Origin of the sequence: Variovorax paradoxus, from assembly GCF_040544635.1 — a bacterium.
Classification (GTDB): Bacteria; Pseudomonadota; Gammaproteobacteria; order Burkholderiales; family Burkholderiaceae_C; genus Variovorax; species Variovorax paradoxus_R.
In genome coordinates this window covers 168801-211460 of record NZ_JBEPKJ010000013.1, presented here as the reverse complement: position 1 = coordinate 211460, position 42660 = coordinate 168801, and the positions used below count along the sequence as shown (strand labels likewise).

Sequence of the window (42660 nt, the reverse complement as noted above, 5' to 3'; positions counted from 1 at the left end):
AGCGGAGGGTTTCGCGGATCAGGGCCGCAGCTGTTTGAGCGAAGCGAGTTCTGCGGACCCCGCGAAACGCGAGCACCGCAGGTTGCCCCGTAGCGAAGCGCAGGGGTCGCAGACAGTGGGGTCGCCTTTCTTTGCTTACTTTCTTTGGCGAAGCAAAGAAAAGTAGGTCGCCCGCCGGGGCGAGACCCGGCCTCGGAACACAAACCAGCTAAAGGCTCAAAGTCAGGCCGCCAGCCGAGCCAACTTCCGATCGCTCATCCGCTTGGCAACCCGCGGCAGCACCAGCACAGCCACGATGATGACCACCAGCGTGATCGACATCGGCCGCTGGAAGAACACCCAAGCGCTCCCTTCGCCAATCGACATGGCATTGCGCAACTGCGCTTCCGCAAGCGGCCCAAGAATCATCCCCACGACCACAGGCGCCGTCGGGAAGTCGAAGCGCCGCATCACCACGCCGAGCAGGCCGATGCCGTACAGCAGGAACAGGTCGAATGCGCTCTGGCGCATGCCATAGGCACCCACCGTCGCGAAGATCAGGATGCCGGCATAGAGCTGCGGCTTGGGAATTTTCAGCAGCTTGACCCACAGGCCGACCATCGGCAAGTTCAGCACCAGCAGCATCACGTTGCCGATGTAGAGCGAGGCAATCAGCGCCCACACCAGCGCGGCCGATGTGGTGAAGAGTTGCGGTCCGGGCTGGATGCCGTAGTTCTGGAATGCGCCCAGCAAAATGGCGGTGGTGTTCGACGTGGGAATGCCCAGCGTCAGCAGCGGAATCAGCGCCGCCGTCACCGTGGCGTTGTTGGCGGCCTCCGGGCCGGCCACGCCTTCGATGGCGCCCTTGGTGCCGAACTCGGCCTTGGCGTCCGCGTCCTTGGCCAGCTTCTTTTCCGTCGCATAGCTCAGGAAGGTCGGAATCTCGGTGCCGCCGGCCGGAATACAGCCGAACGGCGTGCCGATGGCAGTGCCGCGCAGCCACGCGGGAATCGAGCGTTTCCAGTCGCGCGCCGTCATGTGCACGCGGGTCAGCTTGTTCTGGCCTTCGACCACCTTGCCCTCGTAGAGCACGGCATACAGCACCTCGGCCACTGCGAACAGGCCGACCGCCACCAGCACGATCTCGATACCGTCGAGCAATTCGGGAACGCCGCCGGTGTAGCGGCCCTGGCCCGAGATCTGGTCCAGGCCGATGCAGCCGGCCGCCAAGCCGACGAACAGCGCCGTCATGCCGCGCAGCGTGCTCTTGCCGAGCACCGCGCTCACCGTGGTGAAGGCCAGCAGCATCAGCAGGAAATACTCCGGCGGCCCGAGCTTGACCGCGAACTCGGCGACGAACGGCGCAAACAGCGTGACGATGACCGTGGCGATGGTGCCGGCCACGAAGGAGCCGATGGCGGCGGTGGCGAGCGCGGCGCCCGCCCGTCCGCTCTTGGCCATCTTGTTGCCTTCCATCGCCGTGACCATGCTGGCCGTTTCACCCGGCGTGTTGAGCAGGATCGACGTGGTCGAGCCGCCGTACATGGCGCCGTAGTAGATGCCCGAGAAGAAGATCATCGAGGCCGTGATATCGACCTTGCCGGTAATGGGCAGCAGCATGGCCACCGCCACGGCCGGGCCGATGCCCGGCAGCACGCCGACGGCCGTGCCCAGGGCACAGCCCACCAGGCACCAGAGCAGATTGACGGGGGTGATCGCCGCGGCGAAACCCGCCATGAGTGCGTTGAAGATTTCCATGTCAGAGCCACCCGGTCGTTGTCAGGCCTGGCAGGTTGATGGCGAGGAACTTGGTGAACATCCAGAACACGGGGGCCGAGATGAGCGCGCCCGTCAGCAGATCGATGGCCCAGGTGCGCGGCGTGCTGGCCGAAGGCTGGCCGCTCGCGCGGCGCAGGCCCTGCACGGCGAGCAGGTAGCACAGCATGCAACTCAGGATGAAGCCGAGCGTGGTGATCAGCGCCGCGTTGAGCAGCAGGCCGGCCGATACCCAGACGAAACCCGGCCAGTAGGCATGCTCGGCACCGGAGGGTGCGTCGAGCTCACGAAAGCCGCCGGTGCGTGCTTCCCAGAGGATCCAGGCGCCGCACAAGGTGAGAACGCCGGACACCAGCCAAGGCAGAAAGTTGGGGCCGACGCCGCCATAGCCGGCTTCTGAAGAAATGCCAATGGCGCCGAAACCCAGCGCCAGGCCGGTCAGCAGCACACCCGCGCCGACCAGGGTTTGCGGCCACGTGGCCGCGGGTTGCGGCGAGACCGAGGATTCTGGAGTTGTCATTTTTTCTCCCACAGTCAGGGAAAGGAATGGGGCCTGTCAAAGGCCCCACTTGTTCGAAAGAGCCCACGTCCCTTCCAGAAACACCGCGGACCGGGCTTGGCCGGCCCGCTGGGGGCGAGTGGAGATCAGATCATCCCGGACTTGGCCATGATGGCGCGCAGGCTGGCGAAGTCGTCGTCGACGAACTTGGCGAAAGCCTCGCCCGACAACACGGCCGGCGTCCAGTCGTTCTTCTTGAGCGACTCGGCCCACGACGGGCTCTTGAGAGCAGCCAGCACCATGTCGGTCAGCGCCTTGCGCTGCTCGGCGGTGATGCCGGGGGCGCCGTACACGCCGCGCCAGTTGCCGATTTCAACGTCGATGCCCTGCTCCTTGAGCGTGGGCACATTGATGCCCGGCAGGCGCTGGGCGGACGTGACGGCAATGGCCTTCATCTTGCCCGCGGCAATGTACTCGGCGAATTCGCTGTAGCCGCTGCCGCCGACGGTGACGTTGCCGCCCAGGATGGCGGCGGTGGCTTCACCGCCTCCGCGGAAGGCCACGTAGTTGATCTTGGACGGATCGGCGCCGACCTTCTGCGCGATCATGGCCGCGGCAATGTGCTCGGTGGAGCCGCGCGATCCGCCGCCCCACTTCACGCTGCCCGGATCTTTCTTGAGCTGCTCGACCACGTCCTTCATGGTCTTGAAGGGCGAGTTGGCCGGCAGCACGAACACGTTGTATTCGGTGGTCATGCGCGCAATCGGCGTGGCCTGCGACAAATTGACCGGCGGCTTGCCGGTGATGATGCCGCCGAGCATGACGGAGCCCATCACCATGAGCGCGTTCGGATCGCCCTTGGAGCCGTTCACGAACTGGGCCAGGCCTAATGCACCCGCGGCACCGCCCTTGTTGTCGTAGGTGACCGTGTCGGCCAGCTTGGCGTCGGCCAGTGCCTTGCCCAGCGCGCGGCCCGTGGTGTCCCAGCCACCGCCCGGGTTGGCTGGAACCATCATCTTGACGTTGGCTGCGGCGCGTGCCGACAACGGCAGGGCTCCAGCGGCGGCCAGCGCGGCCAATGACTTCAAAAAGGTGTCGCGACGCATCGTTGTCTCCTGAGAACTAAAGAAAACCTGACTTGGACCTGAGCCGCTATCATGCGCCGCCCCGCTGTCAGTTGGCTGTCCACCGGACTGGGGAAAACACCGAAGTACCATTGCCCCACCACACCCCATGAAGCTGCTGCTGGTCGAAGACGATCCCTCGATGCAGGTCACCCTGCAGCGCGCCCTCGCCCGCAGCAAGATCGACGTGCGCATCTGCGGCGATGGCGCCTTGGCCGTGGAGCAGTGGCGCGAGCTGGAGCCCGACGTGGTGGCGCTCGACCTGAGCCTGCCGAACCTCGACGGCCTCCAGGTGCTGGCCCAGGCCCGCGCCGCCGGGCTGCGCACGCCCGTGCTGCTGCTCACCGCCCGCGGCACGGTGGGCGACCGCATCATGGGCCTGAACGCCGGGGCCGACGACTACCTGCCCAAGCCTTTTGATCTGGACGAACTCGAAGCGCGCATCCGGGCGTTGCGCCGGCGCCACCAGAACGCCGGCCCCGACGTGGGGCTGAACCCCCAGGAGGTGGGCGGCCTGCGCTTCGAACCCGAAAGCGGCGCCGTTTACCACCGCGGCGGCATCCTGGAGCTCACGCCGCGCGAGCTGGCACTGCTCAAGGCGCTGATGATGAAACCGGGCCACGCCGTGAGCAAGGAGCGGCTCTTCGAACTGGTGTTTCCGGGTGAAACCGACGTGCAGTACGAAGCCGTGGAGGTGGTGGTGTACCGCCTTCGCAAGAAGCTCGCCGGCACCGGCGCAGCCCTGATGACGCTGCGCGGGCTGGGCTATCTGTTGCGCGCCGAACCATGAAGAAGGCCTTGTCGCTGCGCGCGAGGCTGCTGTTCGGCATTCTCGCGCCGGTGGCGCTGTTCATCGTGATCAACAGCGTGAGCCTGTATCGGCAAAGCCTGGCGGCGGCCACCACGGCCTACGACCGGACCCTGCTCGCGTCGGCCAAGACCATCGGCGAGCAGCTCGACGTGGAAGGCTATGACGAAGGGGCCCGGCTACGCGCCATCGTGCCCTATTCCGCGCTCGAAGCCTTCGAGGCCGACAACCGCAGCCGTCTTTTCTATCGCGTCTCCGCGCTCGACGGCGAAATGGTTTCGGGCTTTGCCGAACTGCCGTTCTGGCGCGGCCGCATTCCCGACCGCGGGGCCTATTCGGCACTGGTCGATTTCTACGATGCGCGCTTTCGGAACCAGCCGGTGCGGGTGGCGGTTCTGCTTCAACCCGTCGCCAGCGCCAAGGGCCGCGGCATGGCCGTGGTGCAGGTGGCCGAAACCCTGGAGCTGCGCGAAACGCTCGTGCGCAAGCTGCTGGTCGACATGCTGTGGCGCCAACTGCTGCTGATGGGCGTGATCGCGCTGGTGACCGTGTTCGTTGTGCAGCGCGCCACGCGGCCAGTGCGCGAGCTCGGCGAAGCCATCGAGAAGCGCGCAGCCGACGATCTTTCTCCCATCGATGCACCCGATGCGCCACGCGAACTGCGGCCGCTGGTCGATGCCACCACCGAGGTCATGGGCCGGCTGCAGCGCCTGCTCGACCATCAAAAGCGCTTTGTGCGCGACAGTGCTCATCAACTGCGCACACCGCTGGCCGTGCTGAAGGCGCAGGTGCAATCGGCGCGGCGCGGGGACGTGGCGCCCGAACAGGCGCTGAGCGAAATCAGCCATACCGTGGAGCGCGCCACGACGCTCGCCAACCAGATGCTCTCGCTCGCCAAGGTCGAGCAACTGCGCCAGCAACCGGAATCGGTTCCGCTGGAGCTTGGCGAAGTGGTGCGCCAGATTGCGCTGGACCTCTCGCCACTCATCGCCGACAAGGCGCTCGACTTCGAGCTGGCCGTCGACCAGCCCGTGACGGTGCGCGCGCACCGCTGGATGCTGCAGGAGCTCACGCGCAACCTGCTGCACAACGCCATCAAGCAGAGCCCGCGGGGCGGCGCCCTCTCGGTGACGGTCCGGTCCACGAACGAAAAGGCGGTGTTGACGGTGCGCGACGAGGGCCCCGGCATTTCGGCGGAACTGCGCCAGCGCCTGTTCGCGCCCTTCTCTGCCGGCGACACGGGCAGCGGCTCCGGGCTGGGTCTTGCGATCTGCCGCGAAATCGTGCTGGCGCTTGGCGGGCGCATCAATCTCGACAACCGCAGCGTGCAGGAGAATTCCGCACAGGTGGTCGGGCTCGACGCTGTCGTGCGGCTTCCTGTGTACCACCACAATTCCTGAATATGGATCGCTTGCGCATCGACAAATGGCTTTGGGCCGCCCGCTTCTTCAAGACGCGATCTCTGGCCGCGGACGAAATCGGCAAGAACCGGGTGCAGGTGAACGGCGATGTCGCCAAGGCCTCCCGCGAGGTCAAGGCGGGCGATACCGTCGCCATCCGCTTGGGCGCCGTGACGCGAACGGTCACGGTGCGCGGCCTGAGCGGCCAGCGCGGCCCCGCGCCCGTGGCGCAGCAGCTCTACGAAGAAACGCCGGAGAGCATCGCCGCGCAAGCCGCCATGCGCGAGCAGCGCCGCATGGGCAGCGAGCCGGCGCTGGCCATCGAACAAGGCCGGCCGACCAAGCGCGACCGCCGCGAACTCGACGGCGCGGCGCGCCATGCCGACTGGGACAGCCGCTGGAGCGCGTCCATCGATCCGGACGAGACCGATCGCTGACCGGCGGTTGCCCTGATCGCCAATCGCGTACGCTGCGTGTTTTTGCACGGAGCCCCGGTTCATGGCCAGCCTAAAAAAATACCGCGTCGACAGCAATTTCAAGCTCTCGCAGGTGAGCCCGGGCGAAACGCCCTTTCTCGAGGGAAACACAGCCGCGCAGGTCGCTGAAATCGACGCCCTGGCGGTCGAACTCGACGAAATGCAAGACCTGCTGCATGCCGAAGGCCGCCGCAAGGTTCTGCTGGTGCTGCAGGGCATGGACACCAGCGGCAAGGACGGCACCGTGCGCTGGGTCTTTTCGCGCACCTCGCCGCTGGGCGTTCGGGTTACGGCCTTCAAGGCGCCCAGCGACGACGAACGCGCACGCGACTATCTCTGGCGCTGCCACGCGGTCGTGCCGCGCACCGGCGAAATCGCGGTGTGGAACCGCAGCCATTACGAAGACGTTCTGGTGCCGGTGGTCGAAGGCTGGATCGACAAGGCCGAAGCCAGGCGGCGCTATGAGCAGATCAACGATTTCGAGCGCCTGCTCGTCGAGACCGGCACGGTCGTCGTCAAATGCATGCTGCACATCGACAAGGACGAGCAGCGCGAGCGCCTGCAAGCACGCATCGACACGCCCGGCAAGCAATGGAAGTTCAGCATGGGCGACCTCGAGGTGCGCACCAAGTGGAATGCCTACCAGCAGGCCTACGACAAGGCGCTGCGCGCCACCTCGACGGAACACGCGCCCTGGTACGTGATACCTGCCAACCACAAGCGGCATCGCAACCTGATGATTGCGCAGCTGCTGATGAAGACCCTGCGGCAGATGAAGCTCAAGGCGCCGCCCGCGGACCCAGCGCTCAAGGGCATGGTCATCAAGTGAGCGGGTGCCGGTGCGTGCCGCCGGGGCACGCCGGCCCGCTCAGGCGTGCGTTGTCAGGACCGGCGAATGACCGACTGGCCCAGTGCGCGGCACTTGCCGAATTCGCAGCGCACGGCCAAGGGCGCGCCGTTCGAGCATGGCACGCTGTACGCCTCGTAGCCCGGGCCCTTGGCGGTCAGCTCCGCCCGCGGCTGGATGCTGCACTGCCTGGCCTTGGCGACGACTTCGGCGTTGTAGGTGTCCACGCCGGTGCGGCGCGGCGCCAGCACGACTTCGGGATTGAAGGAATGGCCGTAGAAGGTGTCGCGCACGTTCGGGTCGAGGTTGTGATAGCCGCGCTTCGCCATGCAGTGCACGATCGCGATCTGCTGGTGCTCGGCAATCACGCTCGCATCAGGGCGGTACGACATGTCGATCACCGCAGCCGCAATCCCCCCCTTGGCAGCAGCGACCACGATGCCCTGCCCATGCACGACGACCAAGCCCAGGCCCAGGGCCAGCCACATGGCGTCGCCCGTTTCGCTGCGCGCGGTGATCCGGGTCGCCGCGGTGCGGCAATCGGCCACGTCACTTTCGTAGCGGGTCTTGTCCACGCCTTCCATGGTGACCATGGGCACATAGGAAAGGCCCGACCCTGTTCCAGGTTCCGTCGGTGTCGGCGGCGTGCTGACGCACCCGGCCAATGCAACAACGGCGCACACGACGCTCAGCAGCAGCTTCATGGAGATCCCTCGTCCTCTTCGCGATAGTTCGGGCGATTTAACCATACAGATGGTTACTTTTGAGCGGGTTTTGTCGCAAAGCTGCGACGGCGCGAGTGGTTGTGCGAGATTTATTTACGTTTCTTCAGAGCGACCGCAGGGACGCTCGCCTGCTCGCAATTTGCTTTCAGGGAATTTGAATACTTTGGCAAACCTTTTCACTTCAGGCGCGCTCATGGCCTTGCTTCAGCCATGCCACGATATGCCAGCATGAACCGACAGGCCTCCTGAAGAGAGACGGACCCGCATGAAGACAACGAACCCCGGCAACGCAATCCGCGAACTCTATGCAGCGCTCTGGCACTTTGCCGCGGGTGCCCGCGGGCAGTTGCTGGGCGCCACCGCGCTGCTCGGCGTTTCACAGCTGATCCGGCTCACTCTGCCCTATCTGGCGGGCCAGGCGATCAACGCGCTGCAGCGCAACGAATTCGGCGCAGCCGGCCGCTGGATTGCCACGCTGGCCGGCGTCTACATCGGCGCGTGGGCCCTGCACGGGCCGGGCCGCATCCTCGAGCGCAACGTGGGCGTGAAGGTGCGCGAGGCGCTGGCCGACCGGCTCTATGCCCGCATTGCCGCCGCGCCGCTGGTCTGGCACGACAGCCACCACTCGGGTGAACTGCAGCATCGCGTGCACCAGGCGAGCCGTGCGCTGTCGGACTTTGCGCAGAACCAGTTCATCTGGCTCACGAACGCAGTCAACTTCGTCGGGCCGCTGGTCGCCCTTGCGCTGCTGTCGCGCACCAGCGGCATCACGGCGTTGGGCGGCTATGTGCTCATCGCCATCGTCATCCTCCAGATCGACAAGGCGCTGATGCGCCTGGCCCGCGCCGAGAACGACGCGGACCGGCGCTATGTGTCCGCCCTGCTCGACTTCCTGGGCAATGCCTCGACGGTGATCGGCCTGCGCCTGCAGGGTGCCTCGCGCCTGCTGTTGCGCCGCCGCATGGCGGCGATATCGCTGCCGCTGAAACGTACCGTCGTTCTCAACGAGGGCAAGTGGTTTGCCGTCGACCTCATGGGCCTGGCACTGACCTGGGGTCTGGTGGTGATCTATGTGTGGCAGGCACGCACGCCGGGCCAGGCGGTGATGCTGGGAGCGGTGTTCATGATCTACCAGTACGCGCAGCAGGCCGCCGGCGTGGTGACATCGGTCGCGGCCAATTTTTCGTTCTTCGCGCGCATGCACACCGACTACAGCAGCGCCGAGCCGATCTGGCAGGCGCCGATGAGCAGCGCGGGAGAAACCTCGCCCGAACAGATCCCCGAACACGAGCGCATTGCGCCCGACGCGGCGTGGAAGACGCTGCAAGTCGAAGCGCTGCAATGGAACTACGCACCGCGCGGCACAACATCGGCGACGTCCGACGACGAGCCGGTACGCGGCGGCCTCAAGGCCGTGACACTCACCTTGCGTCGCGGGGAGCGCATAGCGCTCGTCGGCCCGAGCGGCGGCGGCAAGAGCACCTTGCTGCGCGTGCTGGCGGGCCTGTACGCGCCGCACGGGGGCACGCTTTCCATCGACGGCCAGCCGGCCAATTGGACCCAGTTGCGCCGCATCGCCACGCTGATCCCGCAGGAAACCGAAGTGTTCGAAGCCAGCGTGCGCGAAAACCTTTCGTTCGGCCAGCCGTTCACCGACGAGTCATTGCACGCGGCGCTGCACGCGAGCGCGTTCGACGAAGTGCTCAAGGCCACGAACGGCAACCTGGACACGCCCGTGTCCGAGCGAGGCTTCAACCTCTCGGGCGGACAGCGCCAACGCCTGTGCCTTGCACGCGGCGTGCTCGCGGCGCAGGGCAGCTCGCTGCTGCTGCTCGACGAACCCACCAGCGCGCTGGACGCCGGCACCGAAGCCCGCGTGCTGGAGCGAATTGCCGCCGCCTTCCCCCGCGCCTGCCTGATCGCATCGATCCATCGGCTGAGCCTGCTGGAGCGCTTCGATACCGTGGTGGTAATGGAGGCCGGCAGGGTGCTCGACGCGGGGCCGCGCGATGCGGTGCTGAAACGCCAGCCCTTGCTGCAGCGGATGGTTACCCCCGGCGAAGCGGAAGAGACTTCCCAATGAAAAAACGCACCCGAAGGTGCGTTTTTAAAAGCGTCATGGACGCTGGGTCTGGCGGAACCGGAGGGATTCGAACCCTCGATGAGGCTCTACACCCCATACTCCCTTAGCAGGGGAGCACCTTCGGCCACTCGGTCACAGTTCCTGAAAGAAGCAGCGATTATGCCACTGTCAGGCGGCAGGTTGGTCCAGATCGAAGGCTTTGTGCAACGCGCGCACGGCCAATTCCATATATTTTTCGTCGATGACGACCGAGGTCTTGATCTCGCTGGTCGAAATCATCTGGATGTTGATGCCCTCTTCGCTCAGCACGCGGAACATCTTGCTGGCCACGCCGACGTGGCTGCGCATGCCGATGCCGACGATGCTGACCTTGCAGATCTTGGTGTCGCCCACGATCTCGGTCGCGCCCAGCGAGGGCATGACCTTCGATTGCAGCAGGTCGACCGTCTTCGCGTACTCGTTGCGGTGCACGGTAAAGCTGAAGTCGGTGCGGCCGTCCTTGCTGAGGTTCTGGATGATCACGTCGACTTCGATGTTGGCGTCCGCCACGGCACCGAGGATGTGATACGCGATGCCCGGCTTGTCGGGCACGCCGAGCACCGAGATCTTGGCTTCGTCGCGGTTGAAAGCGATGCCGGATACGACGGCTTGTTCCATGTTTTCGTCTTCCTCGAAAGTGATCAGCGTGCCGGACTTGGCCTCTTCATTGATGTCGATGTCCCACGACGTGAAGCTCGAAAGCACACGCAGCGGAACCTTGTATTTGCCGGCGAATTCCACCGAGCGGATTTGCAGCACCTTGGAGCCCAGGCTCGCCATTTCGAGCATCTCTTCGAAGCTCACGGTCGAGAGGCGGCGCGCATCGGGCTCCACGCGCGGGTCGGTGGTGTAGACGCCGTCCACGTCGGTATAGATCAGGCACTCGTGCGCCTTCATGGCAGCGGCAATGGCCACGGCCGAGGTGTCGCTGCCGCCGCGGCCCAGGGTGGTGATGTTGCCGCTGTCGTCCACGCCCTGGAAACCGGTGATGACAACCACCTTGCCGGCGTCCAGGTCGGCGCGCACGCGCTCGTCGTCGATGCTCTCGATGCGGGCCTTGGTGTACGAGTTGTCGGTGCGCACCGACACCTGCCAGCCCGCGTAGCTCACGGCTTCCATGCCTTCGGCTTGCAGCGCAATGGCCAGCAGCGCGGACGAAGCCTGTTCGCCGGTCGAGGCGAGCATGTCGAGTTCGCGGCCGTGGGCGTCGCTCGGTTTGCTCGGGGCCAGCTCTTTGGCCAGGCCGAGCAGGCGATTGGTTTCGCCGCTCATGGCACTCGGGACCACGATCATCTGGTGGCCGGCGCGCGCCCACTTGGCGACGCGCTTGGCGACATTCTTGATGCGCTCGGTCGAGCCCATCGACGTACCGCCGTATTTGTGAACGATCAATGCCATGGGTGAATTCAGAGAAAAAGAAAGGGCCGCGCCACTCCAGAGTGCAAGCGCGGCGCCCTGCAAGCCGTCAGCGCAAAGCCTTGGGCGAGGGCCCGGAATTGTACCAATGCAGAAAATCGCCCCGGCGCTCGATGAAGCCATTGGCCACCTTGAGGTGGATGCCATGCCCGCGCGTGGTGCAGGCCCGAACCTGGCCCAGCAGTTGGCCGAGCTGCGCCGCGCTGGGCGCGCAGCCGTGCGCCTGCACGAGCCAGTGCCGCAGCACGTTGGCCTGGCGCGCGCGTGAAAGCGCCTGCAGCGCGGCAATGCGGGGCGGGTTGCCCACCACGGCCAAATCTTGCGCCGCGAGTTCGTTCAGCAGTTCCTGCGCCTGCGCGGCGTGGCCGATGCTGCGGGCAAAGGTGGCGCGGAATTGGGGGAAAGTCTGCGCCAGCGCGGGCAGCAGCACGGCGCGAATCCGGTTGCGGGTGTAGCGCTCGTTCTCATTGGTGGGGTCTTCGATCCAGGGCAGGTCGAGGCCCTTCAACCAGGCGCGAATATCGGCGCCGGGCACCGCCAGCAACGGCCGGTAGATGTCGAGCCCGTTGCGCTGCGCGTGTGCGGGCATCGCAGCCAGGCCCGGCAACCCCGCGCCTCGGGAGAGGGCCAGCAAAAGCGTTTCGACCTGATCGTCGGCATGATGCCCGATAACTATCGATTTGATAGCGCCAGCCATTGTTTCCGCGCGGGCCATCGCTGCAAAAGCCTCGTAGCGGGCGCGCCGCGCCGCATCTTCGGGGCTGTCGCCCTGTGCATGGCGGGCGTCGACGCGGTGCACCACCAGCGGCACGCCAAGGCGCTCGCACACCGCGGCGCAATGGCGCTCAAAATTGTCGGCCGCAGCCTGCAGGCCGTGGTGAACATGAAAAGCAACCACCGCCCCCGGCCAGGCGGATGCGCAAGCGGCCAGCAAGGCCGTGGAATCCGCGCCGCCGCTGAAGCCCACCGCCAGCGGCAGATGCACCGGCTCGAACGCGGCCATTGCGCGTTCGAAGGCTTCGTTCATGGAGCGCGCTTGCTTATCTGCCGGTGTCGGCCTTGGTGTCGTTGAAGCGCCCGTAGCTTTGCAGGCGTTCGTAGCGGCGGTCGAGCAGTTCCTTCGGCTTCAGGTCGCTGACCTGGCGGAAGGCGTCGTTGAGCGCGCGCTTGAGAAAAGCGGCCATCTGGCGATGGTCGCGGTGCGCGCCGCCGACTGGCTCGTTCACGATCTTGTCGACCAAGCCCAGGGCCTTCAGGCGGTGCGCGGTAATGCCGAGGGCATCGGCCGCTTCCTGCGCCTTGTCGCTGGTTTTCCAGAGAATGGAGGCGCAGCCTTCGGGGCTGATCACCGAATAGATGGAGTACTGCAGCATCACGAGCTGGTCGCCCACCGAAATGGCCAGCGCGCCGCCGGAGCCGCCTTCGCCGATGATGGTGACGATGATCGGCACTTCGAGCTGTGCCATTTCGTAGATGTTGCGGCCGATGGCTTCGGACTGGCCGCGCTCCTCGGCATCGATGCCGGGGTAGGCGCCGGGCGTATCGACGAAGGTGAAGACCGGCAGCTTGAACTTCTCGGCCGTCTTCATGAGCCGCAAGGCCTTGCGATAGCCCTCGGGCTTGCTCATGCCGAAGTTGCGCGCGGTGCGCTCCCTGGTGTCGCGCCCCTTCTGGTGGCCGAGCACCATGCAGGGCGTGCCGTTGAAGCGCGCGAGGCCGCCTACGATCGAAAGGTCGTCCGAGAAATGCCGGTCGCCGTGCAGTTCGACGAAGTCGGTGAAGATTTCGTTGACGTAGTCGAGCGTGTAGGGACGTTCCGGATGCCGCGCGATCTTGGTGATCTGCCAGGGCGTCAGGTCGCTGTAGATGTCTTTGGTGAGCTGCTGGCTTTTCTTGCCGAGCTGGTCGATTTCCTCCGAGATGTCGACCGCCGATTCGGTCTGTACATAGCGCAGTTCTTCGATCTTGGATTCGAGTTCAGCGATGGGCTGCTCGAAGTCGAGGAAGGTTCGTTTCGCCAACGTCTTCTCCTGTTGTTCAGTATGCGACCGGTACCGGGTCGAGCGAGCGCCAAATATACCAAGTTGCCACGCTGCAAAATGGCGCCCAGGCCACGGCGACGTCGCGGGCATCGCTGCGGCTCACCGGATCGCCCGAAAAATAGTTCACGCTGATGCCGTTGAGCAGGCCCAGGTCGTCGACCGGCAGCACATTGGGCCGCATCAGGTGAAAGATGAGGAACATTTCAGCCGTCCAGCGACCGATGCCTCGAATGGCCACGAGTTCATCGATGATGAGTTCGTCCGACATGTCCTTCCAGGCGTCGACGTGCACGGCGCCCGAATCGAAATGAATGGCAAGGTCGACCAGGTACTCGACCTTGCGCGCCGACAGCCCTGCCCCGCGCATGTCGTCGACCTTGAGCTTGAGCACGTTGGCCGGCGTGAGTTTGCGCGGCAGCACCGCGAACTTGTCCCACACCGTTTGCGCGGCCTTCACCGAAATCTGCTGGCCCACGATGCTGCGCGCGAGCGTGGTGAACGCATCGCCGCGCGACTCGAGGCAGGCATCGCCGAATTTCGGAATCAACCGCTTCATCACGCGGTCTTTCTTGGCGAGGTGCTTGCAGGCCTCTTCCCAATAATCGGGCGTGTAGATCTGGACCGCCGGATTTTTCGAAGCAGGCATGGGGTTGGTGGTTCCGTTCACTGCGCTGCGGCCCAGGTCGTGCCGGTGGGCGAATCCTTGAGCACGATGCCCTGCGCAAGAAGGTCGTTGCGAATGCGGTCGGCCTCGGCGAAGTCCTTCGCGGCCTTGGCGGCCGCGCGCTGCGCAATCAGCACCTGGATTTCGGCATCGTCGAGACTGCTGCCCGCTTGCAGGAACGTCTTTGGATCACCCTGGAGCAGCCCCAGCGTACCGCCGAGCACCTTGAGAAGGCCGGCGGTTTCCGCGGACTGCGTACGGTGGACTCCCGTGGCCAGTTCAAACAGGATTGCAATGGCCCCAGGCGTGCCGAAGTCTTCATCCATCGCGGCCTTGAAAGCAGCTGCGTGCGGATTCGTCCAGTCCAGCGCGACCGGCGCGGGGGTCACCAGGTCCAGTGCCGTGTAAAGGCGCTTGAGTGAGTTGCGGGCGTCGGTCAGATGCGCATCGCTGTAGTTGAGCGCGCTGCGATAGTGCGTGCGAACGAGGAAAAAGCGCAGGCTTTCGGCGTCGTACTTCTGGAGCACCTCGCGGATGGTGAAGAAATTGCCCAGGCTCTTGGACATTTTTTCGTTGTCCACGCGCACGAAGCCGTTGTGCACCCAGAAGCGGGACAGCGGCTTGCCGTGAGCGCCCTCGCTTTGCGCAATTTCATTCTCGTGGTGCGGAAACTGAAGGTCCGCCCCGCCGCCATGGATATCGAAGGTTTCACCAAGCGTGGCGCAACTCATCGCAGAGCATTCGATATGCCAACCCGGGCGGCCGGTGCCGAAGGGGCTGTCCCACTTGGCATCGTCGGGCTCGGATGGCTTGGCGGCCTTCCAGAGCACGAAGTCAAGGGGGTCCTGCTTGCCCTCGAGCACCGCAACGCGCTCGCCGGCATGCAACTCGTCGAGCGACTTTCCGGACAGCTTTCCGTAGCCGGGAAACTTGCGCACCGCATAGTTCACGTCGCCATCGGGAGAGCGATAGGCCAGCCCCTTGCGCTCCAGCGTCTCGATGATGCCGAGCATTTGCGGGACGTATTCCGTCGCACGCGGCTCCAGAGTGGGAGGCTCGATGCCAAGCGCGCCGATATCTTCGTGCATTGCGGCAATGACTTCATCGGTGAGTTGGCGAATCGTGATGCCACGCTGCACCGCGCGCGCAATGATCTTGTCGTCGATATCGGTGATGTTGCGCACGTAGGTCACGGCGTAGTCGCTCGCTCGCAACCAGCGCTGCACCAGGTCGAAGGCCATCATCATGCGGGCATGCCCGATGTGGCACAGGTCATAGACCGTCATGCCGCACACGTACATGCGCACCTGACCCGGTTGCAATGGGGAGAACTCCTCCAGTTCACGCGAAAGCGTGTTGTAGATGCGCAGACTCATGAGGCTCGGAAAGCGTCGCTTCGCGCACGTGCGGCACGGGCGAACGACGTTGATTTCAGGGGTGACGGGGACAGCGGCCGTGAGGGGTTGGACATGGCCCCTCGGCTACAATGCATCGCAGTATAAACGGCTGCTGCCGTGTACATTCCGGGTGTTTTCGAGGCCCGCATTTCCCAATCTTGCCGAGGCTTCATGAAGCACGTCGCGTTCTCCAAACTCTCCATCGCCTTTGCACTGCTCTTCAGCCTGTGGGGTTCCGCCGCGTACGCCAACGACTACGACGACGTGAATACCCTGCTGCGCCAGGGCAAGTCGAACGAAGCGCTCGCCAAGGCCGATGCCTACATTGCCGGCAAGCCGCGCGATCCGCAGATGCGCTTTCTGCGGGGCGTGATCCTCACCGAGCAAAAAAAGCAGAACGAAGCCATTGCCGCGTTCACGCAGCTGACGCAAGATTTTCCGGAACTGTCCGAGCCCTACAACAACCTGGCCGCGCTCTACGCGGCGCAGAGCAAGTTCGACCAGGCGCGCGCCGCGCTGGAACAGGCGCTCAGGCTCAACCCCAATTACGCCACCGCGCATGAGAATCTCGGCGATGTCTATGCACGCCTGGCAGCCCAGGAATATGTGCGAGCACAGCAATTCGCCAGCACCAACGCCAGTGTTGCGCCCAAGCTCTCGCTGATCCGCCAGATCTTCAACCCGAAGACCGAGGCGCAGGCCGCCACCCTGCCGGCAGCTCCGCCGGAAGTTCGCAAGCCGGTCGGCCGACCGAGCAAGTAACCGGCCGCACGCGCATTCCGGCCGCGGCAGCTTGCGTTGCCGGGCTCGCACCCCACATCATTCGCACACGGAGCTTTCCTTGACGATCCAAGCCTTGTTCAATTTCCCGTCCATCCGGTTCAGCCGCCGCGGGGCGTTCGCGCTGGCCGCAGCCCTCGCCTTTGCCGGTGCCGCGCACGCCCAGCAGGCCGGTCCGCGCGTGAAGCTCGCCACCTCGGCCGGTGACATCCTGGTCGAACTCGACCAGGCCAAGGCACCCAAGACGGTCGAGAACTTTCTGCAGTACGTCGGCGACAAGCACTACGACGGCACCGTGTTCCACCGTGTGATCGACGGCTTCATGATCCAGGGTGGAGGCTTCACGGCCGACATGCAACAAAAACCCACGCGCCCACCCATCGCGCTGGAAGCCAGCAACGGCCTGAAGAACGACCGGTACACCATTGCGATGGCACGCACCGGCAACCCCAATTCGGCCACCTCGCAGTTCTTCATCAACGTGAAGAACAACGACTCGCTCAACGCGCCCAACCCCGACGGCTACGGCTACACGGTGTTCGGCCGGGTCGTGGCCGGCACCGACGTGGTCGACAAGATTCGCGCGGTGCAAACCGGTAACAAGGGCGGCATGCAAAACGTGCCGCTCGAGCCCATCATCATCAAGTCCGCCACCGTGGCGAAGTAATTTCCGAACATCCGAAAGAAGGACTCCCTCATGAGCAACCCCAAAATCGAACTGCATATCAAGAACTACGGCGTGATCACGCTCGAACTCGACAGCGCCAAGGCGCCGAAGTCGGCTGAGAATTTCGTCAGCTACGTGAAGAACGGTCACTACGACAACACGGTGTTCCATCGCGTGATTCCGGGCTTCATGGTGCAAGGCGGCGGCTTCGAGCCCGGCATGAAGCAAAAGCCCACCGGCGCCGAAATCGAGAATGAAGCCAACAACGGCCTCAAGAACGACAACTACACCGTGGCCATGGCCCGCACGAGCGCACCGCACTCGGCCACCGCCCAGTTCTTCATCAACGTGGCCGACAACGGCTTCCTGAACCACACCGCCCCCTCGGCCCAAGGCTGGGGCTATGCGGTGTTCGGCAAGGTCACCGGCGGCACCGACGTGGTGGACAAGATCAAGGCCGTGAAGACGGGCCGCAAGGGCTTCCACGACGACGTGCCGCTCGAAGACGTGGTGATCGAAAAGGCTGTGGTCGTCTCCGAATAACGACCAGGCACGAGCAGGCGCGGCGCGACATCGGCATGGCGGCAAACACGGCCTTCAAGGAGCTGCTCGCCCCGCCCACGTGGCGCACCGTCGACCTGATTTCCGACCTGCATCTGCAGGCCGACGAGCCCGCCACCTTCGAGGCCTGGCAGGGCTACCTGCAGACGACACCGGCCGATGCATTGATCATCCTCGGCGACCTGTTCGAAGTGTGGGTGGGCGACGATGCCGCCGCCCTGCCCGGCTTCGAGGCCCAGTGCGCCGAGTTGCTGCGCCGCACGGCCGAGCGGCTGCCGGTGTACTTCATGCACGGCAACCGCGACTTCCTCGTCGGCCCGGCGCTTGCCGCCCGATGCGGGTTCACGCTGCTCGACGATCCCACGGTGCTGGTGCTGCATGGCGAACGCTGGCTGCTGAGCCACGGCGACATTCTTTGCCTGGACGACACCGACTACCTCAAGTTTCGCGCCCAGGTACGCACGCCCGAATGGCAGGCTGCGTTTCTGGCCAGGCCGCTGGCCGAGCGCCGGGCGCTCGCACGCTCCATGCGCACGCAAAGCGAAGACCGCAAGCGCAACCCGGCGGCGCTCTGGGCCGATGTGGATGGCGGCGCCGCACGCCAATGGCTTGAGCAGGCGCGTGCGCGCACGCTGGTGCATGGCCACACGCACCGGCCCGCCGATCACGATCTGGGAGACGGCCTCAAGCGCATGGTGCTGAGCGACTGGGACGCGGCGGCCCACCCGCCGCGTGCACAGTTGCTCTGCCTTTCCACCGCTGGCGCACAACGCGTCGACCTGCGCTAGCCACCGCAATGTTCAGGTGGCTGCGCCGGTTGCGCGCCCTGCCCGCGATTCCCGAGGCTGCCTGGCAGGCCACGCTGGAGCGCTATGCCTTCCTTGGCGAACTGCCTCACGCCGCACGGCAACGGCTGCGCACCTTCACCGCCGAATTCCTGCGCGACAAGGAATTTCATGGCACCCAGGGCTTCGTCATCACCGACGAGGTTGCGCTGGCGATTGCCGCACAGGCGGTGCTGCCGGTGCTGAACCTGAAAGGCGGACTGGACTGGTACGACGATTTCGTCGGCATCGTGGTGCATCCGTCCGAGGTCGTCGCGCGCCGGAAGATCGTCGACGAAGCGCAGGTGGTGCACGAATACGACGAGGTGGTGGCCGGCGAAGCCATGGACCGCGGACCGGTGATGCTGAGCTGGCAGGACGTGCTCGCGAGCGGCATCACCACGAGCGGCGGCTACAACGTCGTGATTCACGAGTTCGCCCACAAGATCGACATGCGCGGAGGCGATGCCGACGGCTGTCCGCCGCTGCCGCCGGGCTTTGCCGGCAAGCCCAGCGCGCGCGAAGCTCGCGCCGCCTGGATCGCGGTGCTGCAACCCGCATATGAAGATTTTCGCGAGAAGACGATCCTCGCCGAGCGCTTCGGCGCCGAGCCGCCATGGCTCGACGACTACGGTGCGACATCGATCAGCGAGTTCTTCGCAGTGGCCTGCGAGGCCTACTTCGTGAACCGTCCGAACTTCGCCCGGGACTTCCCCGCGGTGGTGGCGCTGTTTGATGAATTCTTTCTTCCTAAACAGGGCTGATCGCCCGCCCATTCTTCATTCTTTGCTACGTATCCGATAGCAATTTGCCCTTTAACATCGGTGGGTTATCAACTCACCGAAAAAGGTCAACAACATGAGGGATTGGTTCTATCAGCTCACGGGCAAGGCATGGATCGCGCTGCTGTTCGGCATCGGCATCCTGGGCTGGGCAGCCTATGCGCAGTTCAAGGCGGGCGCCGACACGCACGGCACCGCGGTGGAAGACCTGGTCGCCAAGAGCGGCACGATCGTCAGCGGCAGCGAGATCACCGAGACCACCAAGCGCCGCCGCGGCGGCAGCACGACGCGCCACTACTTCGTGCTCGATGCAAAGCTGGCCGACGGCAGCACCGAGAAATGGCGCGTCGACCACGCCATCGGCCGGAGCAAGGTCGAGCCACTTATCGACGAAGCCATCGAGGTTCGCATCGATCCCTCGGACAACAACCTCGTCTACGAGGCCAAGCTCAAGGGCCGGCCGGTGGTCGCGCTCGCCGACGTGCAGAAGATCATGGAGAACAAGGACAAGGTCGCGGCATCGATGGCCACGGACAAGACCACCCTGATCGTCGGCGCCATCGCCCTGCTGCTGGGTATCGGCGGGCTGTTCGTCCGGCGCCGGATTGCGAGCGGCCATGCGGCCGAGCAGGCGGCCATGGTCCAGACGCCCGTGATCGGCGAGAAAGTCTGATCCACGCGATCCGTCCAGCACGCCAAAGAAAAGGCGCCCCGTGGGGCGCCTTTTTCATGGCCGTCAGGCGATGCGCGGGTGCGCGCTTTACTTGCGCAACAGCGCCTTCAACGCATTCTGCAGGCGGCGCGCGCTGGCCGCATCGTGCGCGGCTGCCAGCACTGTGCCTGCGTCCTGCCCCCAGGTCTGGACCGGTGCCGGGTCACCTCGCTTCGTCAATAGCTTGAGCTGCAGCGCGCGACGGGCGTCGAGCTGCTCGGCGGGCGTCGGCACTTCGGCAGCCATTTCCAGGCGCAGCAGTGCTTCGGCTGCTTCATCGGGCGCGGCCTTGGGCGCAGAGCCGATGGCCTGGGACCAGCCGCTGCGCACCGCGGGCGTCACCGCGCGACCCAGCTCCTGAACGCTGGGCAGCTTGGCCGCATCGCGCTGCTCCCATGCGCCGAGCACTTGGGTGAGCGCTTCGCCGTGGGCCTGGGCCGCCAACTTGCGCAGCGCCATGTCCGCACGCTCGAGGGCTTCGCGCTGCGCCCGGAAGGCGGCATCGCCGAGCCTGGGGCCACGGTCTTCGAAGCGCGGCGGACGGTCGCCGAAGCGCCCGGCCGGTGCACCGCGATCGCCGCGGTCGCCACGCCCATCGGGACGAGGCGCACCGCGATCGCCAGGGCGACCCGGGCCGCCCGGGCCCGGACGGGCAGCGCCATCGCGCCGATCGCCGAACCTGCCGCCGGCGCGGCCCGCGGGCGCCGCTTCGGCCTTCTTGTTGCCGGGGCGGTCGTCGCCGCGCACGGCAACAACCGGCTTGGGCGCCGGCTTCGGCGGTGCGGGCGGTGCCTTGGCCTCTTCGGCCGAAGCAGCTTCGCCGGCTTCATGTGCGGCGCCATCGGCACGCGCAGAAGCATCGGCGCCGTCGGCCGGTGCCACGAGGTCGGCGTTGGCAGCCGGTGCCGGTTCGGCGCGCGTGCCCGGCAGGGCTTCCGCATCGCTCGAGCCCGGAGCCTGTTCGGCGCTTTCGCCGAATTCGGCCGCAGCCTGTCCGGGGGCGGCCACTTCGGTTGCGCCGACCGGAGGGCCGTCGCTGGAGGCTGCGGTTGCCGGCTCGGGCTTTGCGGCGGGTGCCGGCGGGGGCGCCTCGCCACGCAGCGCGGCTTCGAGCCGGGCGATGGCGGCGCGAATCTTTTGCACGTCGCCGCCGGCGTTGGCCGCGTCGAGCGCCTTGGAAGCCTCGAGCACATGGCGGTCGTGTTCGCTCATTGCGGTCGCAGACTTCTCGCGCTCTGCCGTCTTGCGATTGAAGGCTTCGTCGATGGGTGCGCGGAACGCGTCCCACAGCTTCTGTTCGTGGCGGCGGTCGAGCGGCACGCTCTGGGCCTCCGCCTGCCAGCGCTGCTGCAGCGCCTTGACGGCGTCGATGCGCAGCATGGGCTGGGCGCCAAGCTCGGCGGCCTCGGCGATCATGGCCTGGCGCCGTTCGATGCTGGCCTTTTGCGCCGTCTCAAACGGGGCGCGCGCAGCGCCGAATGCTTCGTTCCACTGCGGCTGCAGCTCGGCAAAGAGCTTCTCGCCCACGTGACCGGCATCACGCCAGCGGTCGGCGAACTGGTGCAGCGCGCGGTTGTGCGCCTTCAGATCGGAAGCGTCGGCGTGCTCGGCCGCCCAGGCCTTGACCTCTTCGATGAGGGCCACGCGGTGGGCGCGGTGCTCGGCCGCATCGGCGCGAACCTTTTCGAGCCAGGCTTCCACCACCTTGTGGGCTTCGTTGCAGGCTTCGTCGAAGCGCTTCCAGAGCGCATGGTTGGGCACGCCGCCCTGGTCGGCCTGCTTCCACTGGTCGCGCAGCGAACGCAGCGTTTCCTGCATCTTGCGGCCGCCGAGAGCCTGGCCTTCGGGGCGCTTGAGCAGGCCTTCGGCCTTGGCCACGAGATCCTCGCGCACCTTGTCGGCGCTCCAGCGCTGCCAGCCTTCGAGTTCACCGGCGGCAACCAGCGCCGCATGCACGCGGGCCTCGAGCGGTGCCTCGACCAGCTTGCCGTGTTCCTTCAGCACCGCACGCAGCGCGGCGGCCGCACCGGCGCTGGCCTTGCCGTGGCCTTCGGCGGTTTCCTGTTCGAGCTTGGCAAGCGCCGCCTGCACGGCCTCTTGCGCGGCTGCGCGCACGGCCGGATCGACCTTGGGTGCGGCAGGCTTGGCGGGCGCGGCCTTGGGTGCGACCACTTCGCCGCGCGCGGTGCGCAGCTCATCAGCCCACACCGGCACCGGTGGGAGCGATGCAGTGGGATCGGCAGCCGCGGCCTGCGCCTGGGCCAGCGCCGCATGGAACGCATCGGACACGACCAGCAATTGCGCCTTCGACGATTCGAGCTGCGGGGCAAACCTGGCGTCCAGGCTGTTCCAGTTGGCGTCGGCCGTGATGTCGCCCGCCTGCTGCTGCCAGTGGGTGACGTCGGCGCGCAGCGATTCCTCGGCGGCCTGTGCGTCTTGCCAGCCCTTGGTCGAAAGCACTTCGAAGCGCTGCGCGAGCAGCACGGCGGCTTCGCGGTGCACCTGGGCACGGTGCTGCAGGTCTTCGATACCCTTCACGCGCTCGGCGAGTTGCACCTTGAAACCCGCGAGCGGCTCGCGCGAGAGAGGCGCGCCGGCCTTGGCGGCATCGCGCTGCCAGGCGAGCGCATCGGCGATGTTGAGCTTGGACTGGCCCAGCAATGCCTCGGCCTTTTGCGCCCATTCGGCGGCAATGGCTTCCTGGCCCTTGGCACGCTTGAGTTCGTCGAGCTTTTCGCGCAACAGGCGCGCCGCGCCCTTGTCGCGGCCGCTCAGCTCCTTGAAGACTTCCTGCATCTGCTCGGGCGCGGGGTTGCCCGCGAGCCAGTCGCGGATGCGCGCGGCGCGCTCGCCCGAGGTTGGCGCGGTGAAGGCGCCGCCGGTGAGCGTGTCGAGGGCCTGGAGGTCGTGTGGCTTGGAAGAAGTAGAGGTCACTTGCGCGAGATCGTTGTCTGAAGAGAGAAAGCGAAGGCGCCGGCAAAGGCCGGCGCACATCGACATTTTCACCCAGTTGTGGCGGGCGGTTGAATTCCATGCCGGGACAGCAGCCAATTGGCTGCCGGAAAGCCGGGCCGGATGCCTACATATATAGCAAGCCGGCGTAAAAAACCAAGTGTCTATTGTTCTTGTTCTTCACTTCATCGCCAGGTTGAGTTCGGCGCCCGGTTTCCAGTCGGTACCGCTCGCCTTGGTTTTCACGGCGCCAAGGAAGAGGCGCTCGCTCGGAAGCTTCTGCGCCAGAAGGTAGTCGCGCACCACGGCCCCGCGCTCGACGGCCAGCTGCCGCATCGACTCCTCGTCGACCGGAACGCTCGTGAGCAGCAGATTTTCCATTTCCTTCACCGGCAGGTCCTTGGCCAGCCCGACCATGTTGCGCGGCTTGGTGATGTCGGCACGCTTGTACACGGCGGTCAGCAGTTCGGGGTATTCGGCATCGGTGACCGGCGGCACATCGGTGCCCGCCTGCCCGCCGCGCACCGCCGCGCGCCGCTTCTCGGCCTGGGCCAGTTGGCGCAGGCGCTGGCGCTGGTAGGCGTCGCGCTCCTGCTCGAGGCTGGAAGTGCCGACCACCGTCATCTGGAGGGTCGGACGCTCCACCAGGGCCTTGACGACCTTGTCGAGGCTTTCCTTCGCGCTGGTGCTGAGCGTCGAGCTGCCGGGCTCGAAGGTGATGGTGCTCGATTCGCCGCTGCCCCCGCCGAGCCCGCCGGTCAGCAGGCTGAAGGGAGACGTCGCCGCCTTGACAATGAGGTTGACGATGGCCTTGAAGATCAGCGGGCCGATACTGAACTGCGGATCGTTGAGCGAACCGCGCAGCGGCAGGTCGACGTCGATCACGCCGTTGCGGTCGGCCAGCAAGGCCACCGCGAGCCGCACCGGCAGGCTGTTGGGCGCGCCCTGCACTTCTTCGCCGAACTGCAGCTGGTTGAGCACCAGCTTGTTGGTGGCCGTGAGCTGGCCGTCGGCCGCGATCTTGTAGTTGACGTCCATGCTCATCTTGCCGCGCTCGATGCCGTGGCCCGAATAGCGCACCGAGTACGGCGACAGCGGCGCCAGGTCGAGATCGCGCATCTTGGCCGTGATGTCGAGCTCGAGCGGCTTGGCCAGCGGATTGAGCTTGCCGGTGATTTCCAGCGCGGCCGTCTGCTGCGCCTTGCCGCGCAGTTCGAGGTCGGCCAGCGCGGGGCGGCCGCTCTCGCCCTTGGGCGGGTTCGACGAGAAGGAACTGAGCTTGCCGGTCAGTTCACTCAGGTCGGCCGAGTAGTTGGGCTTGACGAACAGGTCGGTGAAGTCGATCCGCCCGTTGACCAGGCTCATCGGGCCGAAGTTGATGACCGGCTTGGGGCCGGTGTCGGCTTCGGCCTGCGCCGTTGCAACAGGCGCCGACGCTGGTTTTGCCGGCTCCGCGCTGCCGCCGACCATGGCCTCGGCCGACGCCGGGGCACCGCCCGACTGCGGCACGGGCGCGGTGGTGGTGGTGGTGGTGGTGGTACTGGTTCCGCCGAGACTCCTGCGGGTTTTTGCTTCGGCGCTTGTCGCTGCTGCGGCATTGGCTTCGGCTTCGCCCTTCTTGGTCAGGTTCAGCAGGTTCAGCCGCCCGGTGGGGTCGACGATCACGCGGGCGAAGAAGTCGGTCAGGGTGGTTTCGCGCACGTCCACCGCCGGCGGAGCGTTGGGCGCCATGCTCACCTGCAGGCCGCGCAGGCTCAGGGTCTTCCAGCTCAGCAGCTGGTTGGTGTTGCGGTCGAAACCCGGCGACTGGGTGAGCGAGACGCTGTTGGCGCGGAAGTCGTCGAGCGCAGTGTCGCCGGCCAGCTTCAAGGTCATGCCGGCCGGTGCGCTCGCATAGCGCACGGTGCCGCGATAGCTCGCGAAGGCGCGGCGAATGTCCACATTGAGGGCGTCGGCGTAGTAGGCCTTGAAGGCATGGGCGGGAAACGACGCCACTTCGAGCCGGCCTTCGGCCGAGAGCGGCTTGAGCACCACGTGGCCCTTGTAGTCGAAGCGGCCCGGCTCGGCGCGCCGCGAACCGATGCGGCCTGAAATCTGCAAGGGCGATACCGTGTTGGTTTCGGGCGCGACCTTTTGCGCGTTCAGGTTGAGCGCGGTGATCTCGACCGCCACCGGCGTCGCGCTGGCCTTGTCTGCATATGAAAGAGTGCCGTTGTCGACCGCCAGCGTGCCGATGGTCAATGCCCAAGGCTTGGTGTTGGCGCCGGGCGCTGCCGTTCCGGGACCGGTACCCGCGGGTTTGGGCGCGGCCACCTTGGCCTCTGCCGCCCCGCCGCCGGCCGGCGTCTTGAGCCAGCGTTCGAACATCCAGCGCTTTTCGCTGTCGCGTTCTATATGCACCTTCGGATTGGTGGCGGTGAACGAGGCCACGTTCAGCGTGTGCTTGGTCATGTCGACCTCGGCGTCGACCAGCTCGAAGCGGCCGACGCTCGCCAGCGCCGTCTTGGCCTGGGTCAGCGCCAGGCCGTCGGCAGCCAGGCGCCGGGCCTTGAACCTCAGATCGGGCTGGGCCCAGGCGACGTCGATTTGCCCGCTGAGCTTGCCGTCGAGCGTGGGCTCCAGGCTTTGCGCCAGGTAGGGTGCCGCCAGCGACAGCGGCAGCGCATCGACTTCGGTCTGCACATCGGCCGCCTTGTCGGTGGCACTGCCCTGGAACTTGAGCGTGGCGCCGCCAATGGCGGTGCTGCCCTTGAATTGCGCCGGCTTCTCCATCGGCCAGGTGACACCGGTCGCATCGAGGCCGAGCGCACTCACCTCGACGGCGGCGGCCGGCTGAACGGTTTCGTCGCGCCATCCGATGCGGCCTCCGCTGAGGGCAATCTTGTCGACCTGGACCTTCAGCTTCGGCTTTTCGGGCGCCTTGCCGGCCGGGGCGCTTGCCGCGGCGGCAGGCGGAGCCACTTTCTCGGCAACGCCCGTGGCCGGATCGGTCGCGAGCAGGTTGAGCTGGCCCTTGGCGTCACGGGCGACCGCGAGCTGCGGGTTGGAGAGCGCGACTTCGCTCAGATGAAACACCGACTCCAGCGGCCGCACGTCCGCCAGCGCCAGCTTGAGCGATTCGAAGCCGAGCAGGTCCCGGCCCCGTGCGTCGCCCAGCTTCGCGCCATGGGCTTCGACGGTGCCGGTGATCCTCAGGCCGGGCGTGGCGGCCTGCGCGAAGTCGATCTTCAGGTCGGCATCCAGGCTGCCCGCCTGCAGTTTCACCGGCAGGCCGCCCGGGATGTAGCCCAGGTAAGGCACCAGGTCGAGGCCCTTGAACTGCACGTGGGCGTCGGTCTTGCGGCTTTCCGCGAACGGCGTGGTGAACGCGGCCGAATCGAACTTGCTGCCGTTGAGCGTGAAGGCGAGCTTGGGCTCGGTATTGATGTCGCGCTTGGAAGCGAGATTGCTCAGGAAGGGCACGTTGAGCATGAAGTCGCGCAGCTCGTGCTTGCGCTTGACGGTCTGGTCGTCGAAGTCGACCGCGCCGTTCTTGATCGAGATGTTGTAGATCGCGAAGCGCGCCGGTTCGGCCTTGGGGTCGGGCGGCGGGGCGGACGCGAGCTTGGCCACGATATCGTCGATGTCGTACTTGCCGTCGGCAAGGTGCGTGAGCAGGATGGCCGGCGATTCGACAGTGACCGCGTCGATCACCGGCGCCAGACGCAGGAGCGATTGCAGCTCGGCGTCGGCATAGATGCGCTTGACTGCCACTTGGGGCCGGCTGCCGTCTGCCGTGGCAATTTGCAAATCGTTCAGCGCGAGTTCGAGGGTCCAGGGCTTGAAGTCGATCTTGCCCACGGTGACCTGCCGCCCGAGCTTCTCGCTCGCGATCTTCTGAATCTGGCTTTTGGCGATCGGCGGGACTGCGAGCCAGGCAATGGCCCAGAGAGCCAGAAGAACGAGCAAGGCGACGATCCCACGTCGCACCCATTTGTTTTGTTTGAGCGAAGCTACATCCATCGCGGGAGTGTGCCGCAAAGAGCGGCGAAGGCAGAAACAAGAAAGCCCGGAACTCGACCTAAGTCTCATTACCGGGCTTGATGGCGGGCATAAGACCCATGCCATCGTTTCGCACGACCGGAAGTTAATGGTTCCTGCCGTGCTGGCAGCAAGAGATTGCCGCCGTGGATCCTCCATCGTTCCAGCCCTTGACTTGCACCTCGGACTGCCGGATTTCGGAAAACCGCCTGAGTTCTCAGGCCAGTTCAGATTAGGCCTCGCGCCTGTGCATTGCAATCCCCTCCCCCAAGGGATTTCCCTTGCTCATCGCATCAAAAATGCTGATTTTGTTTAAATATGTAAACATATAAGGAATTGGCTTCTTATACTTGACCGTGTATTTAGCCGCGCTAGAATCCGCCTGCCCCTGGCCTGCCCCAGACCCAGCAGGGGCCCCTGAACCCGCTGCCGAATTCCCCCGGCTTGATCAGGCCGCCGCGCTCCTACCCTTACACCTCCACGCGCGGAGCCTGATTCGTACCAATCCAAGCGCCGTTGCCTTTCATCCATCGTCTCCCGAGGCGCTGCGAAGAGGTGCCGCACAGAAAGGAAGAGCGATGAACAAGGCGTTTGATGCCACAGCCCGCGGGCTAAGGACCTTTGCGTCCGATGTGGCAGACGGCTTTTTTGAAATCACCCACAACGGGTTTGCACTGGTTGGCCTGGCCATCGTGTTCGCGGCCCTTGCCCTTGTGGCACGGCCTGATTTGCGCCAGACAGGCGAAGAGCAGCTCATGGGTTGGCTCCAGTCGCGCAAGCCCGCGCCTGAACCCACCGACCTCGAGCCGACCGCCATCGTGCGCACCACGGCCGCGAGCCCCGGCGACCTGCCCAAGCAGCAGGCCGCCGTGGCTTACTGGCTCAGCAAGAAGTACCGCGTGGCGGCCGAACCGCTGAGCGTGCTCGTCGCAGAGGCGTACCAGCTGGGCAAGCGCACCAAGCTCGACCCGACGCTGATCCTCGCCATCATGGCCGTCGAATCGAGCTTCAACCCGTTCGCCCAGAGCCACGTGGGCGCACAAGGCCTGATGCAGGTCATGACCCGCGTGCACGGCGACAAGTACGAAAGCGCGGGCGGCACGCTCACCGCCTTCGACCCGGTGACCAACATGCGCGTCGGCGTGAAGGTGCTGCAGGAATGCATCGCCCGCGCCGGCTCGCTCGAAGGCGGCCTGCGTTATTACGTGGGCGCGGCCAACCTCGACGACGACGGGGGCTATGCGGGCAAGGTCCTCGCCGAACACCAACGGTTGCTGCAGGTGGCCAATGGCCGCAATCCGCCGACGGTAACGCCCCCGGCGCCGGTCATGCGCGCGCAGCCGATCCCCGTCGCGGTACCGCCCAAGCCGGAACAGTCCGCCCAGCCGGCCGACCCTCAAAAAGTCGCCCTGCTTTCGGAAGTTTCCTGAGCCCCTGCCCCATGGGCAAAACCATGGGGTGAGATACACTCCGTTCCGTACGCGACTGGCGATAGGCGCAGCACCTTCAAAGGTGCCACGCGCTGACGTGGAATACCACTGGGAAGCGTACCGCCTGGCATTCAAACAGGCGTTCAGCCGTTCGCCTGGGCAGCCCTTGTTTGGTTGAAGAACAAGGACCTCGTCTTCAAAGGACTGCCATGTACCACCGCAATATTCTGGTCGAACAGACCGATCCCGAAATCTGGGCTGCCATCCAGGCCGAAAACGCCCGCCAGGAACATCACATCGAGCTGATTGCGAGCGAAAACTACGCTTCGCCGGCCGTGATGCAGGCGCAGGGCTCGCAACTCACCAACAAGTACGCCGAAGGCTACCCGGGCAAGCGCTACTACGGCGGCTGCGAGCACGTCGACGTGGCCGAGCAGCTGGCCATCGACCGCATCAAGCAGATCTTCGGTGCCGACGCCGCCAACGTGCAGCCGCACTGCGGAGCATCGGCCAACGAAGCCGTGATGCTGGCCTTCTTGAAGCCCGGCGACACCATCATGGGCATGAGCCTGGCCGAAGGCGGCCACCTGACCCACGGCATGCCCCTCAATATGAGCGGCAAGTGGTTCAACGTGGTGAGCTACGGCCTGGACGCCAACGAAGCCATCGACTACGACGCGATGGAACGCAAGGCGCACGAGCACATGCCCAAGCTCATCATCGCGGGCGCCTCGGCTTATTCACTGCGCATCGATTTCGAGCGCTTCGCCAAGGTGGCCAAGGACGTGGGCGCGATCTTCATGGTCGACATCGCCCACTACGCCGGCCTGGTGGCCGCGGGCGTGTACCCCAACCCGGTGCCGCACGCCGACGTGGTGACGTCCACCACCCACAAGAGCCTGCGCGGCCCGCGCGGCGGCATCATCCTGATGAAGTCGCAGCACGAAAAAGCCATCAACAGCGCCATCTTCCCCGGCCTGCAAGGCGGCCCGCTGATGCACGTGATCGCCGCCAAGGCCGTCGCGTTCAAGGAAGCCATGACGCCCGAGTTCAAGGCCTACCAGCAGCAAGTGGTCAAGAACGCCCAGATCGTGGCCGACACCCTCACCGAGCGCGGCCTGCGCATCGTGAGCGGACGCACCGAAAGCCACGTGATGCTGGTCGACCTGCGCGCCAAGGGCATCACCGGCAAGGAAGCCGAAGCCGTGCTGGGCGCCGCCCACATGACGATCAACAAGAACGCGATCCCCAACGACCCTGAAAAGCCGATGGTGACCAGCGGCGTGCGCATCGGCACCCCCGCCATGACTACGCGCGGCTTCAAGGACGAAGAGGCCCGCATCACGGCGAACCTGGTGGCCGACGTGCTCGAGAACCCGCGCGATGCCGCCAACATCGACGCGGTGCGCGCCAAGGTGCACGCGCTCACGAGCCGTTTCCCTGTCTACCGCTGATCGTCCGCAAGACCTGGCCGCATGAAATGCCCTTTTTGCGGTCATCTCGAAACGCAGGTCGTCGAGACCCGTGTTTCGGAAGACGCCGACTTCGTGCGCAGGCGCCGCCAGTGCAGCGCCTGCGACAAGCGCTTTACGACTTATGAGCGGCCGGACGTCAACTTTCCGGTCGTCGTCAAGAAAGACGGCAGCCGCGCCGATTTCGAATCATTCAAGGTTCGCGCCTCGATGATGCTGGCGCTGCGCAAGCGGCCGGTGAGCATCGAGCAGATCGACAACGCCTTGTTGCGCATCGAGCAGAAGCTGCTTGCCAGCGGCCTGCGTGAAATCGATTCGACGAAAGTCGGCGAACTCGTGATGCGCGAGCTCAAGAAGCTCGACAAGGTGGCTTACGTGCGCTTTGCTTCGGTGTACCGGAGCTTCGAGGACGTGGACGAGTTCAGGCAGCTGTTGCGGGACATCTGAGTAGCAGGAGGCCTCGGGGCAAGCCCCGGCGCCAGTTCATTTGCCATCGTTGCCGCAAACGCCGCTTCCGCAATCGCCCCGCACATCGGGGTTGCAGACCCTGGCACGGCCCGATGCCGACACCACGATTGATGTCCTGCGGCCCGACTCGGCCTTCAGCGTCAGGCACCCGGCGCCGAAGCCAGAGCCGCCCGCCCGGCGCGAGAAGCCGTTGCTGTCGTAATCCAGGCCCTGCACGAATCCGTCTCCCAGCGCTGCATCGATGCTCACGCCGTTCGGAAGCCTTTCGAACTTGCGCAGCGTTTGCAGTGCGTCGTCGGGCCCGGCGCGCACGGCCCAGCCGGTCGACCAGTCGTTGGCCTCGAGCGCAAGCACATGGACCTTCTGCGAACGCTGAATGGCCTCGGTGCGCGCCAGGTTCAGCGCGGCGACGAAGCCGTTGGACGCGGCGGCAAGGCGCTGGTTGAGCAGCAGGTCGCGAAATGCCGGAACGCCGAGCGAACCCAAGATCGCCATGATGGCCAATACAGCCATCAGCTCGACCAGCGTGAAGCCGGCCGGCGCCGTGTTCGTCGGCAATCGACCGCCGCGCCTCACTGCCAGCACCAGGCCCCCTCCGTTCCATTGCAGCCCTTTCCGCCCATGCTGTCGATCCAGAGCGCCCCGACCTCGGGATCGGAGAAGCCCGGTTTCGGGGTTGCCGTCAGCCTGATGCAGCGGTCGATGCTGCCCTGTCCCTCGCAGTTGCCGCTCTCGACGAAGTACTTGCCGCCCGCACCGCCCTCGCCCGACTCGCCTTCGTAGCGCTTGTACTGGCCGGTGAGCGTGTACTGCCGCTCCTGCTGCTGCATCTGCTGCATCAAGGCCGATCGCGCTTCAGCGCGCCAGCCCTTGCGCACAAGGCCGAGGTACGACGGATAGGAGATGGCGGCCAGGATGGCGACAATCGCGACCACGATCATCACTTCGACCAGCGTGAAACCGGTAATGCGCTTCGCCACGCCATTCGGGGCCTTCATGGCTTCGCCCGCTGGAAGTCGACCACCTGGCGCCAGTTCAGGCGCCCGGCCACCTGTGAAACCTGCCCGCCCTCCACAGGCTGAACGGTCGAAATACCGGCCCCGCCCGCGCCGCCGCGAGAGCCGACGTTGATGACGGAAAGCTTCTTCGTTTCCGACCGGCGTCCGAACGCGTCGGAGGCGCCGTAGGCGCTCTCGCCCAGTTCAACCAGCAGGGGCGACGACAAGGGCCCGATGGTCGAAGGCACGCAGGTCCCGCCGTGCGAAAGTCCGGTCATCGCATTGACCGCGCAACTGCGGCCGCCCCCGTTCGTGCCGCATGCGTCGACATTCGGCATCAGCGTGTTGAAGAACAGATAACCATCGCTCAGCGTCAGACGTGAAACCTGCCGCTCGCCCGACTCGAGCGCGCGGGGAAGGTCGAAATACCAGCCGCGGCGGCTCGCCATATTGCGGTTGCCGGCGCCGTAGACGAAGGGTTCGCCCACGATCGCCGGCAACGCCTGGCCCGTTGCAGCAACGGCTGTGCGCGCCTGAAGCTGCGTGCGCGTCTCATGCGCCGGAATGGCCGTGCCGGAGTCGTACACGCCGTACAGCGTTTGCACGCCATGGCTGGCGCGACCGATGTCTTCAGCTGTCACGAATTTGCCGGTCCCGAACAGCACGATGGCACCGCCGTTCGGTCCCACCCCCACTTCCGGCGCCACGGTGATGGGCTGGCGCTTTGCGTTCACACCAGCCGACATCGCAACCATGAGCGGAAGTCCTTTCAAGCCGAGCGCGTTGTCCTCGTTCCATGGCGCATGGCCGGCGAAGTCGAACTTCCACAGGTTGCCCTGCGTGTCGCCGGCGTACAGCCAACGCACCCGGCCATCCGCCGCGGCGTAGTCACCGGGCGCGCCGAGGGCATTCACCAAGGCCTTGTCGGCCGGAACCGGCAGCACGATCTTGTGATAGTTGACGCCCCGCTTCCAGGCAGCACCAGCGGGCTTGTCGAGCGAGAGCAGGAACAGCGCCGCGCGCCTGTCCGGATTGGCGTTGTTGAAGCCCGATGGAACAACAGCGAACCAGGCATAGGCCGCAGCCTCGGTACGGGTGGGCGCGGAGATGCGGAACTTCATGATGCGTGGCGCCTGCAGCACATGGCCCATGTCGCCGTCGTCGAGCCCCGTGAACTCCCACAGCACCTTGTCCGCCGAAAAGGCGGCGGGGTCGGAGACATCGAGTGCAAAGACGCCGGTCGCTCCGGCGCCTGTGCCGGAGACCAGCACGGTCCTCCACGTGCCATCGGCCATCCTTGCTTCCGCCGCGGCCGGCGAGCCGTCGACATAGGCCTGATGCACATAGCCGGGCGAGGTGTAGCCCGAGAGCTTCGGGATCACCGCGCGCGGCACGTAGGCGAAGAGCTCGCTCCCGTTGACGGCGGAGAACGCATGCAGCATGCCGTCGTTCGCACCGATGTACACCGCCGGCGATCGCGCCCTGTGCGCTTCGACGAACCGGCCGTAGCCGGCACCCTCCACGCGCGAGCTCGGCGGCCCTACGAACAGTGGGTTCGAATTGGCCACGTCGCCCATCACCGAATCGCGCACGCGGAACATGCCGCCCGGCGCCGACAGTTCCTTGCGGCGATCGCCGCGCAGGTAGGCCAGGCGATCGCCCCCCAATGCATCGGATGCAGTGGGCACCTCATACGGCGTCGAATTCAGATGGCTCCGCAGCGGGTTGTCGAGTGCTTCCCACCGGAAAGGCACGCCGACGCCGGCCGTCGAAAGGGTGAAGATGTTCCTGTCCGAAGGATCGCGTGCAGCAACTGCCGGCTGAGCCGATGCGTTGCCGGTCAGCAAGGCCCCGGCGTCCCAAGTGGGCTCGTCCGACTGGTGTACCGTGCCCGAGGCGGCGTTGTAAGCCAGTGGATACGACAGCAGCGTGCCCGACCAGCGGTGTCCGCTGAAACGGGAGACATAGAGGCTGCTTGCGGCCTCGCCGATGCGGTCCGATGAAATGGCCGCGTCCGTTGCGCTCCCACCGGGTGGCGCCGCTGCCGATTCGAAGATCCGGTGGATCGCACCGAGCAGTTGCTGCGGCTCGCCGGCCAGGAAGTAGTTCGACGGCTTGGGCTGGCCATCGTCGTCGATGCCCTCGGCCCATTCCGCATTGCCCGCCGCGTCCGGCCTCCCGATGCCGCCTGAAACTCGAAATGGATTGCCGTCGTTATTGCTGTCCGCAAAGCCTCCGTACTTCGAAGCAAGATAGAGCGCACTGCCTCGCTGCCCCTGGCGGACTACACCCTGCCCGCCTGCATCCAGATCGACACCGAAGGTCTGGACCCGCACCTCGGGATAGTCGGCACGAATCTTCTGCGTGTTGGCCCAGTAGGCCAGGCCCGCCATGCCGAACGAGCCCTTGTCGGCGCCGGTTTCCGCACTTGCGATGGTGCTCGCCGTCAGTTGCGCGCCGCCCTTGTAGTTGAACGCCGGCAGGCCGCGGTTGCCGGCAGTCGCAAGGCCGGTCTTGCCCGAAGGGTGCGTATAGGAAAGCGACTCGCGGTTTTCGAACGCACCGACCAGGCGGGTCCAGTAGGAGGTATCGGGCTCGAACGACGCATTGCTGAAGCTGCGGCCACCGCCCGGTAGCCCGGGCAGGGAACGATCGCCGTGCGTTTCCAGATCTCCGATGGCCAGGATGTAGTTCTTGCGGCAGCCGGCTGCCACCGGGTCCCAGCTCTTGTGTCCATCGGTGCGCCATTGCGCGGTGTCGTTGTAGACGGGCAGCCCGTCCTTTCGCGGATCATTGATCGCGGCTACGCCCGCCATTGCATCGCGAGTGGGCACCTTGCCCTGCAGGTACCGCAGCGATTCGTAGTAAAGCTCGCCCGCGGGATCGAACTTCTTGTACGCCCCCGAGCGTCCGAACCGGTTCAGGTAGTTGACGACCCCGCTGAATGGGTAACCCTGCGCCGTGGGAATCGGATCGTTGATGAAGACACCGGTCTTGGCGTCCCACTCGGTCTGAGGGTTGTCCACCCTGTCGAGGCCGGCCTCCAGTTTTTTAGGGCCGGCGTATTTCATCGGCGCCCGCAGCACGCCTCCATAGCGGGCCGGGTCGTTGTCGAGCAGATAACCGAACACGGCAAAGCGCAGCCGGTCCGCGTAGCGCTGAATCTCACCTACGGGTTTGAAATGCCCTCTCGGGTATTTGAGACAAAGATCGCCCCGCGTCGCGGCTTCGGCCACGGTGCAGACCTCGACCCGCGCGAAGTACGGCGCGCTTGTTGCACCAGGGCCGTATTGCTGATCGGTGCCGGGGCTGGCACAGCTGCCGCTCGCACCCGGCCCGACGAACATGCGGTCGAAACAGTTGTTGAAATGAAGGGTGCCCGCCGCGCGCACCCCATTGCCGGTGCCCGTGACCAGCGGCGTGAGCTTGTCCAGATGGCCGGTCACGGCCTTGTCTGGGAAGTAAGGGCTGCGATAGAAGTCTTCCGGCAGCACCGCGCGTTGCAGCACGGTGCTGCCGGCGTTGTCCACCACCCGGTCTCCGCCCGTCAATGCAAGCCGCAGCACGTCGATGGTGGAGGTCGCGGCCCAGTTCAACAGGTTGCCGCTCCATTGATGGGCGCATGCAATCTCGCCGCCGGCGAGCCTGGTTGCGGGGGCCAGACGCTTGAAATGGCCATCGGCAACCGCATAGTCGTAGCAGGCCATCGGGTCCCAGTAGCCCCGATAGACCTTCTTCCAGTCGAAGCCGCCACGGTAGGCCGCACCGGTGTTCGAGAACTCCAGCGCAAGATCGAGCACCATGTTCGGATCGACGCGAGACGCCATGGAAGACAGCGGCTCGCTCGGCAGCTCTACCGCCGGCGCCAGGCCGGGCTCAGCCGCAGATGCCGATGGGCTGATGCAAAGCGCCAACGCGACAACAGCTGCGGCCGCAATGCCGTGACTTTCAAGAGAACGCATTTCGGGTTCCGTTTCAGCAAAGAGAAAAAGTCAGGAAGGGCAGCCGGGACTGGCGGCCGATTTGTACAAGCTGGTCTGCAGCACCACCTGCGTCTCCTCGCGCATGCCGTAGCCGATGGCCGTGACGCGAAAGAGATGCGAGGCGTTGCGCACGCTCGCGCTTTGCAGCTGGCTGGATTGCCAGCCGCCGAGATTGCGGACCGCCTCGACGATGTAGCGCGGCGCACGCGCGGGCAAAGTGCCGGCACGTACGCCGGTGGCCGCATTGCCGGCAGCGTAGGTTTGTCCGGTGAAGGTGCCGTAGGCGACCGACGTTGCGCTTTCGGCCGCAAAGTCGGCGCTCATCCAGACCGGCTTGGCACCGGGCTCACCCTGGGCGCACAGCCCCTGGCGAATGCCCGTGCCGCCGCATCCCGGAACGAAGGCCGAGACATCCTTGCCGTTGAAAAGGCAAAGGCGCTGTGCCGTGCTGGCATTGGGGCCGAGCACATCGCGCTCGGCGTCGATGAGCGCCGCTTCGGCGGCCTGAAACGCGATTTCGGTGTCGCGGTCGTTGCGCGCGCTTCGCTCGCCCACCAGCGAGACCTGTGCCGCGCCGATGCCCAGCACCATGGCAATGGTCAGCATCAGCAGCACCACGATCAACGAGAAGCCTCGCTGCGCGGTATGCGCGGTTCGACTCATGGCGCCGGCTCCTTTATGGCGTTGCGCAGCATGACGGTGAATGTGGCGGTGCGCCGCAACCGGCCATCCGCCGGCGGCTTGAAGCTCACGCCGGAAAACTCGGCACCGAGCGGATAGAGAAGTTCGCCTTGAGTCCGGGACCAGCTGTCATTGCGACCGCTGCGCGCGACCATGCCGATGCGAAGGCCGACGACCTTGCGCCATTCGCCGTTGATGGCAGCGGAGGAGCCCGCCACCAGCGCCTCCAGCTGCGCCGCATCGAGCCAGCGTTCGGGCACACCATCGCCATTGCCGTCGTAGGCATAGACGACCTTGAACACCTCGATGCCCCTCGCCAGAGGCTCGGACCTGAACGCGCCTTCCCTGCCGCTGCGGTACTTGCAATAGAGCTCGGGCTCCCTGTCGGCTGCTTCCGCCACATGGAAGAAGCTCCACGCGCGATCGTCGAGCGACGGTTTGCCGTCCGAAGGCCCGGCCTGAGCAAAGCCCATGCAATCGATCATGGTGCCATCGGGCTCGGTGTCGTCGCCTCCCACGCGGCTGCGGCCGAAAAACCGGACGCGCAGCGAATCGCTTCCGTTCACGCCCCTGCTGTTGTGTGTGCCGTGGCTTTCGCCAGTGAAACTGACCCGCGCATCGCTCGCACCGACGATGTCCAGGTCGGAAGGATCGTCCGACGAGGCCATCAGATTCGCGCTGCTGCCGATGACCACGGTGCCGTCGGAGACGGCATGGTCGGGCGCGTAGTCGGAATAGCCGGCTTGCCGCACGATGCCCCTGACGACGAAAGCCGCGAACCTCAGCGAGTCTTCCACCGCCTGCGCTTCCGCGTTGGCGGCAAAGAGTTGCCTGCTGCCGAGGAATGTAGCCGTGGCGGCGAGCATCACCACCAGCCCGATGGCCGCGGCGACCATCAGCTCGACCAGGGTCATGCCGCACTGGCAAAAATGCCTTCCGTGGCCGGGAGCACGCATGGCCATGCGTGCGCCTATTCGGAAACCAGCTGCATCACGAGACGAGGCGGCAACTCCCGTTGCTGATTGCCCTCCTGGCCCTCCTGCCTCGCGTCCGCGGCAACGGCATGCGGCACCCAGCCGAGCTTCACGACGACATTGCGGCCGGACTGGCTGCATGCCCAGGCGTATTCGCCGGCCGCCGCGTTCCAGGGCTTGTCGTCGAAACACACGCTGAGGCGGGCCCCGGGCAGCGCCTTGGCAACGCGACGCTGCCACTCGCTTATGTCCCAGGCGGCGAGACTTTCCGGATCGCAAGTCGTGCCAACCCCGGTGCATCCGCTGGCCGCGAGCCCCGTGCCGACATCTGCAGTCCAGTTGGCGACGAGGTAGGTATTGCCCGCGTCTTTCCTTGCCGCAACACCCGGGTTCATGCGAACCTTTTCAGACAGATCGCGAACGAGATTGACCGCCGCGGCGAACGTTGCGGCTTCCTTGCCCGTTCGCACTGCCGCGAGCAGCATGCCTATGGCGCCGAGCAAGCCGACGCTCAGCACCACGATGGAAACGAGCACCTCCACGAGCGAGAAGCCCGCGGAGGCCTGCCTTGATGTAGCCATTTTTCGATGTCCTCCCCCGTCCTGCAACTTCGGTTGCTTCTTTGTTCCTGCATCGAAACTGGAGCGTAGGCGCGGCTCCCGGCAGCGCGTTTGCCGTTCATCCGCTTTTGACCGCCGCTCGTATGATCCAGCGGCTCCGGTGTTAAATAATTCTTCTCGCAGCCCATGCCTTCCCCCGAACAAGACGCGCAGCACATCGCCACCGCATTGCAGTTGGCCTCGGCCGCGTTGTTGCTGACCGATCCCAACCCGCGCGTCGGCTGTGTTCTGAGCGACGCGCAGGGCCGTGTGCTGGGCCAGGGCCACACGCAGCAGGCCGGCGGACCGCATGCCGAAGTGATGGCGCTGCGCGATGCGGCGGCCAAGGGCCATTCGGTTGCGGGCGCCACCGCCTACGTCACGCTCGAGCCCTGTTCGCATCACGGGCGCACCGGGCCCTGTTGCGACGCACTCATTGCGGCCGGCATCGGCCGGGTCGTCGCATCGCTCGCCGATCCGAACCCGCTGGTCGCCGGGCAGGGCTTTGCCCGCCTGCGCGCAGCGGGTGTCGAAGTGGAAACCGGCCCCGGCGCGGCCGAGTCGCGCGAACTCAACATCGGTTTCTTCAGCCGCATGGTGCGCAAGCTGCCCTGGGTGCGCCTCAAGGTGGCGGCCTCGCTCGACGGCAAGACCGGCCTTGCCAACGGCGTGAGCCAATGGATCACATCCGAGGCCGCCCGCGCCGACGGCCACGCGTGGCGGGCCCGTGCCAGCGCAGTGCTGACCGGCGTGGGCACCGTGCTCGAAGACAACCCCCGGCTCGACGTGCGCATGGTCCAGACGCCGCGCCAGCCGCATCTGGTGATCGTCGACAGCCATTTGCAGACGCCGCCCGATGCTCATGTTTTCATAGCAGGCCGTCCGGTGTGGATCTACGCGTCGGCGCGAGACGAAGCCCGCGCCGCCGCCCTGGAAGCACGCGGCGCCACGGTCACCTGCCTGCCCAATGCGAGCGGCAAGGTCGACCTGGCCGCGATGCTGCAGGACCTGGCGCAGCGCGGCGTCAACGAACTCCACGTCGAAGCCGGCCACAAGCTCAACGGCTCGCTGATCCGCGAAGGCTGCGTCGACGAGCTGCTGGTGTATCTGGCGCCCAAGCTGATCGGCAGCGGCCTCGACATGGCGAGCCACCTGCACGCCGAAGGGCCGCTCACCACGCTGGAGGGCGCGCTGGCGCTCGAATTCAAGTCGGTGCAGATGCTCGGGCCCGACCTGCGGGTCGTGTCGCGGGTGTGTGGGCGCGACAGCTTCTAGCGGCCAGCCTCGGGCAACCGGCGGCGGATTGCACGGCCAAAGCGCCGCGGAAAGGCCGAGGGTCCGCGCATCTGCGAAAATGTGCGAATGTTCACCGGAATCATTACCGGCGTGGGGCGCATCGCCGCCATCCACGACCTCGGCCCCTCCTCCTCCTACGGCAAAAGACTCGGCATTTCGGTGCCCGACGGATATCTCGACGATGTAGGCCTCGGTGACAGCATTGCGCTCAACGGCGCCTGCATGACCGTGACCACCCTCGATCCGGCACAGCAGCAGTTCACCATCGACATCTCGGCCGAATCTCTCGACAAGACCGCGGGCCTCGTCGAAGAAGGCGCCTGCATCAACCTCGAGAAGGCGCTGCGCGCCAGCGACCGGCTGGGCGGCCACATCGTTTCGGGCCATGTCGACGGCATCGGCACGGTGAGCCAGTTCGCGCCCGTGGGCGAAAGCTGGGAGCTGCGCGTGGTCGCGCCGCCCGCATTGGCGCGCTTTCTCGCCTACAAGGGCTCCATCACGATCAACGGCGTGAGCCTTACGGTCAACAGCGTGAGCGACATCGAAGACGGCGCGGAAATCAGCATCAACCTGATCCCGCACACCGTCGAAAACACCTCCCTCGGCAGCCTCCAGGCCGGCTCGAAGGTCAATCTCGAAATCGATACCGTGGCGCGCTACGTGGAGCGCATGCTTCAGGCCGGCGTTCTTGCGCCCATGGCCTCCACGCAATCCACGTATTCCAAGGACACTTCCGAATGAACGCCTCCGTCACGCCCATCGGCGCCTCCCGCAACTCGCGGGCACCCGCGCCGATTTCCTCGGTCGAGGAGATCGTGGCCGAGCTCGCCGCCGGCCGCATGGTGATTCTGGTCGACGAGGAAGACCGCGAGAATGAAGGCGACATCGTCATTGCGGCAGATCACATCACGCCCGAAGCGATCAACTTCATGGCGCGCCACGCGCGCGGGCTGATCTGCCTCACGCTCTCGCGCGAAATGTGCGAGCGGCTGCAATTGCCGCCGATGGTGTCTCGCAACGGCGCCAAGCATTCGACAGCTTTTACCGTTTCGATCGAAGCGGCCGAAGGCGTGACCACCGGCATTTCGGCCGCCGACCGCGCCCGCACCGTGCAGGCCGCCGTGGCGCGCTATGCCGTGGCCAGCGACCTGGTGCAGCCGGGCCATATCTTTCCGCTGCAGGCGGTGGACGGCGGTGTGCTGATGCGCGCCGGCCATACCGAAGCCGGCTGCGACCTGGCGGCCATGGCCGGCTGCTCGCCCGCCTCGGTGATCTGCGAAGTGATGAACGAAGACGGCACCATGGCCCGCCTGCCGGACCTGCAGGTGTTCGCCGCCGAGCACGGACTCAAGATCGGCACCATTGCCGCGCTCATCGAGCACCGCAGCCGCACCGAATCGCTGGTTGAAAAAGTCGGTTGCCGCGAAATCCAGACCGCCTGGGGCACCTTCACCGCCCACGCCTTCACCGACAAGCCCAGCCGCGGCGTGCACCTTGCGCTGGTGCGCGGCACGTGGGCGCCCGACGACGTGGTGTCGGTGCGCGTGCACGAGCCGCTCTCGGTGCTCGACGCGCTCGAAATCAACCGCTCGCTGCACTCGTGGAGCCTGGACGCCAGCCTGGCGCACATCGCGAACGAAGGCAAGGGCGTGGCCGTGCTGCTCAACTGCGGCGAAACGGCCGGCGAACTGCTTGCCCAATTCGACGGCACCGCGCGTCCCGCGCAAGCTCCCGAACGCGGCCGCATGGACCTGCGCAGCTACGGCATCGGCGCGCAAATCTTGCGCGAATGCGGCGTGCATAAGATGAACCTGCTCGGCACGCCCCGCCGCATGCCGAGCATGGCTGCGGGCTACGGCCTCGAAATTGCCGGCTACCTCACGAAAGACTGACACGACATGCAAGGTGCAAACAAGGGAGCGGATGGAAAGCCGCTCGACGGAAAAGGGCTGCGCATCGGCATCGTCCAGGCACGCTTCAATGCCGACATCACGGACGCACTTGCCGCGGCCTGCCTCGCCGAGCTCGAAAAGCTGGGCGTGGCGGCGGACGACATCCACCACGTGCAGGTTCCCGGCGCGCTTGAAGTGCCCGTTGCCCTGCAGGCCATGGCCAGGCGCGGCGGGTACCACGCGCTTGTAGCCCTGGGCTGCATCATCCGCGGCGAAACCTACCACTTTGAACTGGTGGCCAACGAATCCGGCGCAAGCGTGAGCCGCATCGCGCTCGACCATCGCATCCCCATCGCCAACGCGATCCTCACCACCGAAAACCTGGAACAAGCCGTCGCCCGGCAGACCGACAAGGGCCGCGACGCGGCCCAGGTCGCCGTCGAGATGGCGCGGTTGCTGGCCTCCCTGACATGACCGAAGACAACAACAACGACAAAGCAGCCGGCGCCAAGCCGCGCCCGGCGCGGCAAGTGCGCACCGGCCTGACCAGCACCGGCGCACGCAAGGCTTCGGCCAAGTCGAACCGCAGCCGCGCGCGCGAATTTGCGCTGCAGGCGCTCTACCAACACCTGGTGGGCCGCAACGACGCGGCCGCCATCGACCAGTTCACGCGCGACCTCGCGGGCTTCCACAAGGCCGACGCCGCGCATTACGACGCGCTGCTGCACGGCGCCATCGAAGGCGCCGAACAGCTCGACGCCCTGATCCGTCCGCTGCTGGACCGCAAGTTCGAAGAAATCTCCCCCGTCGAGCACGCAGTGATGTGGATCGGCGTGTACGAGTTTCAGCACTGCCTCGACGTGCCATGGCGCGTGGTGCTCAACGAGTGCATCGAGCTTGCCAAGGAATTCGGCGGCACCGACGGCCACAAGTACGTGAACGCCGTGCTCAACGGCCTGGCGCCACAGCTGCGTGCGGCCGAGGTGGAGGCCGACCGCACTTCCGGCAAGGCCAGGACGTGAGGAGCGCCGCCCGGCCGCCCGAAGGCGCTCGCCCCCTCGCTTGCGAGGGGGGTGGCGTAGGCGCGCAGCGCCGTAGCTTGGGGGTGCAATGAGGATTTCGGCGCGCGCACAGCGCATCGAACCGTTCTATGTGATGGAGGTCGCCAAGGCCGCCGGCGTGCTTGCGCGCGAGGTGGCCCACACCGACCGGCCGATGATCTTCCTGAACATCGGCGAGCCCGACTTCACCGCGCCGCCGTTGGTGCAGGAAGCCGCGGCACGCGCGGTGCGCGCCGGCGCCACGCAGTACACGCAGGCCACCGGGCTCGACCATCTGCGCGAGCGCATCAGCGGCTGGTATGCGCAGCGCTTCGGCGTCGACGTGCCGGCACGCCGCATCGTGGTGACGGCCGGTGCTTCGGCCGCGCTGCAGCTGGCCTGCCTGGCTCTCATCGAATCCGGCGACGAGATCCTGCTGCCCGACCCGAGCTACCCCTGCAACCGCCACTTCGTGAGCGCTGCCGATGGCACCGCCGTGCTGGTCCCCACCACGGCCGAGGAGCGTTTTCAGCTCACCGCCGCCAAGGTGGAAGCCGCGTGGACCGACAAGACGCGCGGCGTGCTGCTCGCCTCGCCCTCCAACCCCACGGGCACCTCGATTGCGCCCGACGAACTGCGCCGCATCCACAACGTGGTGTCGCAGCGCGGCGGCATCACGCTGATCGACGAGATCTACCTGGGCCTGTCGCACGACGAGGCCTTCGGGCAGACGGCGCTTGCCATCGACGACAACGTCATCAGCATCAACAGCTTCAGCAAGTACTTCAACATGACCGGCTGGCGCCTCGGCTGGCTGGTGGTGCCCGAAGCGCTGGTGCCCGTGGTCGAGCGGCTTGCGCAAAACCTTTTCATCTGCCCCAGCACCGTGTCGCAATATGCGGCTCTGGCCTGCTTCGAAGACCCGAGCATTGCCGAATACGAACGCCGCCGCGCCGAGTTCAAGGCACGGCGCGACTGGTTCATTCCGCAGCTCAATGCGCTGGGCCTCAACGTGCCGGTGGTGCCCGATGGCGCCTTCTACGCCTGGGCCGACTGCACCAGCGTGGCCGAGAAGCTCGGCATTTCAGGCAGCTGGGATTTCGCCTTCGAAACCATGAAGCGCGCTCATGTGGCCGTGACGCCCGGCCGCGATTTCGGTACCGCCGAAACCGGCAAGTTCGTTCGCTTTTCCACCGCCAGCTCGATGGCTCATCTCGAGGAATCCATCGAACGCCTGCGGGCCATGATCGCGAA

The 42660-nt window shown here is 65.9% G+C and carries 37 protein-coding genes, 1 tRNA gene and 1 riboswitch (1 of these 39 cut by a window edge); of the genes, 20 read left to right on the top strand and 18 right to left on the bottom strand.

Annotated elements, in window-relative coordinates; genetic code table 11:
• Positions 1 to 222: 222 nt before the first annotated feature.
• From ABIC94_RS21860 to ABIC94_RS21850, 3 genes are all read right to left on the bottom strand, one after another.
• Complete coding sequence (locus tag ABIC94_RS21860; protein WP_354375072.1) at positions 223 to 1737, bottom strand: tripartite tricarboxylate transporter permease; 1515 nt, start codon at positions 1735 to 1737, stop codon at positions 223 to 225.
• A gap of 1 nt (position 1738) precedes the next feature.
• Positions 1739 to 2275 (bottom strand): tripartite tricarboxylate transporter TctB family protein, encoded by a 537-nt coding sequence (locus ABIC94_RS21855; protein WP_354375071.1) that lies wholly within the window; start codon positions 2273 to 2275, stop codon positions 1739 to 1741.
• Positions 2276 to 2400: 125 nt separating this feature from the next.
• Entirely contained in the window at positions 2401 to 3360 is a 960-nt protein-coding gene (locus tag ABIC94_RS21850; RefSeq protein ID WP_354375070.1) for a Bug family tripartite tricarboxylate transporter substrate binding protein, read from the bottom strand.
• Positions 3361 to 3487: 127 nt separating this feature from the next.
• On the opposite strand from ABIC94_RS21850, the gene ABIC94_RS21845 reads away from it, so the two are divergent.
• The 4 genes from ABIC94_RS21845 (at position 3488) to ABIC94_RS21830 (ending at position 6891) form a co-directional block, all read left to right on the top strand.
• Positions 3488 to 4168 carry a response regulator transcription factor gene (locus ABIC94_RS21845; RefSeq protein WP_126749534.1) on the top strand — a complete coding sequence of 227 codons (681 nt, stop codon included), beginning with the start codon at positions 3488 to 3490 and terminating at the stop codon, positions 4166 to 4168.
• Positions 4165 to 5586 carry a sensor histidine kinase gene (locus ABIC94_RS21840; RefSeq protein WP_354375069.1) on the top strand — a complete coding sequence of 474 codons (1422 nt, stop codon included), beginning with the start codon at positions 4165 to 4167 and terminating at the stop codon, positions 5584 to 5586. Before ABIC94_RS21845 ends, ABIC94_RS21840 begins: the two co-directional genes overlap by 4 nt.
• A 2-nt stretch (positions 5587 to 5588) precedes the next feature.
• Positions 5589 to 6023 carry an RNA-binding S4 domain-containing protein gene (locus ABIC94_RS21835; RefSeq protein WP_354375068.1) on the top strand — a complete coding sequence of 145 codons (435 nt, stop codon included), beginning with the start codon at positions 5589 to 5591 and terminating at the stop codon, positions 6021 to 6023.
• A 61-nt stretch (positions 6024 to 6084) separates the two neighbouring features.
• Complete coding sequence (locus ABIC94_RS21830; RefSeq protein WP_354375067.1) at positions 6085 to 6891, top strand: PPK2 family polyphosphate kinase; 807 nt, start codon at positions 6085 to 6087, stop codon at positions 6889 to 6891.
• A 53-nt stretch (positions 6892 to 6944) separates the two neighbouring features.
• On the opposite strand, the gene ABIC94_RS21825 is transcribed toward ABIC94_RS21830, so the two are convergent.
• Positions 6945 to 7613, bottom strand: coding sequence for a hypothetical protein (locus ABIC94_RS21825; protein WP_354375066.1), 669 nt, complete (start codon positions 7611 to 7613; stop codon positions 6945 to 6947).
• A gap of 286 nt (positions 7614 to 7899) precedes the next feature.
• Here ABIC94_RS21825 and ABIC94_RS21820 point away from each other — a divergent pair, with 286 nt between their 5' ends.
• Complete coding sequence (locus tag ABIC94_RS21820; RefSeq protein ID WP_354375065.1) at positions 7900 to 9717, top strand: ABC transporter ATP-binding protein; 1818 nt, start codon at positions 7900 to 7902, stop codon at positions 9715 to 9717.
• A gap of 49 nt (positions 9718 to 9766) precedes the next feature.
• Here ABIC94_RS21820 and ABIC94_RS21815 read toward each other — a convergent pair.
• From ABIC94_RS21815 to cysS, 6 genes are all read right to left on the bottom strand, one after another.
• A tRNA-Ser gene (locus ABIC94_RS21815) sits at positions 9767 to 9859 on the bottom strand.
• Positions 9860 to 9885: 26 nt separating this feature from the next.
• Positions 9886 to 11154 carry an aspartate kinase gene (locus ABIC94_RS21810; RefSeq protein ID WP_354375064.1) on the bottom strand — a complete coding sequence of 423 codons (1269 nt, stop codon included), beginning with the start codon at positions 11152 to 11154 and terminating at the stop codon, positions 9886 to 9888.
• 67 nt (positions 11155 to 11221) lie between these two features.
• Positions 11222 to 12199: a tRNA lysidine(34) synthetase TilS gene (tilS, locus tag ABIC94_RS21805; protein WP_354375063.1), complete on the bottom strand. Its 978-nt coding sequence runs from the start codon at positions 12197 to 12199 to the stop codon at positions 11222 to 11224.
• A 13-nt stretch (positions 12200 to 12212) separates the two neighbouring features.
• The gene (locus tag ABIC94_RS21800) at positions 12213 to 13193 is read right to left on the bottom strand and encodes an acetyl-CoA carboxylase carboxyltransferase subunit alpha (protein ID WP_354375062.1); all 981 of its coding nucleotides are present in this window, start codon (positions 13191 to 13193) and stop codon (positions 12213 to 12215) included.
• A gap of 16 nt (positions 13194 to 13209) precedes the next feature.
• Complete coding sequence (locus tag ABIC94_RS21795; RefSeq protein ID WP_354375061.1) at positions 13210 to 13860, bottom strand: DNA-3-methyladenine glycosylase family protein; 651 nt, start codon at positions 13858 to 13860, stop codon at positions 13210 to 13212.
• Positions 13861 to 13877: 17 nt separating this feature from the next.
• Complete coding sequence (gene cysS / locus ABIC94_RS21790; protein WP_354375060.1) at positions 13878 to 15254, bottom strand: cysteine--tRNA ligase; 1377 nt, start codon at positions 15252 to 15254, stop codon at positions 13878 to 13880.
• Positions 15255 to 15446: 192 nt separating this feature from the next.
• Between cysS and ABIC94_RS21785 the strand changes: the two genes are divergently transcribed.
• The 6 genes from ABIC94_RS21785 (at position 15447) to ABIC94_RS21760 (ending at position 19562) form a co-directional block, all read left to right on the top strand.
• A complete protein-coding gene (locus ABIC94_RS21785; protein WP_354375059.1) occupies positions 15447 to 16037 on the top strand; it encodes a tetratricopeptide repeat protein in 591 nt (196 codons plus the stop codon).
• A 79-nt stretch (positions 16038 to 16116) separates the two neighbouring features.
• Entirely contained in the window at positions 16117 to 16722 is a 606-nt protein-coding gene (locus ABIC94_RS21780) for a peptidylprolyl isomerase (RefSeq protein ID WP_354375058.1), read from the top strand.
• Between the two features lie 30 nt (positions 16723 to 16752).
• Complete coding sequence (locus ABIC94_RS21775; RefSeq protein ID WP_354375057.1) at positions 16753 to 17265, top strand: peptidylprolyl isomerase; 513 nt, start codon at positions 16753 to 16755, stop codon at positions 17263 to 17265.
• 35 nt (positions 17266 to 17300) lie between these two features.
• Positions 17301 to 18071, top strand: a complete 771-nt coding sequence (locus ABIC94_RS21770) for a UDP-2,3-diacylglucosamine diphosphatase (protein WP_354375056.1) — start codon at positions 17301 to 17303, stop codon at positions 18069 to 18071.
• Positions 18072 to 18079: 8 nt separating this feature from the next.
• Entirely contained in the window at positions 18080 to 18871 is a 792-nt protein-coding gene (locus ABIC94_RS21765; protein ID WP_354375055.1) for a zinc-dependent peptidase, read from the top strand.
• A 94-nt stretch (positions 18872 to 18965) separates the two neighbouring features.
• Positions 18966 to 19562: a hypothetical protein gene (locus ABIC94_RS21760; protein ID WP_354375054.1), complete on the top strand. Its 597-nt coding sequence runs from the start codon at positions 18966 to 18968 to the stop codon at positions 19560 to 19562.
• An 87-nt stretch (positions 19563 to 19649) separates the two neighbouring features.
• Here the strand turns inward: ABIC94_RS21760 and ABIC94_RS21755 are convergent, their stop codons facing one another.
• Complete coding sequence (locus ABIC94_RS21755) at positions 19650 to 22595, bottom strand: DUF349 domain-containing protein (protein ID WP_436318076.1); 2946 nt, start codon at positions 22593 to 22595, stop codon at positions 19650 to 19652.
• Positions 22596 to 22733: 138 nt separating this feature from the next.
• The gene (locus tag ABIC94_RS21750; RefSeq protein ID WP_354375052.1) at positions 22734 to 26555 is read right to left on the bottom strand and encodes a DUF748 domain-containing protein; all 3822 of its coding nucleotides are present in this window, start codon (positions 26553 to 26555) and stop codon (positions 22734 to 22736) included.
• Positions 26556 to 27151: 596 nt separating this feature from the next.
• Here ABIC94_RS21750 and ABIC94_RS21745 point away from each other — a divergent pair.
• The 3 genes from ABIC94_RS21745 to nrdR all read left to right on the top strand — a co-directional run bounded on the left by ABIC94_RS21745 (position 27152) and on the right by nrdR (position 29922).
• A complete protein-coding gene (locus tag ABIC94_RS21745; protein ID WP_354375051.1) occupies positions 27152 to 28003 on the top strand; it encodes a lytic transglycosylase domain-containing protein in 852 nt (283 codons plus the stop codon).
• Positions 28004 to 28044: 41 nt separating this feature from the next.
• Positions 28045 to 28171: riboswitch (ZMP/ZTP riboswitch) on the top strand.
• Positions 28172 to 28212: 41 nt separating this feature from the next.
• Positions 28213 to 29457, top strand: a complete 1245-nt coding sequence (glyA, locus tag ABIC94_RS21740) for a serine hydroxymethyltransferase (protein WP_307576638.1) — start codon at positions 28213 to 28215, stop codon at positions 29455 to 29457.
• Positions 29458 to 29478: 21 nt separating this feature from the next.
• A complete protein-coding gene (gene nrdR / locus ABIC94_RS21735) occupies positions 29479 to 29922 on the top strand; it encodes a transcriptional regulator NrdR (protein WP_354375050.1) in 444 nt (147 codons plus the stop codon).
• A gap of 36 nt (positions 29923 to 29958) precedes the next feature.
• Here the strand turns inward: nrdR and ABIC94_RS21730 are convergent, their stop codons facing one another.
• From ABIC94_RS21730 to pilV, 6 genes are read right to left on the bottom strand one after another with little or no spacing between them, the layout of a single operon-like run.
• Complete coding sequence (locus tag ABIC94_RS21730; protein WP_354375049.1) at positions 29959 to 30501, bottom strand: GspH/FimT family pseudopilin; 543 nt, start codon at positions 30499 to 30501, stop codon at positions 29959 to 29961.
• A gap of 14 nt (positions 30502 to 30515) precedes the next feature.
• Positions 30516 to 30941 (bottom strand): type IV pilin protein, encoded by a 426-nt coding sequence (locus ABIC94_RS21725; protein ID WP_354375048.1) that lies wholly within the window; start codon positions 30939 to 30941, stop codon positions 30516 to 30518.
• Entirely contained in the window at positions 30938 to 34903 is a 3966-nt protein-coding gene (locus ABIC94_RS21720) for a pilus assembly protein (protein WP_354375047.1), read from the bottom strand. Before ABIC94_RS21720 ends, ABIC94_RS21725 begins: the two co-directional genes overlap by 4 nt.
• A gap of 30 nt (positions 34904 to 34933) precedes the next feature.
• The gene (locus tag ABIC94_RS21715; protein WP_354375046.1) at positions 34934 to 35587 is read right to left on the bottom strand and encodes a pilus assembly PilX family protein; all 654 of its coding nucleotides are present in this window, start codon (positions 35585 to 35587) and stop codon (positions 34934 to 34936) included.
• Entirely contained in the window at positions 35584 to 36561 is a 978-nt protein-coding gene (locus ABIC94_RS21710; protein ID WP_354375078.1) for a PilW family protein, read from the bottom strand. Before ABIC94_RS21710 ends, ABIC94_RS21715 begins: the two co-directional genes overlap by 4 nt.
• Positions 36562 to 36575: 14 nt before the next feature.
• Positions 36576 to 37160 carry a type IV pilus modification protein PilV gene (gene pilV / locus ABIC94_RS21705; RefSeq protein WP_354375045.1) on the bottom strand — a complete coding sequence of 195 codons (585 nt, stop codon included), beginning with the start codon at positions 37158 to 37160 and terminating at the stop codon, positions 36576 to 36578.
• A 165-nt stretch (positions 37161 to 37325) separates the two neighbouring features.
• Between pilV and ribD the strand changes: the two genes are divergently transcribed.
• The 6 genes from ribD to ABIC94_RS21675 form a co-directional block, all read left to right on the top strand.
• The gene (ribD, locus tag ABIC94_RS21700; protein ID WP_354375044.1) at positions 37326 to 38453 is read left to right on the top strand and encodes a bifunctional diaminohydroxyphosphoribosylaminopyrimidine deaminase/5-amino-6-(5-phosphoribosylamino)uracil reductase RibD; all 1128 of its coding nucleotides are present in this window, start codon (positions 37326 to 37328) and stop codon (positions 38451 to 38453) included.
• 87 nt (positions 38454 to 38540) lie between these two features.
• The gene (locus tag ABIC94_RS21695) at positions 38541 to 39215 is read left to right on the top strand and encodes a riboflavin synthase (protein ID WP_354375043.1); all 675 of its coding nucleotides are present in this window, start codon (positions 38541 to 38543) and stop codon (positions 39213 to 39215) included.
• A complete protein-coding gene (gene ribBA, locus ABIC94_RS21690) occupies positions 39212 to 40366 on the top strand; it encodes a bifunctional 3,4-dihydroxy-2-butanone-4-phosphate synthase/GTP cyclohydrolase II (protein WP_354375041.1) in 1155 nt (384 codons plus the stop codon). Before ABIC94_RS21695 ends, ribBA begins: the two co-directional genes overlap by 4 nt.
• A gap of 6 nt (positions 40367 to 40372) precedes the next feature.
• Positions 40373 to 40840 carry a 6,7-dimethyl-8-ribityllumazine synthase gene (gene ribH / locus ABIC94_RS21685; protein WP_354375040.1) on the top strand — a complete coding sequence of 156 codons (468 nt, stop codon included), beginning with the start codon at positions 40373 to 40375 and terminating at the stop codon, positions 40838 to 40840.
• Entirely contained in the window at positions 40837 to 41388 is a 552-nt protein-coding gene (gene nusB, locus ABIC94_RS21680; protein ID WP_354375039.1) for a transcription antitermination factor NusB, read from the top strand. Before ribH ends, nusB begins: the two co-directional genes overlap by 4 nt.
• 88 nt (positions 41389 to 41476) lie before the next feature.
• A protein-coding gene (locus ABIC94_RS21675) for a pyridoxal phosphate-dependent aminotransferase (RefSeq protein ID WP_354375037.1) crosses the window boundary here: on the top strand, positions 41477 to 42660 show its 5' portion. 13 nt of this gene lie beyond the right edge of the window; only the first 1184 of its 1197 coding nucleotides appear in the window; its start codon is at positions 41477 to 41479; the stop codon falls past the right edge of the window.

Coding starts and splice junctions, on each gene's coding strand:
- ABIC94_RS21840 (WP_354375069.1), top strand. CDS start 4,165: ATGAAGAAGGCCTTGTCGCTGCGCGCGAGGCTGCTGTTCGGCATTCTC.
- ABIC94_RS21820 (WP_354375065.1), top strand. CDS start 7,900: ATGAAGACAACGAACCCCGGCAACGCAATCCGCGAACTCTATGCAGCG.
- glyA (WP_307576638.1), top strand. CDS start 28,213: ATGTACCACCGCAATATTCTGGTCGAACAGACCGATCCCGAAATCTGG.
- ABIC94_RS21860 (WP_354375072.1), bottom strand. CDS start 1,737: ATGGAAATCTTCAACGCACTCATGGCGGGTTTCGCCGCGGCGATCACC.
- ABIC94_RS21720 (WP_354375047.1), bottom strand. CDS start 34,903: ATGCGTTCTCTTGAAAGTCACGGCATTGCGGCCGCAGCTGTTGTCGCG.
- ABIC94_RS21745 (WP_354375051.1), top strand. CDS start 27,152: ATGAACAAGGCGTTTGATGCCACAGCCCGCGGGCTAAGGACCTTTGCG.
- ABIC94_RS21775 (WP_354375057.1), top strand. CDS start 16,753: ATGAGCAACCCCAAAATCGAACTGCATATCAAGAACTACGGCGTGATC.
- ABIC94_RS21695 (WP_354375043.1), top strand. CDS start 38,541: ATGTTCACCGGAATCATTACCGGCGTGGGGCGCATCGCCGCCATCCAC.
- ABIC94_RS21760 (WP_354375054.1), top strand. CDS start 18,966: ATGAGGGATTGGTTCTATCAGCTCACGGGCAAGGCATGGATCGCGCTG.
- ABIC94_RS21765 (WP_354375055.1), top strand. CDS start 18,080: ATGTTCAGGTGGCTGCGCCGGTTGCGCGCCCTGCCCGCGATTCCCGAG.
- ribBA (WP_354375041.1), top strand. CDS start 39,212: ATGAACGCCTCCGTCACGCCCATCGGCGCCTCCCGCAACTCGCGGGCA.
- ABIC94_RS21835 (WP_354375068.1), top strand. CDS start 5,589: ATGGATCGCTTGCGCATCGACAAATGGCTTTGGGCCGCCCGCTTCTTC.
- ABIC94_RS21725 (WP_354375048.1), bottom strand. CDS start 30,941: ATGAAGGCCCCGAATGGCGTGGCGAAGCGCATTACCGGTTTCACGCTG.
- ABIC94_RS21825 (WP_354375066.1), bottom strand. CDS start 7,613: ATGAAGCTGCTGCTGAGCGTCGTGTGCGCCGTTGTTGCATTGGCCGGG.
- ABIC94_RS21830 (WP_354375067.1), top strand. CDS start 6,085: ATGGCCAGCCTAAAAAAATACCGCGTCGACAGCAATTTCAAGCTCTCG.
- ABIC94_RS21810 (WP_354375064.1), bottom strand. CDS start 11,154: ATGGCATTGATCGTTCACAAATACGGCGGTACGTCGATGGGCTCGACC.
- nusB (WP_354375039.1), top strand. CDS start 40,837: ATGACCGAAGACAACAACAACGACAAAGCAGCCGGCGCCAAGCCGCGC.
- ABIC94_RS21850 (WP_354375070.1), bottom strand. CDS start 3,360: ATGCGTCGCGACACCTTTTTGAAGTCATTGGCCGCGCTGGCCGCCGCT.
- tilS (WP_354375063.1), bottom strand. CDS start 12,199: ATGAACGAAGCCTTCGAACGCGCAATGGCCGCGTTCGAGCCGGTGCAT.
- ABIC94_RS21750 (WP_354375052.1), bottom strand. CDS start 26,555: ATGGATGTAGCTTCGCTCAAACAAAACAAATGGGTGCGACGTGGGATC.
- ABIC94_RS21770 (WP_354375056.1), top strand. CDS start 17,301: ATGGCGGCAAACACGGCCTTCAAGGAGCTGCTCGCCCCGCCCACGTGG.
- ABIC94_RS21785 (WP_354375059.1), top strand. CDS start 15,447: ATGAAGCACGTCGCGTTCTCCAAACTCTCCATCGCCTTTGCACTGCTC.
- ABIC94_RS21710 (WP_354375078.1), bottom strand. CDS start 36,561: ATGCGTGCTCCCGGCCACGGAAGGCATTTTTGCCAGTGCGGCATGACC.
- nrdR (WP_354375050.1), top strand. CDS start 29,479: ATGAAATGCCCTTTTTGCGGTCATCTCGAAACGCAGGTCGTCGAGACC.
- ribH (WP_354375040.1), top strand. CDS start 40,373: ATGCAAGGTGCAAACAAGGGAGCGGATGGAAAGCCGCTCGACGGAAAA.
- pilV (WP_354375045.1), bottom strand. CDS start 37,160: ATGGCTACATCAAGGCAGGCCTCCGCGGGCTTCTCGCTCGTGGAGGTG.
- ABIC94_RS21715 (WP_354375046.1), bottom strand. CDS start 35,587: ATGAGTCGAACCGCGCATACCGCGCAGCGAGGCTTCTCGTTGATCGTG.
- ribD (WP_354375044.1), top strand. CDS start 37,326: ATGCCTTCCCCCGAACAAGACGCGCAGCACATCGCCACCGCATTGCAG.
- cysS (WP_354375060.1), bottom strand. CDS start 15,254: ATGAGTCTGCGCATCTACAACACGCTTTCGCGTGAACTGGAGGAGTTC.
- ABIC94_RS21755 (WP_436318076.1), bottom strand. CDS start 22,595: ATGTGCGCCGGCCTTTGCCGGCGCCTTCGCTTTCTCTCTTCAGACAAC.
- ABIC94_RS21855 (WP_354375071.1), bottom strand. CDS start 2,275: ATGACAACTCCAGAATCCTCGGTCTCGCCGCAACCCGCGGCCACGTGG.
- ABIC94_RS21845 (WP_126749534.1), top strand. CDS start 3,488: ATGAAGCTGCTGCTGGTCGAAGACGATCCCTCGATGCAGGTCACCCTG.
- ABIC94_RS21795 (WP_354375061.1), bottom strand. CDS start 13,860: ATGCCTGCTTCGAAAAATCCGGCGGTCCAGATCTACACGCCCGATTAT.